47 protein-coding genes, 1 tRNA gene and 1 pseudogene are annotated in these 40,897 nt (G+C 60.3%); 26 read left to right on the plus strand and 23 right to left on the minus strand.

The window, feature by feature from the left end; all coding sequences use genetic code 11:
* Positions 1-216 precede the first annotated feature (216 nt).
* On the minus strand, positions 217-2,508 hold the full coding sequence (gene bglX, locus HXW87_RS10490) for a beta-glucosidase BglX (RefSeq protein WP_239778874.1): 2,292 nt from the start codon (positions 2,506-2,508) through the stop codon (positions 217-219).
* A 258-nt stretch (positions 2,509-2,766) separates the two neighbouring features.
* Here bglX and HXW87_RS10495 point away from each other — a divergent pair, with 258 nt between their 5' ends.
* The 4 genes from HXW87_RS10495 (at position 2,767) to HXW87_RS10515 (ending at position 6,256) form a co-directional block, all read left to right on the plus strand.
* Positions 2,767-3,375, plus strand: coding sequence for a LemA family protein (locus HXW87_RS10495; RefSeq protein ID WP_007963199.1), 609 nt, complete (start codon positions 2,767-2,769; stop codon positions 3,373-3,375).
* A gap of 13 nt (positions 3,376-3,388) precedes the next feature.
* Positions 3,389-4,138: a TPM domain-containing protein gene (locus HXW87_RS29470; protein ID WP_275588964.1), complete on the plus strand. Its 750-nt coding sequence runs from the start codon at positions 3,389-3,391 to the stop codon at positions 4,136-4,138.
* A 33-nt stretch (positions 4,139-4,171) separates the two neighbouring features.
* Positions 4,172-4,789, plus strand: a complete 618-nt coding sequence (locus tag HXW87_RS10510) for a hypothetical protein (protein WP_239778875.1) — start codon at positions 4,172-4,174, stop codon at positions 4,787-4,789.
* A 243-nt stretch (positions 4,790-5,032) separates the two neighbouring features.
* Complete coding sequence (locus HXW87_RS10515) at positions 5,033-6,256, plus strand: SAM-dependent methyltransferase (RefSeq protein WP_239778876.1); 1,224 nt, start codon at positions 5,033-5,035, stop codon at positions 6,254-6,256.
* Positions 6,257-6,315: 59 nt separating this feature from the next.
* Here HXW87_RS10515 and HXW87_RS10520 read toward each other — a convergent pair whose 3' ends face one another.
* A complete protein-coding gene (locus HXW87_RS10520; RefSeq protein ID WP_239778877.1) occupies positions 6,316-7,221 on the minus strand; it encodes a DMT family transporter in 906 nt (301 codons plus the stop codon).
* Positions 7,222-7,515: 294 nt separating this feature from the next.
* On the opposite strand from HXW87_RS10520, the gene HXW87_RS10525 reads away from it, so the two are divergent.
* From HXW87_RS10525 to HXW87_RS10535, 3 genes are all read left to right on the plus strand, one after another.
* On the plus strand, positions 7,516-8,097 hold the full coding sequence (locus HXW87_RS10525) for a DJ-1/PfpI family protein (RefSeq protein ID WP_047292206.1): 582 nt from the start codon (positions 7,516-7,518) through the stop codon (positions 8,095-8,097).
* Between the two features lie 13 nt (positions 8,098-8,110).
* Positions 8,111-8,422 (plus strand): ribbon-helix-helix domain-containing protein, encoded by a 312-nt coding sequence (locus HXW87_RS10530; protein ID WP_041070458.1) that lies wholly within the window; start codon positions 8,111-8,113, stop codon positions 8,420-8,422.
* A gap of 186 nt (positions 8,423-8,608) precedes the next feature.
* Entirely contained in the window at positions 8,609-8,953 is a 345-nt protein-coding gene (locus HXW87_RS10535) for a YegP family protein (protein WP_239778878.1), read from the plus strand.
* A 134-nt stretch (positions 8,954-9,087) separates the two neighbouring features.
* On the opposite strand, the gene HXW87_RS10540 is transcribed toward HXW87_RS10535, so the two are convergent.
* Both HXW87_RS10540 and HXW87_RS10545 read right to left on the minus strand, forming a co-directional pair.
* A complete protein-coding gene (locus tag HXW87_RS10540) occupies positions 9,088-9,972 on the minus strand; it encodes a dihydrodipicolinate synthase family protein (protein ID WP_239779149.1) in 885 nt (294 codons plus the stop codon).
* A gap of 21 nt (positions 9,973-9,993) precedes the next feature.
* Complete coding sequence (locus HXW87_RS10545; protein ID WP_047292216.1) at positions 9,994-10,776, minus strand: aldolase; 783 nt, start codon at positions 10,774-10,776, stop codon at positions 9,994-9,996.
* Between the two features lie 106 nt (positions 10,777-10,882).
* On the opposite strand from HXW87_RS10545, the gene HXW87_RS10550 reads away from it, so the two are divergent.
* The gene (locus HXW87_RS10550) at positions 10,883-11,425 is read left to right on the plus strand and encodes an XRE family transcriptional regulator (RefSeq protein WP_239778879.1); all 543 of its coding nucleotides are present in this window, start codon (positions 10,883-10,885) and stop codon (positions 11,423-11,425) included.
* A gap of 97 nt (positions 11,426-11,522) precedes the next feature.
* Here the strand turns inward: HXW87_RS10550 and HXW87_RS10555 are convergent, their stop codons facing one another.
* On the minus strand, positions 11,523-12,542 hold the full coding sequence (locus HXW87_RS10555) for a DUF4917 family protein (RefSeq protein WP_047292218.1): 1,020 nt from the start codon (positions 12,540-12,542) through the stop codon (positions 11,523-11,525).
* A gap of 153 nt (positions 12,543-12,695) precedes the next feature.
* On the opposite strand from HXW87_RS10555, the gene yiaY reads away from it, so the two are divergent.
* Positions 12,696-13,844 carry an L-threonine dehydrogenase gene (yiaY, locus tag HXW87_RS10560; RefSeq protein ID WP_239778880.1) on the plus strand — a complete coding sequence of 383 codons (1,149 nt, stop codon included), beginning with the start codon at positions 12,696-12,698 and terminating at the stop codon, positions 13,842-13,844.
* A gap of 143 nt (positions 13,845-13,987) precedes the next feature.
* Here the strand turns inward: yiaY and HXW87_RS10565 are convergent, their stop codons facing one another.
* Positions 13,988-14,476: a DMT family transporter gene (locus tag HXW87_RS10565; RefSeq protein ID WP_239778881.1), complete on the minus strand. Its 489-nt coding sequence runs from the start codon at positions 14,474-14,476 to the stop codon at positions 13,988-13,990.
* Positions 14,477-14,553: 77 nt separating this feature from the next.
* Here HXW87_RS10565 and HXW87_RS10570 point away from each other — a divergent pair, with 77 nt between their 5' ends.
* The 8 genes from HXW87_RS10570 to HXW87_RS10605 all read left to right on the plus strand — a co-directional run bounded on the left by HXW87_RS10570 (position 14,554) and on the right by HXW87_RS10605 (position 20,378).
* Positions 14,554-15,465: a LysR substrate-binding domain-containing protein gene (locus HXW87_RS10570; protein WP_239778882.1), complete on the plus strand. Its 912-nt coding sequence runs from the start codon at positions 14,554-14,556 to the stop codon at positions 15,463-15,465.
* A 22-nt stretch (positions 15,466-15,487) separates the two neighbouring features.
* Positions 15,488-16,222, plus strand: a complete 735-nt coding sequence (locus tag HXW87_RS10575; protein WP_239778883.1) for a hypothetical protein — start codon at positions 15,488-15,490, stop codon at positions 16,220-16,222.
* A 37-nt stretch (positions 16,223-16,259) separates the two neighbouring features.
* On the plus strand, positions 16,260-16,976 hold the full coding sequence (locus HXW87_RS10580) for a hypothetical protein (protein WP_239778884.1): 717 nt from the start codon (positions 16,260-16,262) through the stop codon (positions 16,974-16,976).
* Positions 16,977-16,979: 3 nt separating this feature from the next.
* Positions 16,980-17,396, plus strand: a complete 417-nt coding sequence (gene fos / locus HXW87_RS10585) for a fosfomycin resistance glutathione transferase (RefSeq protein WP_239778885.1) — start codon at positions 16,980-16,982, stop codon at positions 17,394-17,396.
* 60 nt (positions 17,397-17,456) lie between these two features.
* Positions 17,457-18,095, plus strand: coding sequence for a LysE family translocator (locus HXW87_RS10590; protein WP_086792039.1), 639 nt, complete (start codon positions 17,457-17,459; stop codon positions 18,093-18,095).
* Between the two features lie 77 nt (positions 18,096-18,172).
* Complete coding sequence (locus tag HXW87_RS10595) at positions 18,173-19,522, plus strand: sensor domain-containing diguanylate cyclase (RefSeq protein WP_239778886.1); 1,350 nt, start codon at positions 18,173-18,175, stop codon at positions 19,520-19,522.
* 118 nt (positions 19,523-19,640) lie between these two features.
* Positions 19,641-19,799, plus strand: a complete 159-nt coding sequence (locus HXW87_RS10600) for a KGG domain-containing protein (RefSeq protein WP_080963245.1) — start codon at positions 19,641-19,643, stop codon at positions 19,797-19,799.
* Between the two features lie 75 nt (positions 19,800-19,874).
* On the plus strand, positions 19,875-20,378 hold the full coding sequence (locus tag HXW87_RS10605; RefSeq protein WP_047292232.1) for a DUF4142 domain-containing protein: 504 nt from the start codon (positions 19,875-19,877) through the stop codon (positions 20,376-20,378).
* 99 nt (positions 20,379-20,477) lie between these two features.
* Here HXW87_RS10605 and HXW87_RS10610 read toward each other — a convergent pair whose 3' ends face one another.
* A complete protein-coding gene (locus HXW87_RS10610; RefSeq protein WP_027614440.1) occupies positions 20,478-20,888 on the minus strand; it encodes a low affinity iron permease family protein in 411 nt (136 codons plus the stop codon).
* Positions 20,889-21,075: 187 nt separating this feature from the next.
* On the opposite strand from HXW87_RS10610, the gene tam reads away from it, so the two are divergent.
* Complete coding sequence (tam, locus tag HXW87_RS10615) at positions 21,076-21,846, plus strand: trans-aconitate 2-methyltransferase (RefSeq protein ID WP_239778887.1); 771 nt, start codon at positions 21,076-21,078, stop codon at positions 21,844-21,846.
* Between the two features lie 128 nt (positions 21,847-21,974).
* Here the strand turns inward: tam and HXW87_RS10620 are convergent, their stop codons facing one another.
* From HXW87_RS10620 to HXW87_RS10650, 7 genes are all read right to left on the minus strand, one after another.
* Complete coding sequence (locus HXW87_RS10620) at positions 21,975-22,703, minus strand: class I SAM-dependent methyltransferase (RefSeq protein WP_239778888.1); 729 nt, start codon at positions 22,701-22,703, stop codon at positions 21,975-21,977.
* A gap of 147 nt (positions 22,704-22,850) precedes the next feature.
* Complete coding sequence (locus HXW87_RS10625) at positions 22,851-23,258, minus strand: type II toxin-antitoxin system HicB family antitoxin (protein WP_047292246.1); 408 nt, start codon at positions 23,256-23,258, stop codon at positions 22,851-22,853.
* Between the two features lie 36 nt (positions 23,259-23,294).
* On the minus strand, positions 23,295-23,474 hold the full coding sequence (locus HXW87_RS10630) for a type II toxin-antitoxin system HicA family toxin (protein WP_007963251.1): 180 nt from the start codon (positions 23,472-23,474) through the stop codon (positions 23,295-23,297).
* A 266-nt stretch (positions 23,475-23,740) separates the two neighbouring features.
* Positions 23,741-23,814: transfer RNA gene (locus HXW87_RS10635), tRNA-Gly, on the minus strand.
* A 159-nt stretch (positions 23,815-23,973) separates the two neighbouring features.
* Positions 23,974-24,858: an alpha/beta hydrolase gene (locus HXW87_RS10640; protein ID WP_095667302.1), complete on the minus strand. Its 885-nt coding sequence runs from the start codon at positions 24,856-24,858 to the stop codon at positions 23,974-23,976.
* 316 nt (positions 24,859-25,174) lie between these two features.
* A complete protein-coding gene (locus tag HXW87_RS10645) occupies positions 25,175-25,867 on the minus strand; it encodes a pseudouridine synthase (RefSeq protein ID WP_239778889.1) in 693 nt (230 codons plus the stop codon).
* Positions 25,868-25,900: 33 nt separating this feature from the next.
* Positions 25,901-26,131 carry a cysteine-rich CWC family protein gene (locus HXW87_RS10650; RefSeq protein WP_047292254.1) on the minus strand — a complete coding sequence of 77 codons (231 nt, stop codon included), beginning with the start codon at positions 26,129-26,131 and terminating at the stop codon, positions 25,901-25,903.
* A gap of 263 nt (positions 26,132-26,394) precedes the next feature.
* Here HXW87_RS10650 and HXW87_RS10655 point away from each other — a divergent pair, with 263 nt between their 5' ends.
* Both HXW87_RS10655 and HXW87_RS10660 read left to right on the plus strand, forming a co-directional pair.
* The gene (locus HXW87_RS10655; RefSeq protein WP_239778890.1) at positions 26,395-26,658 is read left to right on the plus strand and encodes a hypothetical protein; all 264 of its coding nucleotides are present in this window, start codon (positions 26,395-26,397) and stop codon (positions 26,656-26,658) included.
* A 179-nt stretch (positions 26,659-26,837) separates the two neighbouring features.
* A complete protein-coding gene (locus tag HXW87_RS10660; RefSeq protein ID WP_239778891.1) occupies positions 26,838-27,233 on the plus strand; it encodes a hypothetical protein in 396 nt (131 codons plus the stop codon).
* 65 nt (positions 27,234-27,298) lie between these two features.
* Here the strand turns inward: HXW87_RS10660 and HXW87_RS10665 are convergent, their stop codons facing one another.
* On the minus strand, positions 27,299-28,411 hold the full coding sequence (locus HXW87_RS10665) for an enoyl-CoA hydratase/isomerase family protein (protein WP_239778892.1): 1,113 nt from the start codon (positions 28,409-28,411) through the stop codon (positions 27,299-27,301).
* A gap of 132 nt (positions 28,412-28,543) precedes the next feature.
* Between HXW87_RS10665 and ung the strand changes: the two genes are divergently transcribed.
* A complete protein-coding gene (ung, locus tag HXW87_RS10670) occupies positions 28,544-29,236 on the plus strand; it encodes a uracil-DNA glycosylase (protein ID WP_086792240.1) in 693 nt (230 codons plus the stop codon).
* A gap of 126 nt (positions 29,237-29,362) precedes the next feature.
* Here the strand turns inward: ung and HXW87_RS10675 are convergent, their stop codons facing one another.
* The 5 genes from HXW87_RS10675 to HXW87_RS10695 form a co-directional block, all read right to left on the minus strand.
* The gene (locus tag HXW87_RS10675; protein WP_239778893.1) at positions 29,363-30,397 is read right to left on the minus strand and encodes an AbrB family transcriptional regulator; all 1,035 of its coding nucleotides are present in this window, start codon (positions 30,395-30,397) and stop codon (positions 29,363-29,365) included.
* Positions 30,390-31,904 carry a tripartite tricarboxylate transporter permease gene (locus tag HXW87_RS10680; RefSeq protein WP_047292269.1) on the minus strand — a complete coding sequence of 505 codons (1,515 nt, stop codon included), beginning with the start codon at positions 31,902-31,904 and terminating at the stop codon, positions 30,390-30,392. Before HXW87_RS10680 ends, HXW87_RS10675 begins: the two co-directional genes overlap by 8 nt.
* A gap of 1 nt (position 31,905) precedes the next feature.
* Positions 31,906-32,364, minus strand: coding sequence for a tripartite tricarboxylate transporter TctB family protein (locus tag HXW87_RS10685; protein WP_041070398.1), 459 nt, complete (start codon positions 32,362-32,364; stop codon positions 31,906-31,908).
* Between the two features lie 58 nt (positions 32,365-32,422).
* Positions 32,423-33,400 (minus strand): tripartite tricarboxylate transporter substrate binding protein, encoded by a 978-nt coding sequence (locus tag HXW87_RS10690; protein WP_041070529.1) that lies wholly within the window; start codon positions 33,398-33,400, stop codon positions 32,423-32,425.
* Between the two features lie 94 nt (positions 33,401-33,494).
* Entirely contained in the window at positions 33,495-34,787 is a 1,293-nt protein-coding gene (locus HXW87_RS10695) for an OprD family porin (RefSeq protein ID WP_121184187.1), read from the minus strand.
* 237 nt (positions 34,788-35,024) lie between these two features.
* On the opposite strand from HXW87_RS10695, the gene HXW87_RS10700 reads away from it, so the two are divergent.
* Complete coding sequence (locus HXW87_RS10700; RefSeq protein ID WP_041070394.1) at positions 35,025-35,696, plus strand: response regulator; 672 nt, start codon at positions 35,025-35,027, stop codon at positions 35,694-35,696.
* Positions 35,689-37,074 carry a sensor histidine kinase gene (locus HXW87_RS10705; RefSeq protein WP_086792025.1) on the plus strand — a complete coding sequence of 462 codons (1,386 nt, stop codon included), beginning with the start codon at positions 35,689-35,691 and terminating at the stop codon, positions 37,072-37,074. Before HXW87_RS10700 ends, HXW87_RS10705 begins: the two co-directional genes overlap by 8 nt.
* A gap of 229 nt (positions 37,075-37,303) precedes the next feature.
* Here HXW87_RS10705 and HXW87_RS10710 read toward each other — a convergent pair whose 3' ends face one another.
* Positions 37,304-38,125: an HDOD domain-containing protein gene (locus HXW87_RS10710; RefSeq protein ID WP_086792023.1), complete on the minus strand. Its 822-nt coding sequence runs from the start codon at positions 38,123-38,125 to the stop codon at positions 37,304-37,306.
* 35 nt (positions 38,126-38,160) lie between these two features.
* Positions 38,161-39,102 carry a folate-binding protein YgfZ gene (locus tag HXW87_RS10715; RefSeq protein WP_239778894.1) on the minus strand — a complete coding sequence of 314 codons (942 nt, stop codon included), beginning with the start codon at positions 39,100-39,102 and terminating at the stop codon, positions 38,161-38,163.
* A gap of 149 nt (positions 39,103-39,251) precedes the next feature.
* Here HXW87_RS10715 and HXW87_RS10720 point away from each other — a divergent pair, with 149 nt between their 5' ends.
* Both HXW87_RS10720 and HXW87_RS10725 read left to right on the plus strand, forming a co-directional pair.
* On the plus strand, positions 39,252-39,506 hold the full coding sequence (locus HXW87_RS10720) for a succinate dehydrogenase assembly factor 2 (protein ID WP_007963266.1): 255 nt from the start codon (positions 39,252-39,254) through the stop codon (positions 39,504-39,506).
* On the plus strand, positions 39,490-39,942 hold the full coding sequence (locus HXW87_RS10725) for a protein YgfX (RefSeq protein ID WP_239778895.1): 453 nt from the start codon (positions 39,490-39,492) through the stop codon (positions 39,940-39,942). Before HXW87_RS10720 ends, HXW87_RS10725 begins: the two co-directional genes overlap by 17 nt.
* Here the strand turns inward: HXW87_RS10725 and HXW87_RS10730 are convergent.
* Positions 39,911-40,102, minus strand: a pseudogene (locus HXW87_RS10730) (L-aspartate oxidase); the annotation flags it as partial. The gene HXW87_RS10725 and the pseudogene HXW87_RS10730 overlap by 32 nt on opposite strands.
* 43 nt (positions 40,103-40,145) lie before the next feature.
* Between HXW87_RS10730 and HXW87_RS10735 the strand changes: the two are divergent.
* Positions 40,146-40,748 carry a hypothetical protein gene (locus tag HXW87_RS10735; RefSeq protein ID WP_239778896.1) on the plus strand — a complete coding sequence of 201 codons (603 nt, stop codon included), beginning with the start codon at positions 40,146-40,148 and terminating at the stop codon, positions 40,746-40,748.
* Positions 40,749-40,897 lie beyond the last annotated feature (149 nt).

Genomic DNA, 40,897 nt, shown 5'->3' on the forward strand with positions numbered 1-40,897 from the left:
CACGATTGGATGCCGGAAAACGGCTACCGAAACCATTTCGAAGCGGAGAAGGATGTGATGGATTTTGTTCATCACTACAACCATCGTCGTTGCCACTCTGCCTCGAACCACTTGCCGCCTGCGCTGTTTGAGCAACAAGCGGTCTAATGCTCCTAAGGAGTGGTTTAAAAAAACTGAACCACTACACCGAAGGCTGCGATCTTTTGCTTTTAACGGTTACAGCAACTCAAAGCTCTGCTGCGTCACATCCTGCGAATCCAGACCGATCTGCACGTTGAACTTGCCAGGCTCTGCCGCGTACTTGAGCTGGGCGTTGTAGAACTTCAGGTCATCCTCGGTGATGGTGAAGTGCACGACTTTCTGTTCGCCGGCCTTGAGCATGATTTTCTGGAAGTTCTTCAGTTCTTTCACCGGGCGAATCATCGAGCCGGTGACGTCCTGAATGTACAGCTGCACCACGGTTTCGCCGTCACGTTTGCCGGTGTTTTTCAGGGTGACACTGGCGTCGAGCTTGCCGGTGGCGTTCAGCGTGGTTGACGACAGCGCCATGTCGCTCAGGGCGAATTGGGTGTAGCTCAAGCCGTAACCGAACGGGAACAGCGGGCCCGTGGTGTCATCGAAGTACTGCGAGGTGTAGTTGCCCGGTTTGCCCGGCGTGAACGGCCGGCCAATGCTCAGGTGGTTGTAGTAGGTCGGGATCTGGCCCACGGAACGCGGGAAGGTCACCGGCAGTTTGCCCGACGGGTTGTAGTCGCCAAACAGCACGTCGGCGATGGCGTTGCCGCCCTCGGTGCCGCTGAACCAGGTTTCCAGAATCGCATCAGCCGACTGGTTCTCTTCGAGAATGGTCAGCGGACGGCCGTTCATCAGCACCAGTACCAGCGGTTTGCCGGTGGCTTTCAGGGCACGGATCAACTCGCGCTGGTTTTCCGGGATGTTCAGGTCGGTGCGGCTGGAGGATTCGTGGGACATGCCACGGGATTCGCCAACGGCGGCGACGATCACGTCTGCGTCCTTGGCTGCTTTCACCGCTTCGTCGATCAGCACATTGGCCGGGCGCGGGTCATCGACCACTTCCGGGGCGTCGAAGTTGAGGAAGTTCAGGTAGTCGAGGACCTTCTTGTCGCTGGTGATGTTGGCGCCACGGGCGTAGATCAGGTTGGCCTTGTCGCCGATGACATTGCTCATGCCGTCGAACAGGGTCACCGATTGCGCCGGACGACCGGCGGCAGCCCAACTGCCCATCATGTCGATCGGCGCCTTGGCCAATGGACCGACCAGCATGACTTTCGCGTCTTTCTTCAGCGGCAGGGTGTCGTTCCGGTTCTTCAACAGTACCAGGCTGCGTCGCGCCACGTCACGGGCTTCGGCGCGGTGCAGACGGCTTTCGGCGTAGGTGTCGGCCGGATCATCCTCGGCCCTGCCGATACGCAGGTACGGGTCCTTGAACAGGCCCATGTCGTACTTGGCGGCGAGCACTTCGCGCACCGCGTTGTCGATGTCTTTCTGTTCGATCTCGCCGGACTTGAGCAGCCCCGGCAGCTCTTTGCCGTACAGGGTGTCGTTCATGCTCATGTCGATGCCGGCCTTGATCGCCAGCTTCGCCGCTTCACGACCGTCGGCGGCCACGCCGTGCTTGATCAGTTCGAAGATCGCGCCGTGGTCGCTGACGGCCAGGCCCTTGAAGCCCCAGTCCTTGCGCAGCAAGTCGTTCATCAGCCAAGTGTTGGCGGTGGCCGGGATGCCGTTGATCGAGTTCAGCGCGACCATCACGCCACCGGCGCCGGCGTCAATCGCGGCGCGGTAGGGCGGCAGGTAGTCCTGGTACATCTTCACCGGGCTCATGTCCACGGTGTTGTAGTCACGACCGCCCTCGACCGCGCCATACAGGGCGAAGTGTTTGACGCTGGCCATGATGCTGTCGGCGGCGCTCGGGGTATCGCCCTGATAGGCCTTGACCATCACTTTGGCGATGCGCGAAGTCAGATAGGTGTCTTCACCGAAACCCTCGGAGCTGCGACCCCAGCGCGGATCACGGGAGATGTCGACCATCGGTGCGAAGGTGATGTCGAGGCTGTCGGCCGCCGCTTCCCTGGCGGCAATACGCCCGGACTGGCCGATGGCGTCCATGTCCCAGCTCGAGGCCAGGGCCAGCGGAATCGGGAAAATCGTACGATGACCGTGGATCACGTCGTACGCAAAAAACATCGGAATCTTCAGGCGGCTGCGCATTGCCGCGTCCTGCATCGGACGATTTTCCGGGCGGGTGATCGAGTTGAACGTACCGCCGATATTGCCGGCGGCGATCTCTTTGCGGATCAGTTCGCGAGGCATTTCCGGGCCGATGCTGATCAGGCGCAACTGGCCGATCTTTTCATCGAGGGTCATTTGCTTCATCAGGTTGCTGATGAACGCGTCCTTGTTTTCCAGGGGTACCGGGGTCGTGGCGGCCAATACTTGATGACTGGCCAGGCTGACGAACAGGCCCAGCAAACACAGCTTCTTCATGAATATTTTTCTCGAGGGCCCAAACGGCAATGCAATGCCGGCCAGCCAAAAGTTAGGGAGCGACTATTGTTGTTCGGGTGCAGGCTCAAAATGACCGAGCCAAAAACGCCCGCCGACCGTCGGCAGCGTTTGCGCAGGGCCTCTTTTTAGCCCATCGGCCCGTTGCAATCCAGTGGCGCGGCCGATTATGCCCCAACCGCCGATGCAGAAGGTTTCACGGTCGGTTTTTTATGAAATACGCCAGGGAGCATCACTTTGATGAATGTCAGTCCAACCTACCGCTCGCGTCTGCAGGTCGCCACGTTGCTGGTGCTTGCCACCTTGTTGACCGCGTGCGGCATCAACAATATCCCGACCCTCGACGAACAGGCGAAAGCCGCCTGGGGCCAGGTCCAGAACCAGTATCAGCGCCGTGCCGACCTGATCCCCAATCTGGTGGAAACCGTCAGAGGCTACGCCAAGCATGAAGAAGCGACCCTGACGGCAGTGGTCGAGGCGCGGGCCAAGGCGACGTCGATCCAGGTCGATGCCAGCACCCTCGACAATCCGGAAAAACTCAAGCAGTTCCAGCAAGCCCAGGATCAGTTGAGCGGTGCCCTGAGTCGGCTGATGGTGGTGTCCGAGCGTTATCCGGACCTGAAAGCCAACCAGAACTTCCTCGCCTTGCAGTCGCAGCTCGAAGGTACGGAAAACCGGATTGCCGTAGCGCGGCGCGATTTCATTCTGGCGGTGCAGAAGTACAACACCGAGATCCGCACGTTTCCCGGGCGCCTCTGGCACAGCGTGATGTACAGCGATCTGCCGATTCGCGAAACCTTCGAAGCCACCACCCCCGGCGCGGAAAAGGCCCCGGAAGTGAAGTTCTGACCCGAGGTTATTCATGCGTGTGTTGAAGATAGGCCTGGTGCTGATGCTGTGGCTGTTCGCCGTCAGCGCCCGGGCCGAGTTGACGTTCCCGGCGCTGAGCGGGCGAGTGGTGGACGAGGCGCAGATGCTCGAGCCCTCGGTGCGCGCCCAGTTGAGCCAGCAGTTGCAGGCCCATGAACAGGCGACCGGCGAGCAACTGGTGGTGGTCACGGTGCCTGATCTGCAGGGCACCACCATCGAGGATTACGGCGTGCAATTGGGCCGGCACTGGGGCATCGGCCAGAAGGACAAGAACAACGGCGCGCTGCTGATCGTCGCCCGGGACGAGCGCAAGCTGCGCATCGAAGTCGGTTACGGGCTGGAAGATCGACTGACCGATGCACAGAGTTCGGTGATCATTCATCAAGTGATCACTCCCGCGTTCAAGGCCGGCAATTTCAGCAAGGGCATCAGCGACGGCGTCGCGGCGATGCTGGTGGTGCTCGGCGGCAATCCGCTGGACGAGCCGTCGACGGTGTACGAGTCGAGCGGTGATCCGCAAAACGATTTCGTCTCGCGGCATCCGTTGTTGTTCGTTTTTCTGGTGGTGTTGTTCATCCTGACGGTGTTTGTCTGCCAGATGCTCGGTATCCTTCCCGCCGGCCGTGGCGGCTCCGGTGGCGGCGGTTTCGGTGGGGGTGGATTTGGCGGCGGCGGTGGCGGCGGGGGCTTCAGCGGCGGCGGGGGCAGTTTTGGCGGCGGCGGATCGTCCGGCGGCTGGTGAACACACAACAATAATGATCAGGCACTTTTCGACATGGCATTACTGACCGAACACGAACAACGCAAAGTCGCCGAGGCGATTGCCCGGGTCGAGCGCGACACCGACGCCGAACTGGTAACGGTGCTGGCGGCGCGCGCCGATGACTACGCATACATCCCGCTGCTGTGGGCCAGCCTGCTGGCGCTGCTGGTGCCGGGCATCGTTCATTACCTGACGGGCTGGCTGACCATGCGCAGCCTGTTGCTGGTGCAATGGGGGCTGTTTATCGTCCTGTGCCTGCTGTTTCGTCTGCCGAAAGTCACCACCCGCCTGATCCCGCGCCGTGTGCGGCACTGGCGCGCGTCGAATCTGGCGCGGCGACAGTTTCTCGAACAGAACCTGCACCACACCGTCGGCAGCACGGGGATGTTGATCTTTGTCTGCGAGGCCGAACGTTACGTGGAGATTCTGGTGGACGAAGGGATTTCCCGGCGGCTGGACAACAAGAGCTGGGACGCGATTGTTGCCGCGTTCACCGAGCAGGTGCGGCAGGGGCGCACGCTTGAGGGGTTCATCACCTGCATCGAGGCCTGCGGCGAATTGCTCAAGGTGCATGTGCCGGTGACGCAGGTGAGGAATGAATTGCCCAATCGGTTGATTGTGTTGGGTTGAGTCAGTCATGTGGCGAGGGGATTTATCCCCGATCGGCTGCGCAGCAGTCGCAAAAAACTGTGCATCTGATTTGACTGGCCGGACATAAAGGGCAGCGTCGCGCCCTGTCGGGGATAAATCCCCTCGCCACAAGGTTGGGTGTCATGGATTTTGCCGTTGGGTAAATAAGAGCGTGTCCCCAACCGCCATCCCCCCTAAAATACCCGCCATTCCCGATTTCGCCCCGCCCGAGGCTGCTTGTTCATGTCCGTTAACGCCCCATCCGCGCCGTCTGCCAAACCGGCGCCCGATCATCACGCCCAGTTCATCGAGCTGCTGCGCACCAGCCTCGAACAGAACGGCTTCATCAAACTGGTGCTGGCCAAATACGTGGGCGAAGAGGCGGAGCTGCAGCGGATCATCATCAAAGCGGTGACGGTCAAGGCGCAGCCCAACCTGTCCTTCGTTTATCGCTACAAGACCCGCGACATCACCAAGAACCTGCCGCTGAGCGAAGGCGTGGCGGTGATTGCCGAGCTGTTGCCGACGGCGTTCAAGAATGCGCATTTGCTGACTGTGACCGACGAAGCCCAGCTCGAATACAGCAAAAAGGGCAAGCCTTCGCTGTTCAAGAGCAAACCTCAGCAATTGCGTGAAGCGCCGTCCGCCGAGCACAACCGTGAGAAAAACCGTTTTCTGGACTTGAGCCGACCGTTCCTCAAGGACTTGGGCGTGACCAACGCGCGGCATGAGCTGATCCCGGCGATGTCGCGCAAGTGGAAGCAGATCAACAAGTTCATCGAAGTCTTCAGCCACGCGCTGACCTCCTCACCGCTGGCGCTGGACAAACCGGTGCGGGTCGCGGATTTCGGTTCGGGCAAGGGCTACCTGACGTTCGCGATTCACGATTACTTGCGCAACACGCTCAAGGCCGAGGGTGAAGTCACCGGCGTCGAGCTGCGCGAGGAGATGGTCAACCTGTGCAACGCCGCCGCGGCGAAACTGGAACACCCGGGCCTGGTGTTCAAGTGCGGTGACGTGCGCAGCGTGGCGCCGAGCGAACTGGACGTGATGATTGCCTTGCATGCGTGCGACATCGCCACCGACTACGCGATCCACACCGGCATCCGCTCCGGCGCGTCGATCATCATGTGTTCGCCATGCTGCCACAAACAGATCCGCCTGCAGATCCAGAGCCCGGCACTGCTCAAGCCGATGCTGCAATACGGCCTGCACCTGGGCCAACAGGCGGAAATGGTCACTGACAGTCTGCGTGCGCTGTTCCTCGAAGCCTGTGGTTACGAGACCAAAGTGTTCGAGTTCATCTCGCTGGAACATACCAACAAGAACAAGATGATTCTCGCGGTGAAGCGCGCCGAGCCGGTGGACCCGGCCCAACTGCTGGTGAAGATTCAGGAACTCAAGGACTTCTACAACATCAGCGAACACTGTCTGGAAACCCTGCTGCGCGCCGACGGCTTCCTCTGATCCTGTGGGAGCGAGCTCGCTCGCGAAAGCGGACTGACAGTCAACGATGATGTCGACTGTTAGGGCCCCTTCGCGAGCAAGCTCGCTCCCACATGGGGTTTGATGGCGGTCTTGCGCCCGAGCATCACCGTCGCGATGACCCCGCAGGCAAACAGCCAGGTAATCGGTTCCACATGTTCCCCAAAGAACAACGCCGAAAACGCGATGGTGAAGAAAATCTGCAGCAACTGGATCTGACTGACCCGCGCGATCCCGCCCATCGCCAGCCCGGCGTACCAGGCGAAAAAGCCGAGAAACTGCGAGAACAGCGCCACGTACCCGAACGCCCACCAGGTCTTGGCTGACACCGCGCCATGGTGCTGCAGCGCCAGGTACAACACCGGGCCGATCAGCAGCGGCGTCGACAGCACCAGCGCCCAGCAGATAACCTGCCAGCCGCCCATTTCCTTGGCCAGCCGGCCACCCTCGGCATAGCCCAGGCCACCCACGGCAATTGCGCCGAGCATCAACAAGTCGCCGGCCTGAATGCTGCCGGCCCCGGTGTACAACGCGTAACCGAGCACCAGCGCACTGCCCAGTGCGGCGCAGGCCCAGAAGGCTTTCGACGGGCGTTCATGGGACAGCCACGCCGCATACAGCGCCACACACAGCGGTTGCAAACCGTTGACCAGCGCACCGTGGGACGCCGGCAAGGTTTGCATGGCCCACGCCGACAGCACCGGGAAGCCGAGAATCACCCCGGCGATTACCAGGCTCAGGCCTTTGACCTGCTGCCAGCTCGGCCACTTCTCGCGTCGCCAGAGCAACAGCGCCGCCGCCGGAATCGCCGCGAACAGTGCCCGGCCCAAGCCATTGAGCAGCGGATGCAGTTCCTGCACCACGATCCGGGTGAAGGGCAGGGTCAGGCTGAAAATCACAACCCCGAGCAGGCCGAGGGCCATGCCGGTGTTTTCGCGCGAGGACATAGGAACACCGAAATCGAAGGTGGCAGAGAACGACCTTCATCAAGCCATAAACCGTGGACTTCTGGCTGTTACAGCTAGGCAAAGACTTATCCGTACAGTTCGAGATTGCCATCGCTGGCAAGCCAGCTCCCACAGTGATGGCGTTGAGCGCTAAATCGGTGATCGCCTCAGAACCTGTGGGAGCTGGCTTGCCAGCGATGAAGTCAACTCGGTAGTAGCCGGTTGTTACCCGCCCGAACGGATAAGGTCTACCTTGAAGACTCCTGCAAGCCCATTCCCAGAGGAGTCCTCCCCATGGCCGCGAAAAAAATCCTGATGCTGGTCGGCGATTACGTCGAAGACTACGAGGTGATGGTGCCGTTCCAGGCCCTGCAGATGGTCGGCCACACCGTGCACGCCGTGTGCCCGGACAAGGCCGCCGGCAAGACCGTGCGCACCGCGATCCATGACTTCGAAGGCGATCAGACCTACAGCGAGAAACCCGGGCACCTGTTCGCCCTCAACTTCGACTTCGCCAAGGTCGCCGAGGCCGATTACGACGCGCTGCTGATCCCCGGCGGACGAGCGCCGGAATACCTGCGCCTGAACGATAAAGTCCTGGAACTGGTGCGTGCCTTCGACAAGGCCGGCAAGCCGATTGCCGCGGTCTGTCACGGCGCGCAATTGCTGGCAGCGGCTGGGGTTCTCGAAGGTCGCGAATGCAGCGCTTATCCGGCCTGCGCCCCGGAAGTGCGACTGGCTGGCGGCACGTTCATCGATATCCCGGTGACCGACGGCCACGTTCAAGGCAATCTGGCGACTGCGCCAGCATGGCCGGCGCATCCGAACTGGCTGGCCGGTTTCCTCGGCCTGCTCGGCACCCAAATCACCCTGTAACGAGGATTCGCCGATGTGCGAGCTCTACGTCAAGGCCGACCCGATTCTCTACGAATCCCGCTCGCGCTCGCTGCGCATCTGCGGCGTGGTGACGACGCTGCGCCTGGAAAATCAGTTCTGGGACATCCTCAGCGAAATCGCCGAAGTCGATGGCATGACCACCAACCAGTTGATCGCCAAGCTGTATGAAGAGGTGATGGATTATCGCGGCGAGGTGGTGAATTTTGCTTCGTTTCTGCGGGTGAGTTGTACGCGCTATCTGAGTCAGCGGCGGGTGACGGAGCCGCAGTTGTCGGTGGTGCGAGCAGTGGTGAAACAGTCCTGACCGAGTTGACCCCATCGCGGGCAAGCCCGCTCCCACGGGTTTCTCTGGTGCTCACAAATTTTGTGGTCGCTGACGAACTCTGTGGGAGCGGGCTTGCCCGCGATGGGGCCGGTACAGGCGACAGAAGTGTTGGGCTGGTCTTTACTCTGAAGCGCGAAACCCCTCAACCGCCAAGGAGAATCGAGCATGTCCGGATGGTACGAAGTGAGCAAAAGCAGCAACGGCCAGTTCAGGTTTGTGTTGAAGGCCGCTAACGCTGAAACCATTCTCACCAGCGAGCTCTACACCACCCGCAGCGCTGCTGAAAATGGCATTGCAGCGGTGCAGACCAACAGTCCGCTGGATGAACGCTACGAGAAAAGGACCACCAAGGATGGTCATCCTTACTTCAACCTCAAAGCTGCCAACCACCAGATCATCGGCAGCAGCGAGTCCTACTCCAACGACGCCGCGTGTGCCAAAGGCATCGCCAGCGTCAAGGCCAACGGGCCGAGCAAAGTGATCAAGGACAAGACCTTGCCGGTACTCTGAATTCCCTCTCAAATTTCACACAGCTCCTGTGGGAGCGGGCTTGCCCGCGATGAGGGCCTGTCATTCAGCATTGATGTTGACTGATACACCGCTATCGCTGGCAAGCCAGCTCCCACAGGTAATTGTGTGTGAGATCAACGCAGGGTCTTGAGGATTGCTTTTAGCTGAGCTTGCCCAGCTTCGCTCAACGGAAACACCGGCAACCGCGGATCACCGACCTCCAGCCCCGTCTCGCGCAATCCAGCCTTGATCGTCGCCGGCAAACCGCCCTTGAGGATGAAATCCAGCAGCGGCAACTGGCGATAGAACAGCTTGCGTGCGTGTTCCAGATCACCGGCCAGCGCAGCCGCATACAGATCCAGGTTCAACTGCGGGATCAGGTTCGGCGCGGCGGTGCACCAGCCTTTGGCCCCGGCGGCAAACGCCTCCAGCGCCAATGGGTTGCAGCCGTTGTAGAACGGCACCTGGCCTTCACCGAGCAATTGCAGCTTGTGCATGCGCTGAATGTCGCCAGTGCTCTCCTTGACCATGGTCACGTTTTCCACGCCATTGACGATGCGCAGAATCAGCTCAACCGACATGTCGGTGCCGCTGGTGGCCGGGTTGTTGTAGAGCATGATCGGCACGCCGATGCTGTCGCCGATGGCGCGGTAATGGGCGAGGATTTCCGCTTCGCTGAGTTTCCAGTAGGAGGCGGGCAATACCATTACCACATCGGCGCCGTGGGCTTCAGCGAAGCGTGCGCGGCGTACGGCTTTGGCGGTGGTCAGGTCGGACACGCTGACGATGGTCGGCACCCGTTTGGCCACGTGCTGGATGCTGAACTCGGCGACCTGATCCCACTCGGCGTCGCTCAGATAGGCGCCTTCGCCGGTGCTGCCCAGCGGGGCGATGGCGTGGACGCCGCTGTCGATCAGGCGATCGATGGATTGGCCGAGGGCCGGCAGATCGAGGCCTTCGCCGTTGGCGCTGAACGGGGTGATGGTGTAGCCGATGATGCCGTGAATATTGGACATGATGGTCTCCGGGAAAAGCTGAAATCAGTTCAGGCAATCGGCGTGTTGGCGCAGGTTCTGCCGGGCGTAGTAGTTGAAAGCAGCGGCGTGGCGCTTGGGTTTCGACACCCAGTCGTGGGCTTCGCGCCCCAGCGCCGGAATGATCGGTTTGATCGTACCGGCGGCCATCGCCAGCAGCTGCAGTCTGGCGGCGCGCTCGATCAGTTGGGCGATGACACAGGCCTCTTCGATCGTGCTGCCGGTCGACAGCTGGCCGTGGTGCGATAACAGAATGGCGCGCTTGTCGCCCAGCGCACCGGCGATCAGTTCGCCTTCTTCGTTACCCACCGGCACCCCCGGCCAGCCTTCGAGAAACGCGCAGTCGTCGTACAGCGGGCACAGGTCCATGTGGGAGATTTCCAACGGCACTTCGAGCATCGACAACGCGGCAATGTGCGTCGGGTGGGTGTGGATGATGCAGTTCACGTCCGGCCGGGCGCGGTAGACCCAGCTGTGGAAACGGTTGGCCGGGTTGGCCATGCCGTGACCTTCGAGCACCTCCAGGTCTTCGTTGACCAGCAGCAGATTGCTCGCGGTGATTTCATCGAAACCCAGGCCCAGTTGCTGAGTGTAATAGGTTCCCGGTTGCGGACCGCGAGCGGTGATTTGTCCGGCCAGACCGGAGTCGTGACCGCTCTCGAACAGGATCCGGCAGGTCAGCGCCAGCTTTTGCCGGTCAGTCCACGTATTATCCGCCAGGCTTTTTTGCATTTGGGTCAGCGCTTGCTTGACCAGTTGCTCTTTGGGTAGTGCTAATGTCTTGGCCATGTTTGTGTCCTTTGAGTGAGTGCAAATGACACTAAAGAGGCTATATGACACAAAGTGTCATTGGCAAGTACAAATCGTTGCTTCCTTGATGGAATAACCGCTGCGCATGTCTATCCGTTTGAAATTGTTGAGAAAAAAACTTGGGGTAACGCTTGAGGCACTGGCCGAAAAATCCGGCATGACCAAGAGTTATCTGTCGAAAGTCGAACGCGGGTTGAACACCCCGTCGATTGCGGCCGCGCTGAAACTGGCAAAAGCGCTGAACGTGAAGGTCGAGGAATTGTTCTCCGAAGACAACGTCAGCCTCGACAGTTACAGCCTGGTGCGCAGCCACGAACGCCAGTCACTGGCGGCCAACGATCAGAGCCCGGGGTACGCGGTGCTGGCGCATCAGGTGAGCGAACGCAACCTGCTGCCATTCATCATCTACCCGCCGAGCGAATTCACCGACAAGACCTTCAAGGAGCATTTGGGCGAGGAGTTTCTGTTCGTCCACGAAGGGCAGGTGGAAGTGGATTTCATGAACGAGCGGGTGCTGCTGGAACGCGGCGATGCGCTTCATTTCAACGCGCAGAAGCCGCACCGGATCAGATCGGTGGGCGACGTGCAGGCGCAGTTGCTGGTGGTGGTGCACAGCAGCGAAGAATGAGTTGGCCCCAAAAGCTTCGCGAGCAAGCTCGCTCCCACAGTAGTTCGCGTTCCAATGTGGGAGCGAGCTTGCTCGCGAAGGCGTCAGTCCGGTTACATCAAACCTCGACCGGCACTGAAAGCTTCGGATTGCCCAACGCATGCGTCTTCGCATCAAAGAACCGCAACGCAACGCTGGTCCCTTCGAACACCTTCGCGTAATGGCGCTTCTGATGCTGAATGAACGCCGCACTGCGCGGATAGATCGAGATCGCCACGCTCGCCGGTTTCGCCAAGCGCAGCGCCCGCACGATGTGCGCATCCTGCTCGCCCAAGGCATGACCGAAGATGCACAGGTTATCCGCGTGCCCCAATAACTGTTCATAACAGAACGACAGATAATCCGAACTGCGGATGGTCTTGAGCTTGTCCGCGCTCGGCCCTTCGGTGACGAACAGCGGCACGTCGTCCAGCGTCTTGATCGTGTTGTTGATCGCAAAACTGCCGAGCAGGGTGCCCTCGGTCGAGGTCAGTTTGCGCGCGGTGCCGTCCTGGTTGCGCACCAGGTGCAGACCGCCGTGCAGGTACAGCAGACGCGGTTTGGCGCTGGTGCTGTCGCTCAGATCAAAACTGGCGTCGGGGCCGTTGAACAGGTCGTCGATGACCTCGCTGCGGTGCTGGATCGCCCAGTAGTTGAGCAGATCGTAATTGGTGGTGAACACCGTGTGATAACGCGCCAGCTCTTGGTTGAGCGTGGCCAGGGTCGAGGCCTGCACCAGCCGCCACGGAATGTGTACGGCGTGCACGGTATTGATCAGTGCTTCCTTGATCGCGTAATAGCGATTGCGCGGTGCCGCCGAGCTGACGGCCAGCGCTTTGTTGACCCGACTGGTGGTTTTCAGTGCACCGAGCACCTGCTCGAAGCTGCGCGTCTGCATCGCATCGAACACGCTCAGCTCCGACGGGCTCAGTGGTTTCTCTTCCACCGTGCGCGCGTTTTCGAACAGCGAGTCGTAGCCGAAGTCGTCCCACACCGCGCGGCTGGCGCCGTTGCCCACCAGCAGACCGCTGAAGTCAGTGGTGGCACGCAGGGCGCTCCAGTCTTCGAGGGTGGCGTCGACATCCAGAAAATCGGTCATTGCGTGGGCAGTCTCAAAACAAAGGGCGGATGGACGGCGACTTTATCACGAGCGGGCGTTGAGCCAGATCAACATCAGCCGTGACCGATCAGTCGATCCTGTGCACATCCGCCGGATCGGAGCAGTCGATTCGGCCCCAGTCAGGAGACGCGCATGAGCAGCACCTTTTTCATTCCAGCCGTAAACATCATGGGCAATGGATGCCTCGACGAGGCCATGGTTGCGATCCGCAACTATGGGTTTCGCAAGGCGCTGATCGTCACCGACGCGGGGCTGGCCAAGGCTGGCGTGGCGACCATGGTCGCCGAGAAGCTGGCGATGCAGGACATCGACTCGGTGATCTTCGATGGCGCCAAACCGAACCCGAGCATCGCCAACGTCGAATCCGGGCTGGCGTTGCTCAAGGAAAGTCGTTGCGATTTCGTGGTGTCGCTGGGCGGCGGCTCGCCCCATGACTGCGCCAAGGGCATCGCCCTGTGTGCGACCAACGGCGGGCAGATCCGCGACTACGAAGGCGTCGATCAATCGAGCAAGCCGCAGTTACCGCTGATCGCCATCAACACCACCGCCGGCACCGCCAGCGAGATGACCCGTTTCTGCATCATCACCGATGAATCGCGGCATGTGAAAATGGCCATCGTCGACCGCAACGTCACGCCGTTGCTGTCAGTCAACGACCCGGCGCTGATGGTCGCCATGCCGAAAAGCCTGACTGCCGCCACCGGCATGGACGCGCTGACCCACGCCGTCGAAGCTTACGTTTCTACGGCGGCCAACCCGATCACCGATGCCTGCGCGCTGAAGGCCATGACCCTGATCAGCAACAACCTGCGCCTGGCCGTGCGTGACGGCAGCGACCTCGCGGCGCGGGAGAACATGGCTTACGCGCAGTTCCTCGCCGGCATGGCGTTCAACAACGCATCGCTCGGCTACGTGCATGCGATGGCGCACCAGTTGGGCGGTTTCTACGACTTGCCCCATGGTGTGTGCAACGCCGTGCTGCTGCCGCACGTGCAGACCTTCAACGCACTGGTCTGTGCCGAACGACTGACTGATGTCGCCCACGCCATGGGCGCGGACATTCGTGGTTTCAGCGCGGAGGAGGGCGCTCAGGCGGCGATCAATGCGATCCGTTGTTTGGCCAAGGATGTCGACATTCCTTGCGGCCTGCGCGAACTCGGTGCCAAGCTCAGCGATATTCCAGTGCTAGCCACCAACGCGCTGAAAGACGCGTGCGGCCTGACCAACCCACGGGCGGCGGATCAGCGGCAGATCGAGGAGATTTTCCGTAATGCGTTTTGAGAAGCGCCGTCCTGATATGTTCAGCAGAGCTCACTGACCCCTTCGCGAGCAGGCTCGCTCCCACAGTTGAAATGCGATCACTGTGGAGCGAGCCTGCTCGCGAAGACTGACTCGTCAACACCACAAAACCATGAGCTCTCAGATCAGCCAACCGCTGCCACATTCCGCTCAAACACCTCACCAAACTGAATCAACACCACCCCGCCAATCAGCAGCAACGCGCCCAACACCCGCGACGCCGTCAGCTGTTTCTCCACCAGCCCAAACAACCCGAAGTGATCCAGCACCATCGACGCAATTACCTGCCCGGCCAACGCCAGCGCCACAAACCCCGACGCGCCGAGCTTCGGCAGCAACATCACCGCCAGCGCCACAAAGCACACGCCGAACGCACCGCCGGCCCACATCCACAACGGCGCCTTGCTGATAAAACCCAGCGACGGCAGCGGCAGGCGCAACGCCAGAATCACCGGCAACAGCACCAACACACTCACCAGCAACGAGGCCAAGGTTGCCCATAGCGGATGGCCGAGGCCCCGCGCCAGATTGCTGTTGATCGCACTTTGAAACGGCACCACCGCCCCGGCAAACGCGGCCAGCAGCAACAGGCCGGCCCACTGCAACGTACTCATGATCACACTCCAACAGGTTTTGCTGGACTGTAGAGTATTCGTCGAGCAGATTTAAATTCCGTTTTGTCATCCAGAACATGCACAAGATGAATGATCTACGCCGTATCGATCTCAACCTGCTGGTGGTCCTCGATGCCTTGCTCAGCGAGCAACACGTCACCCGCGCTGCCGAGCGGCTGCACCTGAGTCAACCGGCGGTCAGCCATGCGCTGGCGCGGCTGCGCGACTTGCTCGGCGATCCGCTGCTGGTGCGCGCCGGTTCGACCCTGGTGCCCACGGCGCGGGCGCTGGAACTGGTTGCGCCACTGGCCGAAGCGCTGGCCCAGGTGCAATCGCTGCTGGCGCCGAACACGTTCGATCCGGCCACCGCGCGGCGGACCTTTCGCGTGGCGATGTCCGACTACGGCGCGGCCATCATCCTGCCTGGACTGATCCGTACCTTGCGCCGCGAGGCACCGGGCATCGACCTGCAGATCAGCCACGCCAGCCGCGAAGGCATGCTCGACGGTGTGCTCAACGGCGACATCGACGTGGCCGCCGGGGTGTTCCCGGAAATGCCCAACGAATTGCGCAACAGCGTGCTGTTCGAAGAACGCTACGTCTGCCTGCTGGATCGCCGCCGCTTGCCGGCCGACGGCGTACTGGATTTGCCGACCTATCTGTCGCGCCCGCACGTGTTGCTGGAAATGCGCGGCAGCGGTACCCCGGAAATCGAACGGGCACTGACGACATTGCGCGAACGCCGCCGCGTCGCCATCAGCCTGCCGCACTGGAACGTCGCGCCGCAGTTGATCAGCGGCACGGATCTGATTCTCACGGTGTCGTCGCGCAGCGTGCGCGAGATTGATCAGCAGGAGCTGATTGTGCTGCCGCCACCGTTCGAGATTGCGCCGTTCACGTTTGTGCTGGCGTGGCATAAGCGCCGGGGTGGGGATCAGGCGTTGAACTGGTTGAATCGCCGGATTGAGGAGGGGATAGTGCGCGGCTGAAAACGTTATCAAGGAGTGGGGTGTGACAGTGAAGTCTGGATGGATTGGCTGGGTGGCCCTGAGTGGGTGGTTGATGGCGGGGCAGGTGTTGGCCGAGTGCACGCCGCCAGCGGTGACAGGACAGTGGGATTTTTCGGTCTGTAAGGATTGGCCTGTCGATCCGCCCCTGACGATCAATGCGATAGCAAAGTTCAAACCGGATCCGGTGTATGCCCATGGCGACAGAATTGGCGCTTACGATCTGGATTTATCCGTGTCGTCAGCCGATAACTCGAAACCGCTCGCTACCTATCATCGACCGTCCGCATTCCAGACTGACGCCTTCGCGCTGGAGAGCCTGGAATTGGACACGGCGCGCTACAAACTCACTTCTGACATTCGTGCCTTTGGCGTCCGGGCAATTTTCAAAGGCTCCTCGCGCGTCAATCCACTGGATGAAACCGAGCTCTCGCTCTATGTGAAAGAGGGCGGCAAACTGCGTCCGGTACTGGATCGGATGCTGGTTTACCGCTTCAGCGGCGAATGGGATGGCAATTGCGCAGGCGAACGTGCGACCACTGTCAGCACGATCGAAATAGGTAAAACCAGCTCTCACGGATTTGCTGACCTGATCGTGAAATCGGTCACCACTGGCGTGAGTGGCGAGGGCGCGCCGGACAATTGCGAAATGAAGACCTCGAACAATAAACCGGTGCTGACCACTCTGCACTACGACGGAAAATCCTACGTTTTGCCCAACGGTTTCCAAGGCCTGTAACCCGTCAGCCATACACAACAGCTATCAAGGAAGAACCATGCTCAACCCCACCAGACTCCTGCTCGCCCTCGGTTTGCTGGCCATCACCACCCAGGCCCACGCCGCCTGCACCACCAAGAGTTTCGACGGCAAATCCATGTCGCGTTGCAACGTCTGGCCGGCGTTTCCGAGTCAGGCGATTTCGGTCAAATCCACCTACCTCGCCGACTCCGGTGGCGACGATGCCGGGGCGTTCGATCTGGAGCTGGCGCTCCTCAACGCGAGCAACGCCAAACCCATCGCCACTTACCATAAACCGGGCGCGTACAACTCCGATGCCGTGCGTCTGGAGGATGTACGCATCGATACGGCGCGCTACCGTTTGACCCCGGACGTCCGGGCTTTTGGGCTGCGCGCGAAATTCGCGCACAGTTCCCACGCTGTTCCCTACGAAAAAACCGATCTGGCGCTGTATGTGCGTGAGGGCGACGAGTTACGTCCGGTGCTTGAAGGCCTGGTGGTCTCCAAGAACAACGGTGAGTTCGTGAATGATTGCGAGGGCTACACCAAAAAAGTCCGTCGGACGCTCGAAATCGCTCCAACGAGCCACAATGGTTTCGCCGATCTGATCGTCACCACCAGCGGCAGCAAAATGAAAAATACCCGGTCCGGCAGTCAGTGCGTTTCGACAAACACCGAGTTGAAGAGAAAGCAGATCACCCTGACGTACGATGGCCAGCAGTACAACGTCCCTGAAGACCTCAGAGGTTACTGACCCATGCTCACCGGTTTCAACCACCTGACCCTCGCTGTCAACGATTTGCCCCGCAGCCTGACGTTCTATCGCGATGTGCTGGGCCTGCGCGTCGAAGCCACGTGGGACACCGGTGCCTATCTGTCGCTGCCGGGGTTGTGGGTGTGTCTGTCGCTGGACGCACAGCGCAGCAGCGAGCCGTCCGTCGACTACACCCATTACGCATTCAGTCTGGCCGAGGCGGATTTTTCGTCGTTCGTGCAGAAGCTAAAAGTGGCGAACGTCCAGGAATGGCGCGACAATCGCAGCGAAGGTGCGTCGTTCTACTTCCTTGATCCTGATGGCCACAAGCTCGAAGCGCACGTCGGCGATCTCGCCTCGCGACTGGCAGCCTGTCGGCGCAAACCGTACTCGGGCATGCGTTTTTACGACGCGTCGTGATCAGGTGGCACAGGCTGATATAGACTGGCCATCATTTGGACTGGCGTCAGCAGGTTTTTCATGACTCCATCGCTGCTAATGGCCGTTCTGGCCTCGGGTTTCATTTACGGCATCACGCCTGGGCCGGGCGTGCTGGCGGTGTTCGGCATTGGCGCGGCGCATGGGCGACGGGCCGGAGCCGGGTTTCTTTGTGGGCACCTGCTTGGCGATGTGGTCTGGTGCAGCACCGCGCTGATCGCCATCGTCGGCGCCCGGGAAATCGGCAGCACTGCCTTTGACGTGCTCGGCGTACTCAGCGGCTTGTACCTGTTCTGGCTTGGCTGGCGCGCAGTGCGCGCCCAGCGGCGCAGCGATGATCAGCCGCAGGGCGCTGCGCGTCAGCCGTTCTGGCACGGAATCCTGTTTGGTTTGACCAATCCCAAGGCCTACCCGGTGGCGGTGGCGACGTTTACCGCGTTGCTGTCGAGTCGTGCCGAACTGCTCAACTGGTCGATGCTGCCGGCACTGATCGCCCTGAGCTTTCTTGGCGGTTTGCTGGCCTACGCTATTCTGATCGGCGTGGTTGGCGCCCGCCGCGTACGCACGCTGTATCAGCGCCACGAGCTGATGATCACGCGTTTATGTGGCGTGATGTTCATCGGTTTTGCCATAAACGCACTGGTGCACGCACTACCGGGATTGCTGCCGAACAAGGCTTGAAATTGTGTGCAGGGATGCTTGATCAAGGGCAAGGATGGTTGAACAGTGCTGCATTGTCCGGACACCCACGCTGAACCATGGAAAGCCGAAACTCCGCGCCGTTGGCGAGCTATATGGACCTGTTGCTGGATGCCGTCTGCGCGGTGGACAGGCAGGGCCGTTTCGTTTTTGTCAGTGCCGCCTGCGAGCGCATTTTCGGTTATACGCCTGACGAGTTGATCGGCCGGCCGATGATCGAACTGGTGCATCCGGCGGACCGCCAGCGCACCTTGGCCGCCGCCCACGACATCATGAGCGGCGAACCCAAGCACAACTTTGAAAACCGTTACGTGCGCAAGGATGGCCGCATCGTCAACATCCTCTGGTCGGCGCGCTGGTCGGAGGTCGATCAACTGCGCATCGCCGTGGCCCGCGACATCACCGAGCGCAAGCAGGCGGAATCGCGTCAGGCTGCGCTGTATGCGATTTCCGAAGCGGCGCATGTCGCCGAAGATTTGCTGGCGCTGTTCAAACGCATTCACTTGATCATCGGCGAATGGCTGCCGGCGCTGAATTTTTCCGTAGCGCTGTACGACGAGCACTGTGCGCAGCTGAATTTCCCCTATCACGTTGATGATCACGAATTGCAGCCCGAGCAACCGGGCACCGTCACCGGGCGTTTGTGTGCCCAAGTCATCCGCAGCGGTCAGCCGATTCTGCTGACGCCGGACAGCCCCGACGCCTCATCCGATTTCGCGGCGCTGGTGGCGGGGCAGGATTCACCGTGCTGGCTCGGTGTGCCGCTGAATTCGAAAAACGGCACCATCGGTGCGTTGATCGTCAAAAGCCTGCCCGGCGGCGAACGTTACACCGAACAGGACAAGGAACTGCTGCAATACGTCTGCGCCCAGGTCGCCACCGCCATCGAGCGCCAGCAACTGTACGCGCGGCTCAAGCGCATGGCGCAGTACGATCAATTGACCCAGTTGCCCAATCGCGGATTACTCAAAGACCGTCTCAAGGCTGCACTGGCCGGCGCCCGGGACGCGTCGGGAAACATGGCGCTGCTGTACGTCGATCTGGATCGCTTCAAACAGGTCAACGACACCTTTGGCCACGCGGTCGGCGACATGCTGCTGCAAACGGTGGCGAGTCGACTCAAGGGCTGCGTGCGCGATACCGATACCGTGGCGCGCATTGGTGGCGACGAATTCGTGGTGCTGCTGCACAGTATCCACGCCGCTGAAGACGCCGACAGCGTGGCCGAGAAAATCCGCCAGGTGCTCGTGCAACCCATGCGTCTGGACGGTCACAACCTGCATATCGAGCCAAGCATCGGCGTGGCCCGTTATCCCGAACATGGCAGCGAGGAGCAGCAACTGTTCCGGCATGCCGACCAGGCGATGTACACCGCCAAACGCCTCAATCATCGGCTGGTTGATATCTGAACCGGTGCGCGCCGTTCGTCGTGGCGCGGGCAACTTTTCTAAACCTTTGGCAGCCTGGCAATTCTCAATCTAGGCGGGCACCTGCTCGCCAACGATCAACACCAAGAGGAAGAGAATCATGCCTAATTCAAGAAACTCCAACTCGGGAAACTTCGCCAACGATCGAACGAAGGCCTCTGAAGCCGGTCGCAAAGGTGGGAAAACCACCACCACGACAGTCGACAAAGAGCCTGCGAAAGCCGAAATGGGCCGCAAGCCAGCTCAGAAGTCGAAGTAGTCGGCGAGGTTGTTTTGATTGAGAGGCGGGGGCGCAAGCCCCCGCTTGAATTTGCAAAGATAGGAGGGCGCGACCATGAGCCGGATGGCCACCCAGATACGTCACTTAAGTGTTGCCACCCTGTTGGGTTTGTTCGCTGGCACGGCATTCGCCCAGTCGCCTGCCGACTTCATCAACGATGCGTCTGCCAAAGGCATGGCCGACATCGAAGCCAGCCGCCTGGCGCACCAGAAATCCGAATCCAAAGAGGTCAAGGATTACACCATCGTGGTGATCAATGACCGCACCACGGCCAATCAGCATCTGGCGAAGATCGCCAAGAAACTCGATTTGCCGGTCGCACCCCGTGAAGAAATAGCCGATAAGGCCAAGAGCATGATCCCGCAGGTCAAGGACGGTGAAACCTTCGACCAGGCCTACGCCGCCAGTCAGGTGAAAGCGACCGAAGAGGCCATCCAGCAGATCCAGCAGGAAGCGCAGTCGACCGACGTGCCGGAAATCAAGGCCTTTGCCGACGAGACACTGCCAAAACTGCAAAGCCATCTGCAAATGGCCCGGGCGCTGCAAGCCAGCCGCTGATACCGCCTGTAAAGCCAATGATCGCAGCCTGCGGCAGCTCCTGCATAGAACGGTGCAGGAGCTGTCGCAGGCTGCGATCTTTTGCTTTTTTAACAGTATTTAGCAGTCATTCAAATCCTGCTTCGGCTTGCTCTTCTCCCCCAGACCCTCAAGATCGAACACCTCGCTTTCCCCCAGGCTGCGGTAATGCTTGCGCAGCGCCTCGAGTTGTTTGAGATCCAGCGATTCCAACCCGAGCATTGCGTTCTGCGCCTCCTTGTTCACCCGCAATAACTCATCAAGCTTCAGATGCAGGATGTCGGTATCACGGTTCTGCGTGTTCTGGATCAGGAACACCATCAGAAAGGTGATGATCGTGGTCGAGGTGTTGATGATCAGTTGCCAGGTGTCATTGAAATCAAAAATCGGCCCGCTCAACCCCCACAGAAAAATCAGGATCAACGCGCCCATGAACGTTTTCGGGCTACCGGCCCAGAGAGCCAGGGTCTGGGAGATTTTGGCGAATTTCATTGCGGTGTTCCTTATTGTGAGAGCATGAAATTCAGACACCCGGGATGCGATGAAAATTCTACTTACAATTGAAACCTGCCAATCATTGCGAGCAACCAGACACTCTTGGCAATAGGCCTCCCTGGAACTGTCCGCAGCACTGCCTGTATGGTGACGAACCGCTGGAATGTCCCGACAGGAGAACGCAATGAGTTGGTCCGCCAGACAATACGTCGCTTTTGAAGATGAACGCACCCGCCCGGCCCGAGACCTGCTGGCGGCGATTCCCACGGATCAGGCGCGATCGGTGGTCGATATCGGTTGTGGCCCGGGTAACTCCACCGAGTTGCTGGTGCAGCGTTTTGCGCAGGCGCAGGTCCGGGGGCTGGACAGCTCAGCGGACATGATTGACGCGGCGCGCAAGCGCTTGCCTGACGTGCAGTTCGAAGTCACGGAAATCGATAGCTGGGCGGATCAAGGGCCGTTCGATGTGATCTTCGCCAATGCCGTGCTGCAATGGGTGCCGGATCACGCGACGTTGCTGCCGGCGTTGGCGGGTAAGCTGTCGGACGGAGGCAGTCTGGCGATCCAGATGCCGGACAACCTCAACGAGCCTTCCCATCGGCTGATGCGCGAAGTCGCCGCCAATGGCCCATGGGCCACCAAACTGGCTGGCGCCGCCGGGCAGCGCACCGAGATGGCGAGTGCCAGCGATTACTTCTCGATGTTGCGTCCGCACTGTTCGCGGGTAGATGTGTGGCGCACCACCTATCACCATCAACTCGCAGACGGCGCGGCGGGTGTGGTGGAGTGGTTCAAGGGCAGTGGTTTGATTCCGTTCTTGAACCCGCTGACTGAAGAGGAGCGGGCGCAATACCTGCAGCAGTATCTGGCGGCGGTGGCCAAGACTTATCCGGCGTTGCCGGATGGCTCGGTACTGTTGCCGTTTCCGCGGTTGTTTATCGTCGCGACTCGCTGAAGCCAGCCTTCAGCCGCCTGTAGTGAGGGGATTTATCCCCGATGGACTGCGCAGCAGGCCCTTTAAGCGGGTGCTGCGCACCCATCGGGGATAAATCCCCTCGCCACATATTGTTTGTTCAGATCAGATCAGCGCTGCACCGCCACCAGCATCATCATCGGCCGCTCCCGCTCTTCCGCCAGCGCCGGTTGCGCCGCCACCTGCGCATCGCTCGGCCCCCATTCGTTGACATGGCGAATGGCAAAGCCCGCCGCGATCAACGCATTCAACAGCGTGCCCATCGTGCGGTGCTGCTTGATTACCCCTTCGGCCAGCCAGTGGGTCACCCGCTCGCCTTCCATCTGATAGCTGTCCAGCGGCCAGCGCTTGTGGCCATCGCTGTCGACCAGCCAGCCTGGATTACGCGGCGCCATGAAGATCGGATGCTCGATGGAGAACACAAAATGCGAACCCGGTTTCAGCGCCGCGTACAGATGAGCGAACAGCCCTGGCAGATCCTTGATGTAGTGCAGTGCCAGCGAACTGTAGGCCAGATCGAAACGGCAGACCGGCAGGTCGAGATGCTCAAGGTCGGCGCGCTCATAGCGGATGTTCGCCGCCGCAGTGGTTTCGCGCGCGCGCTCGAGCATCTTTTCCGAGACATCCAGCCCCAGTACATGGGCGGCGCCGTGCTCACTGGCCCAACGACTGAACCAGCCATAGCCGCAGCCGAGGTCGACCACATGCAAATCGTGCATTGATGGCAACAACGCCTTGAGCGCCGGCCACTCCGGTGCGGCATCGAGGCCGCCGATGGAGCGGTTCATCTGGCTGTAACCCTGGAAAAAATCAGGATCGTCGTAAATATTTTGCGTCATGGGGAAATACTCTTTTGAGTTCGGTCATCAGCGGCACAGGGGGCCGCGCCATGGAGTCCCTCGAAAGTCAAAACGCGTATTCGTCGATGGCCGCGCAGGGAGGGTGGTGGGTGATGGGGAAATGCTAGCGGAGGGCCGGATTTGTATTCAACCTTGCTGCAAGACCTTCAACGCTGCCGAGGCCAGAAACCCCGAACGACTTTTTTCTTCCGGGTGATGAAGCACATATTCATCAATGCGGTTGAGCAGATAGCCGGGCAGTGTGATGTTGAGTTTCTGCGCCTTGCCCAGGTATTTGGTAACGTCGATATCAACCACAGCCCAGGCACAACCGGCGTACTGCGGATTCGCTACGTGCACGCCAAGCTTGCTGGCTGGCGGGATCGGCGCACCGTCCTCTGCCAGAATTTCGAAATGACCCTCAATGGCTTCGCGAGCCATCGCGACGGCATCATCCAGATCATCCCCGGCAGAAAAACAGCCGGGAATATCCGGCACTTCCACTCCCCAGGCATGTTCTTCATCACCTATTGAAATTGCGATCGGGTAAAGCATGTTCGTGGACCTCCTGGACGCTGTCGGTGGCGTGAGTCAAAGCAGCGCCTGTTTCAAAATGCTGATGGCCGTTTTTTTAAGCAGATCCTTCTTTGGATGCGGCACCGTCACCAGACCAGGTTTGATGGGATGTTTGAAGTGATGATGACTGCCCTTGACCCGCACCAGATACCAACCGTCTGCGACGAGTTGACCGATTAAAAAGCGGCTATTCACAACACCTCCTTGTGGTGTGCTTGGTGGGTACTATAACTACTGATTTTTTTTGATCAACACTATAACCACCGAGCGGTCATCGTCATTTAATTGGCTCGCTGGCAAGGTCCAGTCTAGGCTGGGGCTTCGCGTTGGAATGATGGGTGTGTTGTAGGCCTTTACGGGGCAACGCGGACAAATCCTGGACACAAAAAAACCGGCCTTGTAGGCCGGTTTTTTCTGTTCCTGCATCCCCCGTCATAACCACGACGTGAGACCTGATTGAGTGGAGCGGGTAGAGGGAATCGAACCCTCAACTAAAGCTTGGGAAGCTTTCGTTTTGCCACTAAACTATACCCGCTCAGAGCGGCTGACTTTGTACCAGAGTCGGGCGCGAATTTGAAGTTTTTCTTTTCCTCGCAGCGCGTTACAGCATTGAAAACGGTCATTCGCGGGCAAATCTGCAGGGCCATCGATACTGGTTTTTCAGCCCCACAGACCCGCTCGCGACGACACTTTTTCAAATGGCCAGTGCATGGTGATCCTGAACGAACGCATAACGCGTTCGGCTCGTCTGCTGTGACGGTTTCAGGAAGCCGAGCAGGGCGTTCTGGCTATCGCGGCACGCAGCTTTGTGTTCCATGTCGAGGAAGTGGCCGGTGGCCTGCAGCGTGGTGAAGGTGCTGTACGCCACGTGGTTGCCGAACAGTCGGGCGTCTTCGGCGGCGGTGTATTCATCCCATTCGCCGTTGAGGAACAGCACCGGCACGTTGATTTTCTTCGCTGCGTTCAGATAGCACTGACGATCACTGTGCAACACGTCGTTGATGTGAAAGTGCATCTGCCCGTATTCGTGCTCGGCCAGGCTGCTGACGTGGCGATAGTTGAAGCGCTTGAACAGTGACGGCAGGTGTTTGCCAATCGTGTTGTTGACCAGGTGCCCGACCCGATCACCATCGCGCTGGCCGAGGTAGTCGACACCGCGCTCCAGGTAATCAAGCATGTGTGCGTTGATCACTGGCGAGAACGAGCTGATCACGGCTTTTTCGATGCGCCGGGGCTGATGGGCGAGGGCGACCATGGTCGCGGCGCCGCCCCAGGAAAACGACAGCACGTGTTCGGCACCGAAATGATCGATCAGCTCCAGCAGGATCTGCCCTTCGACTTCCTTGGTCAGATGTTTCTCGTGACGGTTGTGGATTTTCGACCTGCCCGCGTAGGGCTGGTCATAGCAAACCACGTTGAATTGCGGGTGCAGATTTTTCACGGTTTGAGCAAACGACGCAGTCGTGGCCATCGAGCCGTTGACCAAAATGATGGTCTTTTCTGCGGCGTCTGCGCGATAGAACTCCGTGTAAACCCGATACTGACCCTGTATATCCAGCACAGCGATTTCTGGCCTCATGTCATAAGACTCCTGGCAAGCAAGCGGGTATGCGCGCAAATAGAGATTGCACGAGCTTTGTGACAGGTAGGCATACGCCTGGAATTTGCTTGGCCCATGTCGATCCATGACTGCGGTCGACGGGTGTTGTTATTGGCGGGCAGTCTGCCGGCTGAGGCGCAACCCGGAGGGCTGACGACCGGCAAAAAGTTTCTTGGATGTATGTTGTGACTCGTCGGTCACAATTTGGCCGACGTCCTGATTCAAGCAGTGGGATGGGGATCGCGCAAGTGCCGTTGGTAAATTGTTCGACAACTTCTGCTGAGCGGTCGCCGGCTTAGAACAAATGAATCTCTTCGGTGCGCAAAGCGCGGTACTCGCCCGGTTTTAGCGCGTGATCCAGCACCAGCGGGCCCATGGATTCGCGGTGCAGGCGCAGCACTTTGTTGTTGAAGTGACCGAACATGCGCTTCACCTGATGGTAGCGACCTTCGACGATGCTCAGCCGCGCAGCTCGTGGGCCGAGCACTTCCAGCTGCGCCGGTTGGGTGGTCAAGTCTTCGAAGGCGAAATAGACCCCCTCGGCGAACTTGATCGCATATCCCGGGCCGATTTCCTGTTCGGTCTCGACGTAATAGGCCTTTGGCAGTTTGGTCTGTGGCTGGGTCAGACGCCGTGACCAGCTGCCATCGTTGGTGATCAGCATCAGCCCGGTGGTGTTGAAGTCCAGACGCCCGGCGATATGCAGGTCGTCCTTGTCCGGTTCATGGATCAGATCGAGCACGGTCGGGTGCTGCGGATCGCGGGTCGCACTGACGCAGCCAGGCGGTTTGTGCAGCATGAAGTAGCGCGCCGGTTTACCGCTTTGCAGCACTTCGTTGTCGACTTCGACGCGACTGAATTCCAGGACTTCGCTGTGGGGATCGCTGACGACTTTTCCGTCAATGCGCACGCGCTTTTCCACCAGCAACAGGCGAACCTGCTTGCGGTTGAAGCGGGGCAGGTTACTGAGGAAACGGTCGACGCGCATGGTCAGAAATCGGCAGGTAGCGGGGCACGCATCTTACGGGATCGACGGCTTGGCCGCTTGCAGTTGCGCCTCGACCTGGGCGCAACGCGGGCACAGGCAGGACTTGTCACGCAGCTCCGGCGGCAGCGCTTCAAGGACTGCCGGATCGATGGATACGCCGTAGCACCAGCAGGCGCGGTCGGCGGTGCGCGGGTCGGCCAGGGTGCAGTCGTTGCGCGCGCCGCAGGCCGGGCAGAGGTCGGGTTTGGTGTCGGAATCAGGCATAAGTCGGATGAGGCATTTCCACGCAGGTGCGGTTACGGCCGGTTTGCTTGGCCCGTTACATCGCATGATCGGCCCGGGACGGTAGCCTGTGCAAGCTCGCAGGCCAGCTATGGGAGCAAGCCTGTTACCACAGAGGATTTTCAGTGTGACTGACGCCGCTGATCTGAAGTCTTTCCACGACCGGCACTTGCCCCGGACCTGACAGTCAAAACTGTGTCGGCTGCGCTGTCTTGCTGCGGCCGCTGGTCTTTCAGGAGGCCGTCATGGGTACTTCAAAACTGTTGCGCCGGGTGCTGCTGGGAGCGGTGCTCGGCCTGGGTCTGTCCGGTTGTTATTACTACGCCGGGCCTTACGACACTTATCCCGCCACTTACTACTACCCCGGCTATTATTCGCCGTATTACTACGGCGGATATTACGGCCCGCGTTACTACGGCGGTGCTCATTATTACTACGGCGGCTACGGCTATCGCGGTGGTTATGGACGCGGTTACCACGGCGGCGGCTATCACGGTGGGCACCACTGATCGGTGGCTGAATGAAAGCGTTTTCCAAATGAACAGGATTTCATCAATCACATGTTTCAACTTGTTACGAAAGCGCACCAGATTCGGAAAACGCTGTCAGATATTGCGTCAGTCACTGAATAAACGACTGATGCCTGCCAGCGTCGCTGGTGCGGCTACCCGCGGTCCAGGAGGCCGCCATGTATCGACGAATTCTTCTACTTGCTGCGATGATGTTTTCCGTTGCCGGTTGCGCTCCTTACTCCTACGCAGACAGTTACTACAGCTCGGAGGTCTACACGTCACCCGCTCCCGCGTACTACAACACTGGCGGCACGTATTACAGCGGTGGCAGCACGTATTACTCGGCACCGCGCTACTACCAGGCGGCCCCGCGTTACTACCAGCCAGCGCCACGTTACTACTCGGCGCCGCGCTACTACCAGCCAGCGCCACGCTACTACGAAAGCCGTCGCTGGCACGACAATGATCGTGGCCGTTGGGACGGTCACCGTGGTGGTTGGGATCGTGACCGTGGTGGACGCGATCATCACGGTAACCGCGGCGATCACGGCGGGCGAGGCGGTCGCTGGTAATCATCCGCAAACAAAAAAGCGGCGCATTGAGCGCCGCTTTTTTGTGCCTGCGATTTGCCGGGCCGTCAGTAAACCGTCAAATCCGCCAACGGATGCCGACCTTCCCACACCTTGTGAAAATGCGCCTCGACCACCGCATCCGGCACATTGTTGATATCCGGCCAATGCCAGTGCGGTTTCTGATCCTTGTCGATCAATCGCGCCCGCACCCCTTCGCTGAACTCCGGATGCCGGCAGCAATTGAGGCTCAGGGTGTATTCCATCTGAAAGACTTCAGCCAGTGACAGGTAGCGGGCGCGGAGGATCTGTTCCCAGACCAGATGTGCGGTCAGCGGCGAGCCTTCGCTCAGGGTTTTCGCGGCGCGGGCGATCAGCGGGTCGTTGCTGTCGCGTTGCAGGCTGATGGCTTTCCAGGCGCAGGTGACGTCGCTGACGTCGAGCAGTTCGTCGATCTGCTGGCGGCGCGGCAACCACTGCGCCTCGGGCATTTGCCCGACGGCTTCCTGTTGCAGGGCCTTGAAAAGACTGTTGAGTTGCATGTCGGTCTGTTCCTGCCAGTTGAGTTGCAGCAGGCCTTCGATCAGTTGCGGTTGCTGCTCTTCAAGCAGAAAGCGGTCGGCCAGATCCAGATCGATCGCATCCCGCCCGTTCATGTGCGCACCGGTCAAACCGAGGAACAGCCCGAGCTTGCCCGGCAACCGGGAGAGAAACCAACTGGCCCCGACGTCCGGATACAGTCCGATGGTGATCTCCGGCATTGCCAGGCGACTGCTCGGCGTGACGATCCGCGTGCTGGCACCTTGCAACAGGCCCATGCCGCCGCCGAGCACGTAACCGTGGCCCCAGCAGATCAGCGGTTTGGGGTAGGTATGCAGGCTGTAGTCCAGGCGATATTCGGCGGCGAAAAACTGCGCGGCCAGTGGCGGGACTTCGCCGGGATGGGCGCGGCAGGCTTCCACCAGGCTGCGCACTTCGCCGCCGGCGCAGAATGCCTTGGCGCCGTTACCGCGCAGCAGCACGCAGACGATTTGTGGATCCTTGGCCCAGGCGTTCAGCTTGTCGCTCAGGGCGTTGATCATCGGCAAGGACAGCGCGTTGAGCGACTTTTCAGCATCCAGGCTGGCGATACCGAGGCGGGCGCCGTCAGTGCCGGTGAGTTCTTCGAAGTGCAGATTCATCGTGACCTCGATCGGGAATTTGAACGATCAGTATGATCGCTGTGCGGGAAAGTGCCGGATCTGTGTCAGATCAATTGACAAGCGTGGTCGGCTTTCCTAGGGTTCGCCCCATTGTTTTTGCCGGGTATGACCATGACTGCTGACGACCGTATCAAACTCGAACCAAGCTGGAAGGAGGCACTGCGTGCTGAATTCGACCAGCCTTACATGGCAGAGTTGCGCAATTTTCTGCAGCAGGAGCGGGCGGCCGGCAAGGAAATCTATCCGCCGGGGCCGCTGATTTTCAACGCGCTGAATTCGACGCCGCTGGATAAGGTCAAAGTGGTGATCCTCGGCCAGGACCCGTACCACGGCCCGGGCCAGGCCCATGGCTTGTGCTTCTCGGTGCAGCCGGGCGTGCCGGCGCCGCCATCGCTGGTCAACATCTACAAGGAGTTGAAACGCGACCTGAACATCGACATCCCCAATCACGGTTACCTGCAGAGCTGGGCCGATCAGGGCGTGTTGATGCTCAACACCACCATGACCGTCGAGCGCGCCAATGCCAACGCGCACAAGGACAAAGGCTGGCAGTTCTTCACCGACCGGATCATTGAGGTGGTCAGCGAACGCCAGCCGCATCTGGTGTTCATGCTGTGGGGCGCGCATGCGCAGAGCAAACAGAAGCTGATTGATGCGACCAAGCACCTGGTGCTGACCTCGGTGCACCCGTCGCCGTTGTCGGCATATCGTGGCTTCCTGGGCTGCGGGCATTTCAGCCGGACCAACAAGTTTCTTGAGCAGAATGGCGAAGCGCCGATCGAGTGGCGGTTGCCGCCGGTTTGATCGGTTGACCGGGCTGGCCCTATCGCTGGCAAGCCAGCTCCCACAAGGTTTCAGGGGTGTACACACGATTTGTGGCAACCACAATCCTGTGGGAGCTGGCTCGCCAGCGATGAAGTCGACTCGGTGTTACTCGGGATTACGATTCCAATACTTGAACAACGGCTCCGCCAGAAACAGCACAAACAACAGTCGCATCACTTGCATCGCCGTCACCAGCGGCACCGACAGTTGCAGGGTTTCCGCCGTCAGACTCATTTCGGCAATGCCGCCGGGCATCATGCCCAACGTCAGCGAACGCAGATCCAGATGGGTCAGTGCACTCAAGCCCAGTGCCGCCAGGGTGGCGATCAACATGGTCAACGCCGTGCCGATCAACGTACGCCCCATGAATGACGGCGCGCGCCGGAAGAACTGTCGATTGAAGTGACAGCCCAGCCCGCTGCCGATCAGCCACTGGCCGATCTGGCTGCCTCCGTCCGGCAGGCCAATGTGCAAATCCCAGGTAATGCTCACCGTGGCACTGACCAGCAACGGGCCGAACAGCCACGGATTGGGTTGACGCAAACGCTGCCAGAGCCAGGCGAGCAGGGCGCCTGTGGGAAACAGAATCGCCAGCCAGCGCCAATCGACGCTGCCGGCGTGGGAAATCGGCGTGCCTTCGCCCAGCAGATATTTGAACGCCGCCGGAACACACAACACCACCGCCAGCACCCGCAGACTCTGCCCGGCCGCGACATGGCTGAGCAGCGCACCGTTGCGCGCGCCGAGATTGACCATCTCCCCGGAGCCGCCGGGCATGCTCGAGAAAAACGCCGTGGCGCGATCTTCGCCGGTGCGGCGCATCAGCCACACGCCGACCACCGCCGAGAGACTGGTGACCAGCGCACCGAAGAAAATCAGACCGAAGTGACTGAGCACCTGCTCCATCACCAGCGGGGTGAAGTGCAGGCCGATGCCGATGCCGACAATCCATTGCCCGCATTTGCGCCCGCCGGGGATTTCCGTAAGTTGCCACGGGGTCAGGCAGCGCACCAGGATGATCGCCAGCAACGAGCCGACCATCCACGGTAGCGGCCAGCCGATCTGGCTGGCGATAAAACCGCCAAGCAGACCGACCAGCGGGGTAGCCCACCAGCTTCTGAGGGACGAACGATCAGACATCGGCGATGGTGCGTTGCGCTGCCGCACGTTTGCGCCAGATGCGGATGATCGGCATCAGCAGCATGATCCCAGTCAGTACCCAGACGCCGAGCGTGATCGGGCTCGACCAGAGGATTTCCAGCGCACCGTTGGAGATCGACAGGGCGCGACGCAGGTTCTGCTCCATCAGTTCGCCAAGGATGAAGCCCAGCAACAGCGGCGACAGCGGGAAATCCAGCTTGCGCAGGATGTAGCCGAAGATGCCGATACCGATCATCAGGAACAGGTCGAACGTGGTGGCATGCACGGCATACACGCCAATCCCGGTAATGATGGCGATGACGGGCACCAACGCCCAGTTCGGCACGGCGAGGATACGGGTGAAGATGCGGATCATCGGGATGTTGAGGATCACCAGCATGACGTTGGCGATGAACAACGAAGCGATCAGGCCCCAGACGATGTCCGGTTGCTGTTGGAACAGCAGCGGCCCCGGAGTGATGTTGTACAGCGACAGGGCGCCGATCATCACCGCCGTGGTGCCCGAACCGGGAACGCCGAGGGTCAGCATTGGCACCAGAGCACCGCAGGCGGCACCGCCAATGGCGGTTTCCGGCGCGGCGAGGCCACGGGCATCACCCTCACCGAACTTGCCGCTGGCGCCGGCGATGCGTTTCTCGGTCATGTAGGCCACGGCACTGGCGAGGGTCGCGCCTGCACCCGGCAACACGCCCATGATGAAACCCAGCACGCCGCAGCGGACGTTGACCACGAATACCGAAGCCGCTTCCTTGAAGTTGAACATCATCCGGCCGGTGGCTTTCACCGCTTCCTGGCCGTGGTGGGTTTTTTCCAGCAGCAGGAGAATTTCGCTGATGGAAAACAGGCCCAGCACCAGCACTACGAACTGAATGCCGTCGGTCAGGTGAATGTTGTCGCCAGTGAAACGGTACACACCGCTGTTGGCGTCGATGCCCACGGTCGACAGGAACAGGCCGATCAGCGCCGCGATAAACGTCTTCAGCGGACGATCACCGGCCATGCCGCCAAGGCAGACAATCGCGAACACCATCAGTACGAAGTATTCCGCCGGGCCGAAAGCAATCGCCCATTTCGCCAGCAGCGGGGCGAACAGCACCATGCCGCAGGTGGCAATGAATGCACCGATGAACGAACTCCATGCCGACAGCGACAGCGCCACACCGGCCAGACCTTTGCGGGCCATCGGGTAACCGTCGAGGGTGGTCATCACGGTGGAGGCTTCGCCTGGAATGTTCAGCAGGATCGAGCTGATCCGCCCGCCGTATTCGCAGCCCAGATACACCGCCGCCAACAGAATCAGCGCCGACTCCGGCGGCAGGCCAAGGGCGAATGCGATCGGGATCAGCAGTGCCACACCGTTGATCGGACCCAGGCCCGGCAACAGGCCGACAACAGTGCCGATCAGTGTGCCGCACAGCGCGGTCACCAGGTTGTAGGGGCTCAGCGCAACGCCAAAACCCTGACCCAAATAGCCAAGAGTATCCATATCAGTTCTCCAGAACGCTGAGCAGGCCAAGGGGCAGCGGAACGTCCATCAAACGGTCGAACAGCAGGTAAAGACCGATGGCCATCAGGCTGATGATCGCCACGCTGGGCAACCAGCGACCGCCGTACAGGCGTGCCATCGGGATGCCGGTGATGACGCTGGCGATGATGAAACCCAGCGATTCAAATGTGCCGGCGAACACCAACAGCAGGACGACGCAGATGCCGATCTTGATCAGGGTTTCGCGATCCAGCGGCGGTTCGTCCGCGCTGTGTTTGATGGGGGCCGGGCGGAACACCATGTACAGCAGCGCCAGGCCCATCAGGCCGAGCATCAGCAGGGGAAAGGCACGCGGGCCGACCGGTTCATAAGAAAAAGCCGCTTGATACGGCCACGCCATCAGCGCCAGGCCGACGCAGGCCAGCAATAGCACCGAGGCGAAAATGCGTTGTAAGAGCATGGGAAACTCCTGTGCCGAGGCCTCGATGCGCGAGGCCACAGCCGCTAGACAGAGACGATCACTGAATCAGGCCGAACTCTTTGGCCAGCACCTTGTAGTCCGCCACCTGCTTCTTCACGTAGGTGTCCAGCTCCGGGCCGGTCATGGCGAACGGGAACAGTTCACGCTGATCGCGCAGCTTGGCGAAATCGTCCGAGGCCAGCAGTTTGTCGAAGGCGTCTTTCCACCAGGCGTAGTCTTCGTCGCTAACTTTTGGCCCGAGGTAGAAACCGCGAACCACTGGCCAGACGATGTCGTAACCCTGCTCGCGGGCGGTCGGGATGTCTTTCATTTCCGGCTCGTCGAGGCGTTTGTCGGCAAATACTGCCAACAGGCGCATGTCACCGCTCTGGATGTGCGGCATGGAGTCGGAAATGTCGGTGCTGCCGACCTGGATGTGCCCGCCAAGCAGCGCGGTGGCAATTTCGCCGCCACCTTCGAGGGCGACGTAACGCAGGTCACGCGGGTTGATCCCGGCAGCCTTGGCGATCAGGGCGGTTTGCATCCAGTCCTGGCTGCCGACGGTGCCGCCGGAACCAATGACCACCGAGCTCGGATCTTTCTTCAAGGCTTTGACGAGATCGTCGAGGGTCTTGTAGGGAGAGTCGCTTTTCACCGCGATGGCGCCGTAGCTGGTGCCGACGGCCGCGAGCCAGCGCACATTGGTTTCATCGAAACGGCCGAACTTGCCTTGCGCCAGGTTCAGCAGCGAACCGCTGGACCACGCCACCAGCGTGCCCGCATCGGCCGGGCGCTGAGCGACGACCGCGTTGTACGCCACCGCGCCGACACCGCCGGGCATGTAGGTCACACGCATCGGCTTGGTCAGCAGTTTTTCATTGACCAGCGCGCTCTGCGCCAGTTTGCAGGTCAGGTCGAAACCGCCGCCGGGGGAGGCCGGGGCGATGCATTCCGGGCGCTTCGGTTCGGCCATCAGTTGGCCGGCGAACAGCATGACGCCAGCGGCCAGAGCAACTTTACGCAGTGATAAGTTCATTGGTTTCTCCACGGTCTTCTTGTTGTAGGGCTTTTTGCAGGAGCTGCCGCAGGCTGCGATCTTTTGATCTTCCAACCCGCAGCATTTCAATCAATTACCAAAGGGCAACGCTATAGCTCACCAGCAGACGCACTTCATCGGCATCGCGAGCGGAGTAGTTGGAACGGTAGGTGGCATTACGCAGGCGTACGGCAACGTCCTTCAAGGCGCCGCTTTGTACTACATATTTGATCTCGGTGTTGCGCTCCCACTCTTTGCCTTCATCGCCATTCTTGAGCTTGATGTTGTCACCGCTCAGGTAACGGCTCATGAACGACAGGCCGGGGATGCCGAGGCGCGCAAAGTCGAAGTCGTAACGCGCCTGCCAGGAGCGTTCCTCGGCGCCGGCGAAGTCGTTGATCTGCACGAAGTTGACCAGATACGGGTCGCTGCCATCGACATACGGGAAGGCGCTGTCGCCGGACATGTGCTGATAACCGGCGGTGAACTTGTGGCCGCTCAGGGCATAGCTGACCAGGCCATTGAGCGAGCGGTTGTCGATCTCGCCACCACGGGCCGCGCCCTGATCGTCACTGACCGCAAAACGCAGGTCGGTGGCGAATGTGCCCGGGCCCATCGGCCGCGAGGCGACCAGCCCGAAGAAATGCTGGTTGTAGACTTCGTCAAGTTGGGCGAAATGATAGCTGCCGGTGATCTTGTCGGTGAACTTGTAGTCCACGCCGGCAAAGTCGAAATGCTTGCCGGCCACGGTGCCAGCGAAACGGCTGTTCTTGTTGTTGAGGGCAATGTCCTCGAAATCGGTGCTGTCGCGATCCTTGGCTTTCTCCAGACGCCCGCCGGTGAAGGTCAGGTTCTTGATCTCTTTGGAGGTCAGTAAACCGCCTTCAAAGGTCTGCGGCAGGATGCGCCCGTCGTTCGGTTTGAGGATCGGCAATTCAGGCATCAGGCTGCCGATTTTCAGTTCGGTGGCGGAGATTTTCACTTTGCCGGTCAGGCCGACCTTGGAATATTCGTCAGCGGCGCGCCCGTCATCGTGGGTCGGCAACAGGCCGGTGCCGGTGCGATCCGGGCTCGAATCAAGTTTGACCCCCAACATGCCCAGCGCATCGACACCGAACCCCACGGTGCCGTCGGTGTAACCCGATTGCAGGTTGAGCATGAAACCCTGGGCCCATTCATCCCGCTTGCTTTGCTGGGCGCTGGTGCCGTCGCGAAAGTCACGGTTGAAGTACATGTTGCGGGTTTCGAAGGTGGCGGAACTGTCTTTGATGAAGTCGGCGTAGCTCAGCGGTGAAAAACCGGCGAGGGCGGCGGCACTGGCGAGGGCGGTGTGGCTGAAACGCAAAGGGCGAGCGGGCGTGAAAGCCTTGGTCTGCAAGGACGGCATGCGCGGTGTACTCCGTTTATTGTTCTTATTGGTCGAAAACGCTTCGTGGCGTTTTTCGTAGCGCTGTGTGGCAGCAGCGACGGCAGTCGAAACTGTCCGTGACCGGACTCTAACGGCCTAACCTTTCGCTAACCTTTCAGCTGGATTTCGCGGTTTTCGGGCTTCACAGTGGCGGTTGCGGCTGTAAACTCCGCGGCAAAGAATGGCGTCGGCCATCCCTGAATGAGGTAAGGATCCATGCGTGTTCTGCTCGTCGAAGACCATTTGCAGCTGGCCGAAAGCGTCGCCCAGGCGCTCAAGAGCACCGGTCTGACCGTGGACGTGTTGCACGATGGCGTGGCCGCCGACCTGGCGCTGGGCAGCGAGGAATACGCGATGGCGATCCTCGATGTCGGCCTGCCGCGCATGGACGGGTTCGAGGTGCTGGCGCGCCTGCGCGCACGCGGCAAGAACCTGCCGGTGCTGATGCTGACGGCGCGCAGCGACGTGAAGGACCGCGTACACGGCTTGAATCTCGGCGCTGACGATTACCTCGCCAAACCGTTCGAACTGAGCGAACTCGAAGCGCGGGTCAAAGCCCTGCTGCGACGCAGTGTGCTCGGCGGCGAACGCCAGCAGCGTTGCGGCGTGCTGGCCTACGATCTCGACACCCGACGTTTCAGCCTCGGCGAAGAATTGCTGACCCTGACCTCTCGCGAACAGGCTGTGCTCGAAGCATTGATCGCCCGCCCGGGACGGGTGATGAGCAAGGAGCAACTCGCCGCGCAGGTGTTCGGGCTCGACGAAGAAGCCAGCCCCGACGCCATCGAAATCTACGTGCATCGCTTGCGCAAGAAACTCGACGGCCAGCCTGTGGCGATCGTGACTTTCCGTGGCCTCGGTTACCTGCTGGAAAGCCGCGATGCATAAGCCCAGCAGCCTGCGCTGGCGGTTGCTGTGGAACCTCGCGTTGTTGCTGGTGGTATTGATGCTCGCCAGTGGTTTGAGCGCGTACTGGAACGGACGCGAAGCTGCCGACACGGCTTACGACCGAACCCTGCTGGCCTCGGCACGAACCATCGCCGCCGGCCTCTCGCAACGCGACGGTACGCTCAGCGCCGATGTGCCCTACGTGGCCCTCGATACTTTCGCCTACGACAGTGCCGGGCGGATCTATTACCAGGTCAACGACATCCACCAGAAGCTGATTTCCGGCTACGAAAACCTGCCCGGGCCGCCACCTGGTACGCCAAGAACCGACGATTACCCGGCGCTCGCGCGCTTCTACAACGCGACCTATCGCGGGCAGAACGTGCGCGTGGTCAGCCTGCTCAAAGCGGTCACCGAACCGAACATGAACGGCATGGCGGAAATCCGCGTCGCCGAAACCGATGAGGCGCGCGTCGCCATGGCGCGCAGTCTGGCGGCCGATACGCTGTTGCGTCTGGGCATGCTCGCGATCGGCGCATTGTTGCTGGTGTGGTTCGCGGTGAGTGCTGCGCTGCGCCCGCTGGAACGTCTGCGCACGGCGGTGGAGGAGCGCCAGCCCGATGATTTGCGGCCGCTGCCGCTGGTGGAGGTGCAACATGAATTGTGGCCGCTGGTGCGCGCGCTCAATCACTTCACCGAGCGCCTGCGTGGGCAGTTCGAGCGGCAGGCGCAGTTCATCGCCGATGCCGCTCACGAACTACGCACGCCACTGGCAGCATTGAAGGCACGGCTGGAGTTGGGGCTGCGTTCCAGCGAACCGGAAACCTGGCGCACGACCCTGGAGTCATCGGCGCAAAGCACTGATCGCCTGACCCATCTGGCCAATCAACTGCTGTCGCTGGCACGGGTGGAAAACGGTGCCCGGGCGATTGCCGAGGGCGGCGCGCAATTATTGGATCTGAGTCAGTTGGCCCGCGAACTGGGCATGGCCATGGCGCCTCTGGCCCACGCGCGCGGCGTCGCACTGGCGCTGGAGGCGGATGAACCGGTATGGCTGCGCGGCGAGCCGACGTTGCTCAATGAACTGTTGAGCAATCTGGTGGACAACGCCCTGGCGCATACGCCACCGGGCGGCAACGTGATTCTGCGGGTCGCGGCACCGGCGGTGCTTGAGGTTGAAGATGACGGGCCGGGGATTCCGCTGGAGGAGCGTGATCGGGTGTTTGAACGCTTCTACCGGCGCAATCAACAGGTGGCGGGTTCAGGGTTGGGGCTGGCGATTGTCGGAGAAATCTGCCGGGCGCATCTGGCGCAGATCACCTTGCATGATGGCGAGCAGGCCGGTTTGAAGGTTCGGGTGAGTTTTATTGCCGGATAGCAGCCGAGATGGCTTTTGTGGCGAGGGAGCTTGCTCCCGCTCGGCTGCGCAGCAGTTGTGATCCCTGAGTGCAAGGTTTGCCTGGTGAAGGGAGGCCGCCTGGTTTTGGGGCTGCTTCGCAGCCCAGCGGGAGCAAGCTCCCTCGCCACAGGTCAGTAAAACATCGTCCGCGACTCTTCCAGATCTGCACACAATTGCTTGTTCTCCGGATCGATCCCAAGCTTTCTGNTCAGTAAAACATCGTCCGCGACTCTTCCAGATCTGCACACAATTGCTTGTTCTCCGGATCGATCCCAAGCTTTCTGAATGCCGGCACACTGAGTGGGTCAATCCGTGAAATCGGATGATCGCTGTCCTTGTGGCAATACAGGCTCGCCACCTGCACCAGATCGACGTAATCGATCTGTGCCGAGTCGCGCTTGAAATCCAGATACAGCCCAGGCAGCTCCACCAATTGCTCGGGAAATTCCCAGACCCGCAACAGCTTGTCGCCCAGCAGCGGGTGAATGTGGTCGATCACATGATTGAGACTGACCGGATCTGACAGCAGTTCGTAGTGATCTTCGGCGTAAGTCAGGATCGGCAGCACGCCGATCTGATGCACCAGTCCGCCCAGCGCTGCCTGATCAGGTTTGAGTTGGGTGTGGCGGCGGCACAGGGCGTAGCTGACGCCGGCGATTTCCAGGCTCTTGCGCCAGACTTCGCGCATCTTCTGTTCGACCACGTCGGAGCGGGCGTGGAAGATCTGTTCCATCACCAGCCCGATCGCCAGGTTGCTGCTGTAGTTCACCCCCAGCCGGGTGATCGCGGTGTGCAGGTCGGTGACTTCCTGGGTCGCACGCAGCAACGGGCTGTTGACCACTTTGATCAGGCGCGCCGACAGTGCCGTGTCGCGGCCAATGACTTTGCTCAGATCGCTGACGCTGATCTCCGGATCTTCGGCGGCCTTGCGAATTTGCAGGGCCACTTCCGGTAACGTTGGCAGAACCAGGTCATCGTTATCGATGGCCTCAACCAAATCCTGTTGGACCTTATCCGCCAGCTCGCTCATGTAGATTCTCTAGGGTGTTGCAACAAAAGCTGCGATCAGCGCTGGATTTCGCGGTCGCGATCCAGTTCGTAGGGCAGGTCGAGCAGATGCAGCGCTGGGCCTTCGAGGGCACCCAGGTGCAGATCACCCGCTTCGGCAGCTTCGGCCTGCAACACCGCCAGCAGTTCAATCTTTTCTGCGGCGCGGGCGGCAATCACCACTTCGCCGATGGCGCTGCTGTGGCTTGGGGCGAACAGCGGGGTACCCGGCTCAGGCAGTTCGCTCGCGTCCAGTTGCATGCGATAGAGGCGACGCTTGAGCTTGCCCAGGTACTGCATGCGCGCGACGATTTCCTGTCCGGTGTAGCAACCTTTCTTGAAACTCACGCCGCCGACGGCCTGCAGGTTGAGCATCTGCGGGATGAACAGCTCGCGGGTGGACGGCATGACCTGACCGATACCGGCGCGAATCTGCCCCAGCAGCCATTGGTTCAACTCGCCTTCCGGCAGGGCGGCGACGAGTTTGGCCTTGATGGCATTGGCTTGATCGGCCGGTGTCCAGAGCTCGGCGCGATCCGCCGAGACGCGAATCGCGATCAGGCCTGCGTTGCGCACCACGGCATCGGTCTCGCGCGGCAGTTCCAGCCCCAGGCTGGCCAATGCGGCGTCGCCGTGCTCCAGGCCGAAACGCACCCAGGCGGCGCTTTCGTCGGTCAACTTGGACTTGGAGAATACGGCGTACTTTTTCAGATCTGCCAGTTGCGGCTCCAGCAGTTCGCTGGCCATCGCCAGCAGCACACCGTCACCTTCGAGCAGAATGCGGAAGCTCGACTGCATCCGGCCTTTTTGCGTGCAGCGTGCGCCAAGGCTGGCCTGGCTGTCGCTGAGGTAATTGATGTTGCAGGTCAACTGGCCTTGCAGGAATTTGCCGGCATCCGCGCCGCGAACCGCGAGTACGCCTTCATGAGACAGGGTGCAGAAAAAAGCAGAATCGGCCATGGTTCATCGCAGGTAAAAAAGTCTGGGGCACATCATAAGGGCGCGTTGTTGAAATGGGTAGTTGATAAAGGATCGGTGGTGCCCGACCAAAGCCGACTGTGCGACCTGCGCCGGGGCTGTATACTGCGCGCCTATTTGAGGAGGGCTCCATGGTCGAACAAGTTGAACTCAATCGCCTCTTCTGGCACAGCCGCCGCGGCATGCTGGAACTTGACGTGCTGCTGGTGCCGTTCGTGCAGGAGGTCTATCCGCACCTCAACCAGGTCGATCGCGACTTGTATGTCCGACTGCTGACCTGTGAAGACCAGGACATGTTCGGCTGGTTCATGGAGCGCAGCGAATCCGAAGACCCGGAACTGCAGCGCATGGTCCGGATGATCCTGGACCGTGTTCAGCCCAAGTAACACCTTCGAATGCCGCTGGCATGCCTCACGGCAGTTGCTGGCGGCGTATCTGTTGGCCCAGGCGTTCGCTGTGGGTGTGTTGTTTCTCCTGTCGATTCCACTCTGGGCCAGTCTGCTCGGAGCTTTCGCCTGTGTGCTGCACGCCGCATGGGTATTGCCACGGCAGATACTGCTGAAGCATCCGCAGGCCTTTTGCCGATTGCGCCGCGACGCCGATGGCTGGCAGTTGTGGAATCAGGCGGGGGGCTGGCAAGCGGTGCAGTTGCGCCCGGACAGCCTGGCGTTGCCGTTGATCGTGGTGTTGCGCTTTCGTCTGCGGGGGGAGCAGCGAGTGCGCTCGATCTGCGTACCGCGAGACTCGCAGGCAGCGGATGTGCACCGACGCCTGCGAGTTCGGCTCAAATTCAGCCGGCGTAGGTGGGCGGCACCAGAATAGTGTCGAGCGCCTCGGGCAGCAGGTTCGGATAGTCGAGTGTGTAATGCAGGCCGCGACTTTCCTTGCGCTCCATGGCTGAGCAGATCATCAGCTCGGCGACTTGCGCCAGATTACGCAACTCGATCAGGTCGCGGCTGACCTTATAGTTGCTGTAGAACTCGACCCTGTGAGGCTAAACCCAATGGATACAGGGGTTTCAGCCGATGACCGTCAACCACCGCTCCCAAAGTGGGACAAACCTGTTACAAACTGCGCTCGCCAAGCCATACCACTATCGCCGGTCTGGTCGCTATTACCTTCGCCTTCGCCCGCAAGGAACCGTTAAGGGCTTCTTCACGCTGTCACTCAGGACCACCGACAAGGCCACCGCAATGACCATCTCAGACGACATCCTTTCGACCCTCAAGGCCTACCACTTGGACAACCCAGAGGCGTCATGGGATGAACTGCGCGCGCGCCTGACTGACTTCGCTGAGTACAACTTGACGATGGCACACGGTGACAGCTCACTGGTCGCTTACGAGATGATCAACGATGAGCATCACTTGGCGTTGCGTAAGGCGTCCGCAACGTTGCCTCTGAGTGTGAATCAGCAGCGGGCAGTCAGTAAGGCCCTTGAGATCCTTGAGGCCTCTCAGGAGCGTATGCGGGGCCGTTCAGGGAAGCTGGTCGAGATCGTTAAGGACCTCAACGATGAACCTTGTGGCACGCCTGAAGCCCTCTTTCTCTCCCAATCTGTAAATGCTTCTCCGGGTCTGACCTTTAAGTCTCTCTCTGCGCTCTACATGGAGGAACGCAAGGACTGAACGAGCCCCATGAAAGACAGGACACCGTTTCCCCCTTACGATAAGGGATAGGCAAACGGTTATGTTTATGACTAATAGCAACGACAAGAGTGGGGAGCTTTTGGGCCAAGAGCGGCGGCGCCGCTGGAGCCCGGAGCAAAAACTGGCCA

The organism is Pseudomonas sp. Y5-11 (assembly GCF_022368695.1).
Lineage (GTDB): Bacteria > Pseudomonadota > Gammaproteobacteria > Pseudomonadales > Pseudomonadaceae > Aquipseudomonas > Aquipseudomonas parakoreensis.

Coding starts and splice junctions, on each gene's coding strand:
- bglX (WP_239778874.1), bottom strand. CDS start 2,508: ATGAAGAAGCTGTGTTTGCTGGGCCTGTTCGTCAGCCTGGCCAGTCAT.
- HXW87_RS10495 (WP_007963199.1), top strand. CDS start 2,767: ATGAATGTCAGTCCAACCTACCGCTCGCGTCTGCAGGTCGCCACGTTG.
- HXW87_RS29470 (WP_275588964.1), top strand. CDS start 3,389: ATGCGTGTGTTGAAGATAGGCCTGGTGCTGATGCTGTGGCTGTTCGCC.
- HXW87_RS10510 (WP_239778875.1), top strand. CDS start 4,172: ATGGCATTACTGACCGAACACGAACAACGCAAAGTCGCCGAGGCGATT.
- HXW87_RS10515 (WP_239778876.1), top strand. CDS start 5,033: ATGTCCGTTAACGCCCCATCCGCGCCGTCTGCCAAACCGGCGCCCGAT.
- HXW87_RS10520 (WP_239778877.1), bottom strand. CDS start 7,221: ATGTCCTCGCGCGAAAACACCGGCATGGCCCTCGGCCTGCTCGGGGTT.
- HXW87_RS10525 (WP_047292206.1), top strand. CDS start 7,516: ATGGCCGCGAAAAAAATCCTGATGCTGGTCGGCGATTACGTCGAAGAC.
- HXW87_RS10530 (WP_041070458.1), top strand. CDS start 8,111: ATGTGCGAGCTCTACGTCAAGGCCGACCCGATTCTCTACGAATCCCGC.
- HXW87_RS10535 (WP_239778878.1), top strand. CDS start 8,609: ATGTCCGGATGGTACGAAGTGAGCAAAAGCAGCAACGGCCAGTTCAGG.
- HXW87_RS10545 (WP_047292216.1), bottom strand. CDS start 10,776: ATGGCCAAGACATTAGCACTACCCAAAGAGCAACTGGTCAAGCAAGCG.
- HXW87_RS10550 (WP_239778879.1), top strand. CDS start 10,883: ATGTCTATCCGTTTGAAATTGTTGAGAAAAAAACTTGGGGTAACGCTT.
- HXW87_RS10555 (WP_047292218.1), bottom strand. CDS start 12,542: ATGACCGATTTTCTGGATGTCGACGCCACCCTCGAAGACTGGAGCGCC.
- yiaY (WP_239778880.1), top strand. CDS start 12,696: ATGAGCAGCACCTTTTTCATTCCAGCCGTAAACATCATGGGCAATGGA.
- HXW87_RS10565 (WP_239778881.1), bottom strand. CDS start 14,476: ATGAGTACGTTGCAGTGGGCCGGCCTGTTGCTGCTGGCCGCGTTTGCC.
- HXW87_RS10570 (WP_239778882.1), top strand. CDS start 14,554: ATGCACAAGATGAATGATCTACGCCGTATCGATCTCAACCTGCTGGTG.
- HXW87_RS10580 (WP_239778884.1), top strand. CDS start 16,260: ATGCTCAACCCCACCAGACTCCTGCTCGCCCTCGGTTTGCTGGCCATC.
- fos (WP_239778885.1), top strand. CDS start 16,980: ATGCTCACCGGTTTCAACCACCTGACCCTCGCTGTCAACGATTTGCCC.
- HXW87_RS10590 (WP_086792039.1), top strand. CDS start 17,457: ATGACTCCATCGCTGCTAATGGCCGTTCTGGCCTCGGGTTTCATTTAC.
- HXW87_RS10595 (WP_239778886.1), top strand. CDS start 18,173: ATGGAAAGCCGAAACTCCGCGCCGTTGGCGAGCTATATGGACCTGTTG.
- HXW87_RS10600 (WP_080963245.1), top strand. CDS start 19,641: ATGCCTAATTCAAGAAACTCCAACTCGGGAAACTTCGCCAACGATCGA.
- HXW87_RS10605 (WP_047292232.1), top strand. CDS start 19,875: ATGAGCCGGATGGCCACCCAGATACGTCACTTAAGTGTTGCCACCCTG.
- HXW87_RS10610 (WP_027614440.1), bottom strand. CDS start 20,888: ATGAAATTCGCCAAAATCTCCCAGACCCTGGCTCTCTGGGCCGGTAGC.
- tam (WP_239778887.1), top strand. CDS start 21,076: ATGAGTTGGTCCGCCAGACAATACGTCGCTTTTGAAGATGAACGCACC.
- HXW87_RS10620 (WP_239778888.1), bottom strand. CDS start 22,703: ATGACGCAAAATATTTACGACGATCCTGATTTTTTCCAGGGTTACAGC.
- HXW87_RS10625 (WP_047292246.1), bottom strand. CDS start 23,258: ATGCTTTACCCGATCGCAATTTCAATAGGTGATGAAGAACATGCCTGG.
- HXW87_RS10640 (WP_095667302.1), bottom strand. CDS start 24,858: ATGAGGCCAGAAATCGCTGTGCTGGATATACAGGGTCAGTATCGGGTT.
- HXW87_RS10645 (WP_239778889.1), bottom strand. CDS start 25,867: ATGCGCGTCGACCGTTTCCTCAGTAACCTGCCCCGCTTCAACCGCAAG.
- HXW87_RS10650 (WP_047292254.1), bottom strand. CDS start 26,131: ATGCCTGATTCCGACACCAAACCCGACCTCTGCCCGGCCTGCGGCGCG.
- HXW87_RS10655 (WP_239778890.1), top strand. CDS start 26,395: ATGGGTACTTCAAAACTGTTGCGCCGGGTGCTGCTGGGAGCGGTGCTC.
- HXW87_RS10660 (WP_239778891.1), top strand. CDS start 26,838: ATGTATCGACGAATTCTTCTACTTGCTGCGATGATGTTTTCCGTTGCC.
- HXW87_RS10665 (WP_239778892.1), bottom strand. CDS start 28,411: ATGAATCTGCACTTCGAAGAACTCACCGGCACTGACGGCGCCCGCCTC.
- ung (WP_086792240.1), top strand. CDS start 28,544: ATGACTGCTGACGACCGTATCAAACTCGAACCAAGCTGGAAGGAGGCA.
- HXW87_RS10675 (WP_239778893.1), bottom strand. CDS start 30,397: ATGTCTGATCGTTCGTCCCTCAGAAGCTGGTGGGCTACCCCGCTGGTC.
- HXW87_RS10680 (WP_047292269.1), bottom strand. CDS start 31,904: ATGGATACTCTTGGCTATTTGGGTCAGGGTTTTGGCGTTGCGCTGAGC.
- HXW87_RS10685 (WP_041070398.1), bottom strand. CDS start 32,364: ATGCTCTTACAACGCATTTTCGCCTCGGTGCTATTGCTGGCCTGCGTC.
- HXW87_RS10690 (WP_041070529.1), bottom strand. CDS start 33,400: ATGAACTTATCACTGCGTAAAGTTGCTCTGGCCGCTGGCGTCATGCTG.
- HXW87_RS10695 (WP_121184187.1), bottom strand. CDS start 34,787: ATGCCGTCCTTGCAGACCAAGGCTTTCACGCCCGCTCGCCCTTTGCGT.
- HXW87_RS10700 (WP_041070394.1), top strand. CDS start 35,025: ATGCGTGTTCTGCTCGTCGAAGACCATTTGCAGCTGGCCGAAAGCGTC.
- HXW87_RS10705 (WP_086792025.1), top strand. CDS start 35,689: ATGCATAAGCCCAGCAGCCTGCGCTGGCGGTTGCTGTGGAACCTCGCG.
- HXW87_RS10710 (WP_086792023.1), bottom strand. CDS start 38,125: ATGAGCGAGCTGGCGGATAAGGTCCAACAGGATTTGGTTGAGGCCATC.
- HXW87_RS10715 (WP_239778894.1), bottom strand. CDS start 39,102: ATGGCCGATTCTGCTTTTTTCTGCACCCTGTCTCATGAAGGCGTACTC.
- HXW87_RS10720 (WP_007963266.1), top strand. CDS start 39,252: ATGGTCGAACAAGTTGAACTCAATCGCCTCTTCTGGCACAGCCGCCGC.
- HXW87_RS10735 (WP_239778896.1), top strand. CDS start 40,146: ATGACCGTCAACCACCGCTCCCAAAGTGGGACAAACCTGTTACAAACT.